Source organism: Mycoplasma sp. 527 (assembly GCF_053851595.1).
Window position 1 is genome coordinate 1 of record NZ_JBSQAY010000002.1, and the last position, 57,671, is coordinate 57,671.

The window sequence follows — 57,671 nt, forward strand, 5'->3', positions numbered from 1 at the left end:
AGACTTACGCAAAGCGGATTTCTAAGTGCTTTTGCTCATAAAAATACAATAAAAAAACAAAAAACTTTTGTAAAAAATATATACCTTATAAGCCAAATATTTTGCCTAAAGAGGAGATTGCAAAACCAACCGTAATCTCAAAAAGAAAATTAGTAAATATGGGCGAATGTGTTGAACTTGATGGAACTATTCATTTTTATGTTGATCAAACCTTATGAACAATTGTTGCATGTATCGATGTTTCAACTTCAAAAGTTTTATCACTTTATTTTGATAAAAAAAGCGTAAATCAGCAAAGATTGATTAGTTAAGTCTCACCTTGCTTAAAAATAGTATAGTACTAAAATAAAAATGAATTAAGTTATAAAGAATGATTTGTCTAACCTTGCTTAAAAATAGTATAGTACTAAAATGTGTAGTTAACAATAATTCTCTTTTTAATAGTCTAACCTTGCTTAAAAATAGTATAGTACTAAAATAAATACAATTTTCAAAAACTTGCATAGTTAGTCTAACCTTGCTTAAAAATAGTATAGTACTAAAATCAATTGCTCTAAATTTATTTTTATTTGTAGGTCTAACCTTGCTTAAAAATAGTATAGTACTAAAATAAATTATCTTTTGTATTATAAGTAAATTTAGTCTAACCTTGCTTAAAAATAGTATAGTACTAAAATTAGAAAACGGAAAAATGAATAATTACAAAAGTCTAACCTTGCTTAAAAATAGTATAGTACTAAAATACATAATAATTATATCATACTTTTTAAAAAGTCTAACCTTGCTTAAAAATAGTATAGTACTAAAATTACGTACCTTACGTATAAAGATTATTATTAGTCTAACCTTGCTTAAAAATAGTATAGTACTAAAATTTAAGATATATGAATTTTCTTTTTTTTGTTGTCTAACCTTGCTTAAAAATAGTATAGTACTAAAATCAAATGCAAAGAGTTCAAAAAACTCACCATGTCTAACCTTGCTTAAAAATAGTATAGTACTAAAATCCCCTTGCATTAATAGATATATTAATGCACGTCTAACCTTGCTTAAAAATAGTATAGTACTAAAATTTTCTTCTAATCTTTTTAAAAAAGAATTAAGTCTAACCTTGCTTAAAAATAGTATAGTACTAAAATTTGTTTCTTATTAGTGTTTAATCTTCTATTGTCTAACCTTGCTTAAAAATAGTATAGTACTAAAATTTTCATCTCTTAAGCTCATAATCTAAACAAGTCTAACCTTGCTTAAAAATAGTATAGTACTAAAATGTCATTTTTGTATAAAAACGTTTAAATTCACATTAATTAGCATGAAAAATGAGCCACCAATATTTTGAACTTGTTTAAGTATACATTTTGCATAATTTCTAATAAAAAAACTCTACCATGAATAGAATAATTTATAAAAATTTATGACTCTTCTTATTTTTTCTAAATCTTCATTAATTGATCACATTAAATCTATTTCTCTTTGCGAAATAAGGCCAGTTTTAACAAAAGATTCTAAAATTTCTGTTTTTTTAGATAGCATCTGATTGCGCAATATCTAGCTTTTTGGTGTTTTACATTTTTTAAGCCGCCGATATTTCAAGAGGAAGCTTTTTACTATATGTTATATTCTCATACATTTGAATGTCATTTTCATTTAATTCAAAAGCTTTATATGTTTTATTGTCTATATAAAAATAGTATTGTCGATCTGCACCAATCAAAAAAGTTGCATCATTTTTTGGTGTAACTTTTTTGATTTTTTCATTTTTGTTGCGATTTAACATATCTCTTATTTTTCAAATCGTTCCTTTATATATACTCATACAGTTCCAAATTATATATAAAAAACTAGCTGTTGCTAGTTTTTGCGCACTTTTTCTTTTTCCTTCGTTTTGCCAGCCGACCGCGGGAGTTGCGCCTCTCTGCTCACAATATATCAATATTATATATCTTTTTTATGCATATATTAAAAATTTTTAGCGAATTGTTTTTAATTTATGAGAATTTTATATATTTTTTGCCTCATTTAAAACATTATTATTTTATGAATAACTATATATTAGAAATACTAAAAGAAAAAATAGAAAAAGAAGACGAAGCGTTTAGAAATTCTGATGAACGTAAGCAAAAAGGGGTATTAATACATTCATATATAACTAGAAAAATTAAACTAGAATTCGGGATTTTATGCATAAAAATTACCAAATATAAATACTATGATGATAATAAAGTTTTATTACATACTTATATATTTAATAAGAACGTATTTTTGAATGATAATTTCAAAAGAAGAGTTGATATTTCTTTATTGGAAAAAGGCAAAAAATGGTATTTAGATGGAGCGAATTTACGTGTTATTTCTATGAGATACAATATCTCAAAACCTTGATTTGTCATTATGTGAAGGCAGCAATTTAATATTAGTAAAAGAATTGAACAAAATAGATTAATTAAGAGTTTGGATAATTCTTCTAATAATACAATCTATATTAGTGTAGATGATACATATTTTAATACTAAACAAAATAAAAATAAAGTAAGTAAATTTAGAACAAGAATCATATTTTTTTTATGCTTGATAAAAACAAAAATATAATAAATAAGAATCATTTTTTTATCTTTTCAAGAACCCAAAAACAGATAAGTCTTGCATATTTAATTGAGCAAATAAATATAGTTATTAAAAAATATTATGATAAAAATTGCAGGCTAATTGTGCTTGGTGATGGGCAAAATGAATTTCAAATTTAGCAAAGAAAATAAAGGCTAAATACATATTATGTAGATTTCATCTATTTCAAAAAATTAATGCAATTTTTAATAATTCTGCTGAATTAAAGTATGGTTTAGAACAATTAAAGTCTAAAGAAAATCTAGATTTAAAACTTATTTTTAATAATTTTATGCACAATAAAAAATATGATGAACTTATTAATTTTATTTATAGCAATAAGAGGATAATCAAAAAATATTTAGGTTTAAATCGTTCCAACTTGTTATTTTCTTTGCGCAAATATATAAATAATAATTTTTATGGTCTAACAGAAATTAATGATAAAAATATTGGCTTTATTAATAATAACGCAAAAGCTTTTATATCGCATTTAATAAAAAAGCCAATTAACCAATTAAAAATGTATGAACAATATATAGTTTTGACGTGTGTTTATTAAAAATTTTGAATAATTTAAATAACTTTAAAATTGGTTGGTTATGGTAGTGTAGTAAATTTTGTGTAAATTTATCTGCAGTACCTTTAAAATATTTTAAATTATTCTATTTTTTGTTTTTATTGATTTCGAGCAAAAAGAAGAAATTGTAGTTATTAGCCTTTTTTCCCCTAATTTTTCTCCATTTTTTATTACATTTCTTTTTGAAATGTATTTAACTTCAATAGTTTGAGAACTATAAACTGCGCCACATAAATAATAGACTTGATTATCGATTGCGTTTTTAAACAACGTATTTTTATATCAGACATCAATTATTTTATTTTCCTCTGGAATGTCTAATGTTTTTTTAATTCTATTTAATTCTTTTTGATTGTAAATTTCTTCTAAAGAAAAATCAGATTTTTTATTGTTATCAAATGTATAGATTTTTGCATTTACCGGGATATAAGCATATTTATCTTTTCTTGTTTTATAAATCAATAGCGCAACCCAATTAAATGATTCTTTAAATGACTTGATATCATTTTTATTTAAAGCTACATTGTTAATATCTTTTTTATCACTAACTATTTTTAATTTTTTAACCATTTTGACTTTATTATTTTCAACAAGTAATAAAATTTGGTTATTTTTACAGAAATCTTTATACTCTTCTGAAATTAATTCACTATATGTTTTTTGTAAATCATTCATATAGACTTCAAAAGGACTTTTTTCACCTTTATATTCTAGATAAATATTTTTAAGTTTATTAAACTCTTGAGGGTGACTTCTGAACATTAATACATTATCGTGTTTATCTTCTTTTTCGAAGTAATCTTTCATATCATAGACACTTTTACGTTCAACTTTATAAATTATATTTTCATCATCTGGATCTTTGATAGAAGAGTATAAAGTTGCATTAAATAGTTCGATATTATGATCTTTCGTTAATTTTCTTGTAAATCTTACTTTAGATTTAATTTCTTGTTGTCTATTTTCGCCTATCGATTTTTTTACTTTATCTGTTATATCCTCGGTATTGACAGTTAAATCAGAACGCTTACAAATAAATTCACCAGTTTCTTTATCAATAATGTTGTTGTCTTTGTCAATGTAGTAGTTTTCCAAAATTGCTCATTTATTATGGTTCATTTTCATATTGTTTGCTGCAATTGCCAATATTGAAGCATCGATAGCATGGTGATCAAATTCATCACGGTTCTTTTTATCCAACTTCGCTAATTTTCTAATTATGCTTGTAAATTTACCTCTAATAGGTTTTATTGTGAATTGATTGTCATGATTTTTAGCATAGTTTGCTAAAATACTTAAAAATTCTTTACATGCATAACGCGTGTCGTTTAAATTTCTAGAAGCAAATTCTATTTCATCGCTTTGAGAAAGTGTGTCATGCAATAAATTGTTGCACTTTGCAATTAATTCATCGTATGTTTTAAATCAAGGTAAATCTTTGATCTTATCTTTTTTAGAAGTATATTTATCGGCTTTTGATCTTCAATGTACATATAACCATTTTTTTAGCTCTTCAAATTTTTCGGTTGATAAAAAGTCTTTAGGGACCTTATTTTTCTTTTGCCTATTTGACTCTTTTAGTACCAAAACCTTGTTTCTGATTGAATCGTCAAAACTTTTGCTTTGAGGAAGAATATGATCAATATCTGTATATCCTGGATCTTTATAAACTTTTCTTAAATCAATATCTTGAAGAGAATATAAATCAATTCCGTCCTGTTGTAATCATAGCAATAACTTTAATTTTGTATGATCTGAGCAATTTGAAATACTGAATGAATTATCCATAGTTCTTTCTTTTACTGCCACTTCAATTAGATCATTAACTTTTTTATTGTGTTTATTTTGAGCACTGATTTTTTTAGCTTCTTCTTCACCGTTTTTATCCCTTGGCATTTCTAGGCCAACTTTTGTGATTAAATATTTTTTTCCAAATTCTTTGATAATTTGGTTAAATACCTTAACGCTTTCTCTAATTGAACTTTTAACTGCTGGAGAAACAATTAAATCGTCTAAAAAATTGGCTTGTAAATATTTGCCAGTTTGTTCTTTTGAAATTAGTTTAATTTCATTTTCTTTATTATATTCACTAACTGCTTTATATAAATCACTCTCTTTATTTCATTTTAATGACTCTAGATTGGTAATTTCGTCAAACAATGCCTGCAACGTATGTTCAAAAACACGGTATGAAAGTGAATGTGTTTTATTACCTTTTAATTTAGAACTTTGAGCAATATCTTTTATAGTGTTCTGAATATCACTGTCATTTAATAAATATTTATTGAATACTTTAATACATTCTTTATCGTTTAACTTGTTAATACGGTCATCAATGCTTCTATTATAAAATATTGGTTGATATAACTTATCTAAGTCTCTTATTACATTGAATAAATTTTCACTGTTAAACATTGAAGCAATACAATTATTTTTTACAAAGATATTTAAAATTTCATTTGTTATATTTAGATTTCTATAATCGATATCTTCATTGCTAAAACTATTTGTAGTTAAATCATTATTAATTTTTTTCATTTCTTTAATAATTGATTTTTTATCTATGTTTTTAACTTTTTTATCGTTTTTAAATGAATTAAATCAATTTAAAATTAGATCTTTTTTAACTTGATTGTCTAGATTTATTTTATTCTGTGAATTTTCGTCAATATAAAAAGTTGTATTGTTTAAATTGTGTAATAAATTAAACATTTCTGCACTTGGCGTATTAATAGGCGCTCTATTGTCTTTTTTAAACACGCTACATTTTCCAGTGGTTTTTTCTCATATTACAGTATATTTTTGAATAACTTCACCATTTTCATCTCTTTGAAAAATTCCGTATTCACTCGGACTTTTTATATTGCCAGGCCCTTGTTCAAATGAACGTATATATTTAAATAAATTTAGATAATTATCACTAAATTCTTTAAATAATTTTTGATCATATTTTTTAGACTGAACTTCGAAAAGTTTTTCAAGTTCGGCAACTCATCTTTTATTAGTAAATAAATTACCTGTATTTGCTTCAATGTTTTTGACAAATCCGAATCTATCAAAGTATTTTTTTTCAATTTCGCTTGGATATTTTGAATCGTCTTTAAATTCGGCAAATGAACTGTTATTCTTATCGCCGCCTTTATTATCTTTGGTTTCTTCTTCTATTTCATAAAATACACCACGATTTTTTAAATAATCGTGTAGTATTCATATTAATTCTTCTGATAAAATTTCTTTTGATAATGCTTTGTATTTTAAATCTATAATATGTGGGTGTTTTTGTGAAGATTTTAAATAAATATTTAAAACATCTTCGACAGATTTTAAATCTAAATTAAACATTTTGCTATATTTAATAACTAATTTTGCATAAGCATTTTTCTTTAAAGCTTTTCTTCTTATACTTCTTCTAAGAGATCTATGAGCTCTTCTATCTTCAGCTAAATTAGGTTCATCAAACAATCTAGAACCTAGCGCAATAACTTCGTTAGTTTCATTATTAACAAGTGACCAGCCTACTGAACCAATCCCTAAATCTAGGCCTAATGAAACCTCAATTTTTTTATTATCTTGCATGAATTCTCCATTCTAAAAAACATATTTATTATAAATTACAAATATAAATATTTATTTTTATCATTAAAATTTAGCGAAAATTTGAAGATTTTATTATTGCTAATATTGCAATTTTAATACACTAAACTTTTATCTTAAATTTTCGAACCAAATGAGATTACACAAAATTTATAAAATAACTTTTTTTAACATTTACGTTAAATTGCAGTAAAATGAAAAAATTGTAATTTCATAAAAAAACTAATTTTATAATATAATTTTTCACCACAAAAAATTTATTTTTTTTCATACTTGTTAATTTTTTTAAAAAAACTCTTCTAATAAGTGTTTTTTTTATTGCTCCTTGAGTTTTTAATATAATTTCGTTTGTAAATTTAAATACTTTATATTAAAGAAAATCCACACAAAAAGGAAAACAAATGAAAAAATCAATCAGAAAGTTCTTACTACCTTCAGTTATAACTAGTGCTTCTATACTTCCGATGGCTATAGGTCTAATTTCTTCACAATGTACAACAGATTCCAATGTCGAAGCAATAAAAACCCAGGGCTATGCTGATGCTATGCAAAAACTAGCTAACAAATCAATCACTGTTGCCGGGGCATGATCAGACGCTCGTTTTTATGCTAAAGACCATGCTAATGATCTAGCAGTTATTGGAGCTACATCGCACATTTCAAATGATGGTGTTCAGGCGAGATCTGACTTAAAGCTTGGCGATATCAAGGCTCTTCAACAACTTTTAATTGCTGCAATAAAAGAATCAAACAAACAAGTAAAAGATAATAAAGATTCTAACAAAGAAAGCAATCTAACTTACTTAGATAAAAATAACAAGATCCAAAGTATATTCAAAATATACAACCATGATGGCTATGCTCCAGTTGGATTTGATGCAAATATCGTTTACAACATAAATGGAGATTCAAAAAAAGCCTATGAAGTTATTCCTAAGGGCGATAGTGAATATATTTCCTTTGATGAAAAAACAAATAAATTCACAACTGTTGATGAAAAGAAAAACCTTAAAATTCAATTCATTCCTTCTTCTGATGCCGCATTAGTACAAAAAGCAACAGAGAAACTACAATTATGAATAAAGGAAAAAGGAATCAAAAATATTGAAATTAGTGTTTCAAGTGATTACAATAGTGCTGCAACAGCTTTGAAAGCTAAATCGATCGATGTCGCCTTTCTACCCGTCGATACATGAGCTAAGCTATCCGGAGATTCTAGCTTTATTATTCAAGCTGGTAGAAATGTCCAAATTATTGACCCATATATAAGCAAGCAGAATCCATCAACACCTAAATTTAATGATGAAAAACTACTAGTTGAAGCATTTAATAACTACAAAATATTCAATAAAAATAATCTTTATATCAACAAGGAACCATCTAAAAATCCAAATTCAACTGCAAACGGATACAACGATGAATTAAAAACACATATTGATTCGTTGGCAACAGGAGAAGAACTTCCAACCGTTGGCTTCTATCGTTCATATATTTATGTTCGCAAAGATTCTGAAATTTACAAAATTGTTATTAAAGCCCTAAAAGAACAAGGTTCTAATTGAAAACTAAAATGATCAGAAGTAAGGGATTATGTAATTTATGGTTATACTTCAACAACATCAGCCGCCTCATATATATACCCTGAACAATGATTTAAAAAACATTTTGAAGGCTTTAAATCTTTCTTAGAATAATACAAAAACTTAATTTAATATAAAACTTAATTATGAATAAAAATCTAAAAATAAAAAGTATTAGCAACATACAACAAAATACTAATAATAATTGAAATATCAACTGAGATAATGTATCAAAAACATATCCTAATGGAACTAAGGGCTTAATTGATGTAAATCTTTCAATTAATCAAGGCGAGTTTGTTGCAATTATTGGTCTATCGGGAGCCGGAAAAACCACACTAATTAAAACAGTAAACAAAATAAATACCATTACCTCAGGAAAATTAACGGTTGGGCCTTACAATGTTAATGAATTAAAAGGAAAAAAATTAAGACAATTTAGAACAAAAATTGGAATTATCTTTCAAAATTATAATCTAGTTGAAAACATCACTGTACTACAAAATGTTCTCTCGGCAAGATTACCACAAATGAATTTATTTAGAGCGTTTTTTGGAATTTATAGTAAAAGCGATATTGAACTAGCATATCAATGTTTAGCAAAAGTTAATATTCTAGAAAATGCTTATGATTTAGCAAAAGATTTATCAGGCGGTCAGATGCAGCGTGTGGCCTTAGCACGTACTCTAGCCCAAAAACCAAAAATTATTCTTGCAGATGAACCTGTAGGGGCGCTTGATCCGATTATGGCTAAAAGTGTTATGGATGGTTTTTTAATAGCTAACAAATCTGAAAAAATTACCATAATTGCAAATCTCCATCATGTTGATCTAGCCCTACAATATGCAGATCGAATAATAGGAGTAAAAAAAGGCAAAATTATTTTTAATGATAGTTGAGATAAAGTTAATTTAGAACAATTAAAAGAAATATATGGAAAAAAATTGGAACAATTTGATGAAGAACAATTCAATGAAAACCGTAGAAAAAGACTAATTATTCAAAATGAAATTAAAGAAAAAATTAAAAAATTGGAAATCTAGAAATGGATAAACAGCAAAGCAAATCTAGCGGTCCTATTGAATATAAAAGCAAACTAAAATTATTTAGTGAATCAGTAACAAATTACTTTAATCCTAAATTCGTTGACATCAATGGCCAAAAGGTAACTAAAAAGTTCCCATGGTTCAAAATCTTGGGTGGTGCATTAATCTTTATTTTGGTTGTAATAATAATCGCTGCTATTAAACCTGATTTTCAAAACTGAAAAGCTTTTTGAAACCATATTTCGCACTTTTTTGAGACTAATAAAAAAGCGCAAATCGGAGCTGCAGAGTTCACGCCTTATGCAACCTTCTTGCGCAGCTTATCCTATTTATGAACCACTATTTCATACTCAATATTAGGCACTATACTTGGTATTTTTATATCAGTACCGCTAGCATTATTAAGCTCTAAAAATATTATTAAAGATAAATTAATTTATCTTCCCTTTAGAATAATAATGTCGATAATTAGAGCAGTCCCCCCAGTTGTATTCGCATTTATCTTTTTCTTCTTATTTTCAAAATCATTAGCGGCAATGTTTTCAATTGCTATATTTGTTAGCTCATTAATGACAAAATGATTATATGAAGACTTAGACACCTATGATACAAGTGCATTTCAGGGAGCGCAAGCAATTGGAAATAATAAAACTCTTGCCTTTAAAAGCGCAATTTTACCTTATTTAATAAAGAGAATTGTATCATATGGATTCTACTCATTTGAAATGGTTGTTAGATTTGCAGCTATTTTATCAATTGTTGGAATATCAACAATTGGACAACTTCTTTCTGACCAATACGCCATAACAGATAACCTATCGCATATGTCAATTGTTTTATGAGTGTTAATTGCCTTGATGATAGTAATCGAAGCATTAAACTATATGATTAAAAAATTCATTTTAGAATATTCTCAAAAGCACCCTCAAATTGATGAAAAACTTCCATTTGCAAAACAATTAGAACAGCTTAAAAAGCAAAAGTCAAAAATATATATATTCAAGATTTTTGTCATTATTCTTGTGTTTGCGCTTATCCTTGCTTCGCTAACACAAATTGAATGAAAAATTGGAAATAGTATAAAAATTAGCCAATTCAAAGATGGAATTAATAAGCTTTTCAATCCGGATTGATCATTGTTTGGTGGTAATTGAAAAACATCAAAAACAAGTGTTATACCATTAGGGGCTTCGGCTCTACTAGTGGCAATAGCTTCCTCAGTCATTGGTTTGTTTTTTGCACTAATATTAGGAATTCTCGCCGCAAAAAATATTAATAAGTATTTTTCTTACCCATTTAAATTGATTATTATTGTTATTCGTGCTATACCAGCATTCACTTTTGCCATTCTTTTTATAATCTTGTCAAAAGACTCAAAACTATTTGCCGGGGTCTTGGCACTGGGGATACATTCAATTGGTATGCTTGGAAAACTAATTATGGAGTCAGTTGAAAAAATTCCACACAAGGTGTTTCAATCCTTAGACTCACTAGGCGCAACATGATTTCAAAAAGTCAAATTTATTGTTATTAAATCAATATTACCGCAATCTCTGTCTAACTTCTTATATAGAGTTGAAATTAACTTCAAAAGTACAGTAGTAATTGGCGCCGTAGGAGCTAGTGATTTTGGTTTCCAAATCAGTACATACTCATCCAAAACTGAAGACTGAGACAAGCTTTCATCATACCTAATTTTTACCATTATTGTATTATTGACAATTGAACAAATTTCAAATATCATTCGCTCAAAACTAACAACTGGATACTTCTTTGGCCAAGATGTTTGGTTTAAAAAACTGATTAAGCAAAATATGATTATTAAGTCGCTTGCCGTCGCTCTTGTGAACAATGAGGAATTCAAAAATGAAACAAGATATGCAAAATATATGATTGCAAAACACAAGAAGGATCAATTATTTATATACAATTATTGATTAAAAAATGATTTAATTCCAGATGAAAAAAATTATAAAAGACTAATGGCAAATAAAATAGACTATTTAAATCAATATAAAAAAATATTAGTTAAAATTAAAAATGATGTTAAAAATGTTTATAAAACAACATATATGCGAACAATTCAAAATCTAGCAAATATGAAAAACTGATTCAAGAAATCTAAAATAGCCAAAAAATCCGCCAAAATTGCGGTTGATCATTATTTTGACAATTATTCATTAACGGTGGCCTAAATTATGGAAAATATGAAGCAAAAATTTATTAAATTTTGAGAATATCTAGAAAACGCAAATAATATAACATTATGTACTCATGTTGAACCAGATGGTGATACCCTAGGATCTGCAGTCGCTCTCAAGCATCTTATAAAAATAAACCTAAAAAATAAGAATGTAAGAATTTCTGGCGGCGATTATCCAAGAAACCTATTGTTCTTGGAAGATGAAAAAATTTCATTAGTTGATAATGACTTTTTTAATAACTCACTAAAGGTGGTTGTTGATACATCTACAAAGAATAGAATCTTTGATCAAAGAGTCAAAACCGAAGAATCAATTAAAATTGACCACCATCCTTTGAAAGGCAAATGATTATTTGAAATTGGTGGTGATTTTTGACCTGCAACCGGACAAGTAATGACTAAACTTGTTATGGAACTAAATTTAAAAACAGACAAAAAAGTTCTCGAAGGCCTTGCTGTGGCAATCATTACTGATACTGAATTTTTCAAAGAGAGAAATGTTACCCAAGAAACCTTTAAATGTATGGAATTTTTATTAAAGGAAGGTCTAGATTATAATCTTTTACTTAAAAAAATGCAACTTAATGCGGAAGAAAACAGATTCATTTTTAATGCAATAAACAATTCCCAAAAAGAAGGAATAGTTACATATATGATTGTTGATCAAATTGTTTCAAATGATATCGCAAGACCTCTTGTTGCTAAATTTGCAGAAGTATCTAACACCGAAGTTTCACTAGCATTATTAAAACGAAAACAGGGTGATTATCGCTGTGAAATTAGATCAAAAACTACTTATGATGTATCAAAAGTTGCAAACTATTTTCAAGGCGGTGGGCACTTAAACTCATCTGGATTTATTCAACAGGATTTAAATAAATTGCAAGAAATAGTTAACTTTATAAACAAACATTATTTAATATAAAAAATAAGAGTTAGGGGTGCATTAAACCTCTAACTTTTTAAAATATTAAAATATAATTTTAAGTACTAATATTTTATCTAAAAGGAAATTGTTATGTTTAAACCAATTGAACCATATAAAACTGGTTTTTTAAAAGTAAGCGATATTCACTCTATATATTATGAAGAAGTAGGTAACCCAAATGGTCAACCAATTTTATTTATACACGGTGGTCCAGGAGGTGGCATTTCTGAATCAAATCGCCAATATTTTGACCCAAATCATTACCGAATTATTTTATTCGATCAAAGAGGTTGCGGCAAATCTATGCCATCTGCCGAAATAAAAGAAAATACTACACTAAACTTAATTAGCGATATTGAAGAGTTGCGCAAAAACTTAAATATTGATAAATGGATACTTTTTGGTGGTTCATGAGGATCCTGTTTGTCACTTATTTATGCCATTAATTACCCTCAAAATGTATTGGGTATGATTTTGCGAGGTGTATTCTTAGGGCGCCAAGAAGACGATTATTACCTTTATCAACAGGGTGCTTCTTTCTATTTTCCTGAAGCATATGAAGAATTTTCCAACTTTATTCCAATTGAAGAAAGACATAATTTAATCAAGGCATACCACAAGTATCTAAATAGTCCAAATATTGAATTAGCATACAATGCAGCATACCATTGAGCTAAATGAGAACTCGGGCTTATAACGATGAATCCACTAACAGAAATAGAAGAAATTTTATCTAATCAGAAAAGCAATTTAGAATTAGCTAGACTTGAAAATCATTATTTTATTAATCATATTTTTTTAGAAGATAACTATATATTAAAAAATATTGACAAAATTCAAAATATTCCAACAATAATTATTCACGGTAGATTTGATATGGATTGCAGACCAGAAGGCGCTTACCTTTTACATAAAAATCTAAACAAATCAAAGTTAAATTTTGTTATTGCAGGTCATTCCTCGAAAGAAGAAAAGATTGCCGAAGCACTAGTTAATGCTACAGAAGAATTTAAAAATTTGCAATAAATAATTCATAGACTTTGAAGGCAAAAAACATTCAGAAAATACGCCTGAATGTTTTTTTACAAAATCTCATTTAAGTTTTTCATCTAGATTAGATTCAAAAAAATATTTTAAATAAATTGAATCAAAATTTTTTAAGTTTTTAAGGGCGAAATAAAAAAGACAATAAAACCTACAAGTGTTAATATTAGTAAGATCAAGTCAACAATTATTAACAAAAATAAAGTGTTTATATTCGATCATAAACAATAATGCTTTGCTTCAATGTCTATATTATTGAAATTCAGAAATAGTGACAATTTCATTGTTAATTTCACTAAGAGCATTATCATAAAATATTAATAATATAATAATTGTAGGTCTATAGATGTTAAATTATAATTAAAAGAATTGACGCAAAACCTGGACCAACATTAGCTATATTGCTACAAATGTATATATTGACATTACAACAACAATAAAAGTAAACACAAACAATGCCGGCGATAGATCAAATGAAACAAAATGACCTTGTTTAGACTTTTTTGTTTCGCACAAATGTTGCTTCATCAAAATAGCCAGTCACTCATAAATAAATCCTTTAAATTTCAAATCTATAACCTATTATATTTTTTGAATATTTAGCTTAATAAACTAAATTATGATTTATAAAAAATGTGATCTTTATTTCAGTATTTTCTTACCTTCTAAGCGGCTGAAGTGCCTATGATTACCCTGATAAACAATAATAATGAAAAAATAATACCTAGAGGTATTAATAACTTGCTGCATCCAATTTAGAATTAACTTTTTTCCTCAATTGCGCTTTAATTTAAAATTAAAAATATACTAGTTTTTTTTAGCAAATCACTTCTTTAAGACATACAAATAAGTTCGCTTAATACGTGATTTTGTATATCTTTTTGATGTACAAGAATCAATAAATTCATCGTAGGATAAAGCATCAATGTTTTTCTTAAATAAATTTTCCATCCCTTCACTAACAAGTTTAATTTTGGCGATTCTTTGTGGTGACCAATGTCTTATTATTCTTTGGAATTTCTTATATGTATCTTCAATCCTCTTAACTCTTTTAATTTTTAGTGGAGAAAAATTTGAAATATCCTCATTATTTTTTATCATTTCTCTTAATTTTGTTCCTGATGCATAAATTGAACTTGTTTCCCCGGAATGATGTGAAATTGACCTTTTAATACAATCAAGTTTAATATGAGGTTTATTTTTTAATACGTATTTAGTGTATTCAAAGCCCAAAATATCTTGCGGAATTTCTTCTTCTTTTAAGAATAGTTTTAACGATTCATAACAGGATAAAATAAAGGATTTTCCTTGTTTTAAAAGCAACTTAACATTTTTGTTATATAAATCCAGATTTTCATCCAATAACCTGGCAGCACTTATGTATTTTTTTATTTCATTGCTATCGGATGTTCCAAAAAAAAGAATATCAATTTTTTGTTTATCTAACATATCAATTGAGCCTTTTGCAAAAAAGTGTGCTGCTTGTGTTGAAGTTTCAAAATCTAGCTTAACAACCTTATCAACACCATATTTCATACATATTTTTTTTCTTTTTGCAAAAGGAGCGCAAGCAATCTCACCACGTTGGGTAAAATTAGAGGACAAGGCAACAATAATTTTCGAATTTGGATATCTTTCTTTAATTTTATTAATTAAGTATATATGACCATTATGAAATGGATTATATTCTGCAATAATGCCAATTTTTAACATAAATTTATTCTTCCTACAATTCAATAATTCTTAAAAATTATAAATTAATTTGCTTTAAAAAAAATCTAAAAAGACCTATTAAAAAATAATTTCTTTATAATTAATGTACTAAAGATAATAAATAAAAATTGGAGAAATTATGATTGATTTATCAATAAAAAATGTTGCAAAAAGATTGAATATACGTAATGAGCAGGTTAGTGAAACCCTTAAATTATTAAAAGAAGGCGCTACAATTCCCTTTATTTCACGTTATAGAAAAGATGTGACCGGTGGTCTTGATGAAGAACAAGTTGCAAATATTAGCGAATTTTATGAGTATGATGTAGAACTTCAAAAAAGGAAAGAATATGTTAAAAAAATTCTTGAAGAAAAAAAGCTACTTGATGTTGAAATATCGAAAAAAATTGATGATGCAATAACTAAGCAGGAAGTTGAAAATATATATGAACCTTTTAAGGTAGGCAAAAAAACAAAAGCCACCGAAGCTCTTGCATTAGGATTAGGGCCACTTGCTGAGCTTATTATGACAAATAAGGATGAAAAATTTAATGTTTTTAAAGAAGCTTCGAAATATATTAATGGAGATACATTAAAAGATGTTGAACAAGTTTTAGAACAAGCTAAATATATAATTGCTCAAAATATTTCACAAGATATTTCAGTTCGCGAATATGTTAAAAATCAACTTATAAACTACGGTGTTATCATAACAAAAAAGAAAAGTGTGGATGACGAAAAAGAAACATTCAAACAATATTATGACTATAGTGAGAAGGTTAAAAATATCCCTAACCATCGTGTATTAGCTATTACTCGTGGTGAAGACAAAAAAATCATTTCATATACAATTGAATTCAATGAAAAAGTTATCATTTATTATCTAAACAACAAATTTTTCATCAACAAAAGAACAGCTAAGATTGTTAATGAAGCAATAAAGGATTCACTAGATCGTTTAATATTTCCATCGATAATAAGAGAAATAAAGACAGATTTATTTGAGCGTGCCGAAAAAGAAGCTATTGAAATTTTTGCTCAAAATCTTGAAGATTTATTACTTTCTCCAGCCACAAAAAATAAAAATATTTTATCTATCGATCCTGGATATACTAACGGCTGCAAATGTGCAATGCTAGACGGTAATGGAAAATATTTAGAAGGTTTTGTTATCCATCCACACACTAACTCAAAAGAAGAATTTCTAAATGCAGTCAAAAAGATGCATGAAATACTTAACAAATATGAGATTGATCTAATTGTTATTGGAAATGGAACCGCTAGCCGTGAAACAGAAGAATTTATTGATAAATTATTAAAAATAAGAAGAGAAAAAGAATTAAACAAAAACACTAAATTTGCCATTGTTAGCGAAGTAGGCGCTTCTGTATACTCGGCTTCAAAAATTGCGCAAGAGGAATTCCCTGATTTAGAACTAGAATTTAGATCAGCAATTAATATAGGCAGAAAATTTCAAGATCCTTTGAATGAGCTAATTAAAATTGAACCAAAATCTCTTGGGGTAGGTCAGTATCAACATGATGTTAATCAAAAAGAATTATCTTTAAAATTAGCATTCAAAGTCGGAAAGGCAGTCAATATGGTTGGAATTGATTTAAACACCGCAACCAAATATATATTAGAGTATGTTTCTGGCCTTTCGAAATCATTAGCACAAAATATTGTTGATTATCGTAATGAGAACGGCTTATTTAAATCAAGAACTGATCTTAAAAAGGTTAAAGGTTTAGGCCCTAAAGCTTATGAACAATCAGTTGGTTTTCTACGAATTTATGATTCTAATGTATTTTATGATAAGACAAATATACACCCTGACTTATATGAACTTGCCGATAGAATAATAAAAGAATTAGCTATTGATTTAAAAAATATCGATAAGGAAATATTGCTTTCAACTAATAAAGATGAATTAGCTAAAAACCTAGGCGCAAATCAATATGACATTGACCTAATTATTGATTCTTTATTAGCACCTGGAAAGGATATAAGGGATGATAAACCAGGATATATTGTTAATGACAAAATTTTAAAATTTAGCGATATCCAACTGGGTCAAGAAATTATTGGCCAGGTTCAAAATATTACCAACTTCGGTGTATTTGCCTATATTGGCCTAAAGGAAAATGTTTTGATTCATATTCGCAATATGAAGAAGGAAAATTCCCAATATATCAACCATCCTAATGAACTAGTTTCAATTGGCGATAACATAAATATAAAAATTATTGATATTGATAAAGTAAACTCAAAAATTCAAGGAAAAATTATTTGAAAATAAATTAATGTATTAAAATTTTATTATACTGTTTTTAATTAAGATTAAAAAGGGTTGGCCATAGGCCGATCCTTTTTGTAATTATAAGATATAAAAAAGGAGATAAAAATGAATACCAAAACTTTTGATTCGGAACTAAAAGCAACACAAATTTTTAGTGCTATATATAATGTTTCACAGATCAAAAATATTGATGAAGAAGCAGTAGTTGATTTATTTAAAAAAGCTGTTGAACAAGTGATTTTTAGTCAATATGATCCTGATGCTGAATTAGAATTTATCATTGATAAAGATAAGAAACAGTTTAAAATAATAAACCATACAAAAATCGTTACTAATGACCCTATAACATATGAAGACAAAGATAATTTTTGTCCTTGCATTGAAATCGCTTTAAGCGATGCTAAAAAAATTAATGCAGATATTAAGGAGGGCGATATCATTGCCGAGGAAATAGATTTCGAATTATTCCATAAACGTGATTATCAAAAAATTCTAAGTATCTTCAACCAACAAATTAGAGAGTTGGAAAAACAATTAACCTTTAATAAATATAGTAGCTTAATAGGTACTATAGTTAAAGCTAAAATAACAAATATTACCAAAACTGGTACACTCATGGAATTTCGCGATGGAACTGTTGCTTATATGCCACCATCTACAAGCAATTTAAGATTATTATCCAATCTAAAAGCCGGCGATTTGTTAGATGTTTATATTGAAGAAGTAAAACCTGAATCTAAAAATGCACAAATATTAGTATCCTCAGTTGAATCTAAATTAATAAATAAATTATTCGAACAAGAAATACCAGAAATTGCTGAGGGATTTATTGAAATTATTAAGGTTGTTAGAATACCAGGGGAAAGAGCAAAAGTTGCTATAAGAAAAACAGAAAAAGCGCCTTTTGCTCTCGAAGAATTAGGCACAGTAATCGGAACAGATTCAGCTAGAATTGAAGCTATTTCGAAACAACTAAACCACGAAAAAATTGATGTTGTATTATATGATGATGACAAAAAGAAATTTGTAATGAATGCCGTTAGTCCTTCAAGAGTTATTGATATTGTCGAAAAAGAAGATTCAACTCCACAGTTCAATAGTTTTATTGTTATTGTTCCTAATGCTCAACATACTTTAGCAATTGGTAAAAAAGGGCAAAATGTTCGGCTTGCCTCAGAATTAACAAGAAGCCGCTTGGACATAATTAGCCAAGCGCAAGCCGATCAACTCCAAATAAAATATTCATTTAAAAATGCAAATATTACTGAAGAAGAAGCTAAATTAAAATATGTAGGTCAAAAGTTAAATCTAAAACCAATTAGCAATCATAGAAATTCTAAGAAATCCAATGAATCATTCTTTGATAATACATTCAATATATCAGAATTTGACCAAGACCTAGCTGAGCTTAGACAAAAAGCACAACAAACAGATCATATTTTTGAAAAACAATTATATGAATCTATTTCTGATGAGGAAATAGAAAGAACATGAATTGATATGCAAAATGAATTAGAAAACGAAGAAATGGAAGATTTAGATGTATACTCAGGTAACACTAAACAAAATGAAATTAAAGACAAAGCAAAAATCGAAGCCGACTATGAAAAAATAACTCAAACAAAAATGAAGGACTTCAAAAAAGATGATGACCTAAGTGCTGGTTTAGAGAATTTAGATTTAGGTGATTTAAATGATGAAGATTGATAAAAAATATAGTCGTAAATCTATTGTTGATGGAAAAATTTATCCTATAAAGAACTTAGTTAGATTTGCAAAAATTAATAATGAATTTTATTTTGATCCAAACATTGAACTAGGTGGTCGAGGAACATACTGTTTAGATAATGAGGAACAAATCGAAACCCTTTTTAAAAAGCATTTACTAAATAAAGCATTTAGACAAAATATTGATGATTGTATTTATAAAAAATTATGAAATGAGGTGAATATATGGCTAAGCAAAAATGTAACAAAAGAATTTCAAATGTAGACAATATTAAAGAAAAATTAAACGTTGTAGAGGCAAAAGTCAAAAATGGTGTATTTATTTTTACAGGTCCATTAACAGTTTGTGAATTTAGCCAAAAAATTAACCAAACTGCTGCGCAAATTTTAACCTACTTCTTTAAAAAAGGAATAATGAAAAATATTAACACCTTCTTAAATGAAGAAGAAATTGCGGAAATATGTTTACATTATAATCTTGATTTTCAAAAAGAAGAATCAGTTGATGCTGAAAATTTATTTGATAAACTTGAAGTTATTAATGATCCAAACGACCTTTCAACACGCCCTCCCATTGTGACAATTATGGGCCATGTTGACCACGGTAAAACAACACTAATTGACCAAATTAGAAAAAGTAACATTCTTTCAACAGAATTTGGTGGGATTACCCAACATACTGGTGCATATCAAGTTGAATATAATGGTAGAAAAATTACCTTTCTTGACACCCCTGGACACGAAGCGTTTACTGAAATGCGTTCGAGAGGGGCTAGGGTAACTGATATTGTTATTATTGTTGTAGCTGCAGATGACGGTGTTAAACCGCAAACTATTGAAGCCATCGATCATGCGAAAGCTGCCAATGTGCCAATTATTATCTTTGTTAATAAGATGGATAAGTCAAATGCAGATCCTGAGAAAATTAAAAGCCAACTAAGCGAGCATAATATTATTTGTGAAGAATGAGGAGGCGAAAACCAATTCATTTATGGTTCAGCAATGATGAATAATAATATTGATGCTTTATTAGAATCTATTTTTCTTCAAGCTGATTTACTAGACCTAAAGGCAAATCTGAATCGCGATCCTTTTGGAACTATTATTGAATCAAAGATTGATAAAGGTAGAGGGGTAGTGTCAACGGTTATTGTTGAAAATGGTACTCTTATGCCTCGAGATTTTATTGTCGCTGGTGGTCAATATGGAAACATTAGAAGCTTAACCTCAACCGAGGGAAAACCATTGCAAAAAGTCTTACCAGGCACACCCTGCATAATTACAGGTCTCAATAAGAATCCCTCATCAGGTGATAGATTTATTGTAATTAGTGATGAAAAATTTGCTAAGAAGCTAGCAGAAGAAAAATCTTTTATTAATAAACAAAAAGAATTAAGCGAAAGAAATTCCTTCACTATAAAAGATGGGCAAAAAACCTTAAACATAATTATTAAAACCGATGTGCAGGGGACTGCTGAAGCAATTAAACAAACGCTATCTAAACTAAAAAATGATGAAATCTCTGTTAATGTTATTCGAGCAACAGCGGGAGAGCTAACTAAAGCAGACTTACTCTTAGCTGAAGCATCTAATTCAAGAATTTATCTATTTAACATTAGCACATCAAGCGAAATTAAAAAACTAGCTGAAACTAAAAAAATAAAAATTGTTTCTCATAACATTATTTATAAAATTGTTGAGGAAATAGAAGCAATTATCAATACCTTAAAAGAACCAGTTTATGAAGAAAAATTAATTGGACAGGCTGTTGTTATAAAACTTTTTTTCTACTCGAAAGTAGGAACAATTGCAGGTTGCATGATGCTTGAAGGACAAGCGAAAGAACTTTGCAAAGTTGAAGTAATTAGAAAAGGCAAAAGTATCTTTAAGGGCTCAATAAGCTCCTTAAAAAGAGAAAAAAATGATGTTAAAGTTGTCGAAAAAGGCTTTGATTTTGGTACCCATATTAAAGATTTTGATAAAATAGATATAGATGATGAATTAAAATTTTATGAGGATGTATTAGTATAATATGAACGCAATTATGCATGAAAGAAAAACTCAATTATTATTAGAATTAATTGGAAATAGTTTTTTTGAATTAAAAGATTTTGATGTAACAAACATCTCAATTAACGACGTAATTTTATCAAACGATGGATCACATGCTAAAGTATATATAACCTTATTTAAAGACAAGGAAAGATACTTTGACAAAGTGACTTCAATGGCGCCATTTATTCGTTCAGTTGTAGCTAAAAGTTGAAAATATAAAAAATTACCAGAACTAGTATTTTTAATTGATAAAGTTGAGCCTGAAGCTGCAAGAATTGAAAAAATACTTAAAGATATTAAAGAATAGTACTTAATAAATGAACAATCAGTATGATGCTATCGTAATAGGTGGTGGTCATGCCGGAATCGAAGCAACTTTTGCACTAGCAAAAAGAAATCTAAAAGTAGCCTTAATAACTCTAAATACTAACCGCTTAGCAATGCTACCTTGTAATCCATCGATTGGTGGATCGGCAAAAGGAATTATTACTCGTGAAATCGATGCCCTAGGAGGAGTTCAGGGCTTTTTTGCCGACCTATCCATGATCCAAATTAAAATGTTAAATACTTCAAAAGGTCCAGCTGTTTGATCGCTTAGAGCCCAAATAGACAAAGATAAATATTCACAAATAATTCTAAATGCTGTAAAAAAAGAAAATAATATTGTTTTAATTGAAGATGAAGTTTCTGATCTAATCATAGTTGACAAAAAATGTGTTGGTGTTAAAACTTTAAAACACGGCGATATACACTCGCAAGTCACAATTATGACAACCGGTGTCTATATGAACTCACGCATCCTACGAGGCACTGATATTAAAAATGATGGTCCTGACGGTGAAAAAAATAGTTCAACTCTATCCAAAAATTTAGCTAAATATGGTTTTGAAATCCAAAGATTAAAAACCGGAACTCCTTGTCGTATTTATACTGATAGTATTGATTTTACAAAAGTAGAAAGAGAAATTCTAGATAAAACTGAACTTTGTTTTTCCAAGCGAAGCAATATAAAATTAGATGAACAAACTTCTTGTTTTCTAACCCATACAACAGCCAAAACTAAAGAAATAGTGCTAAAAAACCTTGATAAAAGCTCATTATATTCTGGAATAATTATTGGTATCGGACCAAGATATTGCCCTAGCATTGAAGACAAAATTGTTAGATTTCAAGACAAGGAAACACACCACATATTTTTTGAACCAGAAACTAAAAAAGGTGACATTATGTACATTAACGGCTTATCTACTTCAATGCCTGTCAATGTCCAAGATGAAATGATTAGATCAGTACCTGGATTAGAAAATTGTAGAATCCAAAAATATGGATACGCTATTGAATATGATGCTATTAATCCACTTAACTTATATAAATCGCTAGAATCTAAAATATTAGAAAACTTTTTTTCGGCCGGACAACCTAATGGGACAAGTGGTTACGAAGAAGCGGCGGCCCAAGGCTTAATAGCCGGAATTAATGCGGCAAATAAGATTCAAAATATGCCTTCTATGGAAATCAAAAGAAGCGATGCCTATATCGGTGTCTTAATTGATGATATCGTTACCAAAGGTACCACAGAGCCATATCGTATGTTAACAAGTCGCTCAGAATATCGATTATTATTAAGAAATGACAATGTTGATGAAAGATTATGCCAATATGCTTATGACAATAAAATGATAAATGAAGAAGAATATCAAAAAATTGTTAATAAATATAATCTTATTCAAACAACAATTGAAGAACTTAAAAATAAATATGTGTCTTCAAAGAGTGAATTAGGCATTAAATATAACGTTATCAATGGTCAATCTTACCTTAAGTTACTTGCCAATCCTGAGACAGACCCAATAGATATCTTAGGAAATGATTTTCCCTTCATTGAAGAATTAACAATTCAAGTAAGACTATTTGGATATCTTAAAAAACAAGAAACAGCTGCTGAAAAAATGATTCGCCTGGAAAATCTAAAAATCCCTGAAAATATAAATTATTCCTTGGTAGATAATCTCGCTACAGAAGCAAGACAAAAACTTGAAAAAATTAGACCCTCAACTATTGGACAAGCAACAAGAATTAGTGGAATTAACCCATCCGACATACAAATGCTAATGTTCTATCTAAATAACCGCAAAAAATAAAAATGAAAATAAACTTAATTGCAGTTGGTTCTTTAAATTCAGATATTAAGAAAATTTATGATTCATATTTAAAAAAAATAAACTTTTTAGCAACAATTAATTTAATTGAAATTAAAGAAATTATTAATGATAATATTGATATTAAAATTGCAAAGGAAACTGAAGCAATATTAGCAAAAATACCAAAAAATTCAAAAGTTTTTTATCTTTCATTACAAGGAAAACAAATGAGTAGTGAGGAATTTTCTAATATACTTATTGAAGATAATTTAACTTTTATTATTGGCGGGTCAAATGGCGTAGATGAAACAAAATTTAAAAATAAAATTTGTTTTTCCAGAATGACCTTCCCACATCAGTTATTTAGAATCATGTTAATTGAACAAATTTATCGTGGATTAGCCATTAAGAAAAATATTAAATATCATAAATAATTACACCAAATTTTGGTGTAATTTTATTATTTGATTTTTTTCTCTAGACATTTAGGGATCTATTGACGAAGTTAAAACAAAAAACCAAAACCTTTACAGCTTATAGGTTTTGATTTAAAATTAAGCATTATTTCTTTAAATCTTTAAATTCAAAATTAATAATACCAGAGTTATAAACTACTGCGAGTTTTTCAATTTCTCCGTCTGAAATAGTTTGTTGTTGGTTGTTATCAGTTCAAATGTATGTTCCAGATGATCTTGTATTTTTTACTCAAATATCATTATTTAACATATGATCTCATTCTTTATTTGAGCCGCCACTTTTTCTAAATCCGTCATTAGGGTGATCTAATGGTGATTTATGGCTACTATCAGCATTATCTGGTGTTTGCCAACTTGTAGGATGAGTAGACAGTCATTTGGCAAAGTCATAATTAGATCAAACATACGCTTTTGTTTCAGCGTTGTTGCTATTAGACATAAATTCAGAAGTAGGTGTTATTGAATCATCATGTAAACTTTTATTTTTTGCAACATTAAAGCTTTCATAACGATTAACAAACAATGAAACATCTTTTGTATTTGAATCATAATCAACGCCTAATCTCAACGTATATATTGCTGAAACCGGCATAGTTTTAGTTGAATCATAGGTATGTGAATTTGCATTAGTAATTTCATTACCATTTGTATCAAAAATGGTATTTTTATTGTTTGTGTAATTTTGTGGACCAACTAACAATTTTCCAGGTAATATTGCTTCAACTTGAATTAAACTATCATTAATAACTCTTATTCTTAGTATTTGATTTTCCGACTCTCATGTAACTGATGTGGATTGTTGGTAAACATCGAATTCAGGAAATTGAAACTTAATATTAAAGTTAGCATTGTCTATTCAATCATTACGTTTTGTAACTGTAGGGTTATTTGCATTGCCACTATTGTTTTTATAATCAAATATTTCTCTAGTTTTATAATTTATAATTACAGCATCATTAGAGTTTTCAAGACCTAGTGCCTTTTTAAATGTATCAATAGTTTGTTTTTTAATTCCATCAGCATCTGTTTGAGTTCACCCTAATTCATCAGCTTTACCAATGACTTGTTTAGATTGTTTACCTAAATTATTTTTATTATAATCTTTAAAGAATAGGCTAGATGTACCGGCAGGAAGTTCAAGGTCTCGTTTTGTTTTGAATGTTATATCAACATCCTTTTCTATTGAAAATCCTGAGAATTCTTTAAATATCTCCAGGTTAGTTGGTTTAAATTCATAACGAAGTTTAAGGGTATTTGTTTTTTCTGTAATACTTGAACTGCCTGGTTTAACAAATTTAGCAGTGCTAGTATCTTTAATTAATTTAACCTTAAAGTTTAAGGGATTATAAATTGAATCTCTATCGATCTTAGTAAAGGCAAATTTATCAAATAATTCAAGAAAACCATCTAAATTTGTAATATCAAGTTCATTTTCATTATTTTTTGGAACTAATTGTTCTAATTTTCTATCAAACTCCTCTCTTGTGATGCCAGACTTAGCAGAAATTTGATAATATGGTTTAGTTTTATTAGCACTTGTATCACTACCTGTTTCACCTAATATATTTTCATAAAACAACTTGCTATTTGTATTGGTTCAATCTAGTAATACCTTTAGCTTAGATTCAATATTACTTAGAGCATTATTTGTTTTTTCAGATAAAAATGTATCATTAATAATATCTGAGGATTTTTCCTTAGTGATGTTATCTTTTTCACTAGCTAATGAATCATAATTTTGAGTATATTGAGTTTCAAGCACACTAAGTTTATCAGTGTTACTTTTTCATTTAACTGATGATTTAAATAATAATTGATATATATCATTTAAATTTTGTCTTTTATTCAATAATCCAACTAATTCTGACTTAAATTCACTAACTAAATTATCGTATCCATTAATTAATTCTTTTGTTTCAAAAGCATATCTTTGTAAATCAGGAGCAGATTCAGTAGTTTTAATCATTGAATTTTTATTCTTCAATAATTCAAATTTAGTTTTTAACTCATTAAATAACTTCTTAGAATTTTCAAATCCTGCTTTTTCAAATAATTTAGTTGAGTCTGAATTAGAAAATGCATTATTATATTTATCAAATGTAGCGGTTACTTTGAAGATAAAACCAGTATTTTCCTCAATCATTTGAGCAATATCTGCTTTTATTTTTTGTATAAGTTGCTCTTTTACTTCTTTAGCTAATTTAATATCTTCAAGATTAGAATTAACAAAATCTGTTATAAAGGAATTTTGTGAGTCAATTGAAATATATTTACTATCAACGGTATTCTTGAAGTTTTTATTTTGGTTAATAAAAGTTTCAATAGTTGTTTTTAAATTTCCTAATGTTGTTAATTTATCTTTAGCGCTTTGTGTTCATAACGTATCATTAATTATATTTGCATTAAAATCAACAAGCTTTTGAAATTCGGTATTTAAAAGTGTTTGTTGTGTATCAAAAGTAGCAATAATTTGCTTCTTGTACTCATTAAGAGCTTTTCTTAAAGAAGTGTTTATTTTATTAATTGTTTCAACAGCCTCGGGATAAGTATTGTCTCTTGTCTTAACATTATCGATATTTAGAGAATTAACGGCATTTTCTAAAAATGTAGACAATAATACCCTGCTTTGTACCTCATCTGTTCCTTTTTTTGATAATTTATCATAAAGTTCGCTGGTTTTAGTACGAAGTTGTCTTACTGAGTTCGCTTTTTCATTAACAAGATGATCAATTTTATCCTGAATTTTCTTAATTTGACCAAGTTTTGCTAATTCATCATTATTAATATTTTTATTTAATTCTTTTGATTCAGTAATTAATTTTTGAAGTTGCGTATATGCTTCCTTAACAGCATTAGAATCAAGCAACTCATTTAAACCAGTTTGTTTATAATCAAGGATATTTTGGGCATCTTGATATTTATAAGCTAATGTTCTTGAATTTGTTAAAACATATTCAATCGAATCATTTCCTGTACCATTTAATCATTTTTGCGCTAAGTTAGCAAATGTATTTGGATCAGTATTTTCATCTAATTTAATTGCCTTCAATTCGTTCTCAAAATTGGTAACTTTTTTATTAATTACGTCTTTCTCACTTGTTATTATTACAGTATCATTCTTTATTTTAAGTTTAACACTAGCTAGCTGTTGATAAACTTCCAAGCGAGCCTTCAAAAGTTCAAGCTTTTTAATCTTCTTATCTATACTGTTTGACGCTTCTTCTGCTTTGTCAGCAGATGGAATATCAGATGTATAAAATGTTTTAACTGTTGTTAGTTCATTTTCAAGTTCCATCTTATTTTTGTCAACAGTAACATCTAGTGGTACAAAAGCACTTACAAATTGTTCAATTTCTGTCGCTTTTGAAGCTAATTCAACTAATTTTGATAAAAATGCCTTTAGATTATTAATCTTATTCAAGTTTTGCGCTAATTTTTCAACACTATTTGTTTCTTCTTTATTTGTTGAAGAATCAATAATATCGTCGATTTGCTTATTTAATGAGGTTATTAAGGTTAGATATTGCTTAGCATTTTGATATGAAGTAGAATTTTTAATGTTATTAATACCATCAAATAAGTCCTTACGGGTTTGACGAATCTTAGTTTGTTCAGAAACCTTATTAGTTAATTCATTAATAAATACACTAATTTCAGCCTGAGTTGGATTTTGGCCAATATTTGGTAAGGCATCTCACATATATTGAATTACTTTATTCTCATCAAATTGGGTTGCATCATAATTTGTTGACCCTTGACGTTCAAGTCTTCAAGTAGCAACATTTGAAGACACTTGCTTTAATAATTGAGTTAATTTTAGAGCCTCTTCACCCCTTGCCTTAACATTAGCAATTCTTTGGGCTTTTTGAATATCAGTTGTCTCTGAAAGGTTGTTAGCAGCATCTGCTAATAAAACATTTAATCAACTATCAATTTTATCATTATTTCTCGTACCACTTATTGATTCAAGACTATAGAAATCAAGATCACTATTAATTTCTTTAATTTTATCAATGATTTTTTCAGTTATTTCAATCACATCTAGAATACGCTCTTTTGAAACCTGAATTTTTTTAATTAGGTCAATAAATTTCTGTTTATTTAACTCTGCTAATTCATCAGAAGTTTTTGAATTATTTGTTACCACTATCTTAAATAATTCTCTTGCTTGTGATAATAAAGGATTAAGATCCTGTGTTATATATGAGTTTACAGTATCAGTTACTGATGAACCAGCAGCACTAATCACCGTTTCAGCGGACCCGATAATTAAAGCAAGTGCATCATAATATTCCTTGATCTTTTCAATTGCTTCAATTTTGGTTCTTACTTGTACAAGTTGAGCTTTGGTTGTTGATTGAAGATTTGAATTAAGAATTTGATTAATAGCTTCCTTTGTATTTGTAACTAAGAAGTTGTCAGCTAAATCACCAAGCTCAACGCTTTTATTTCCAAAAATTTGTTTAGAAAGTGTATCAACTATCACACGGTTTTGGTTTTGACCATTATTTAGTCCTGGTAATGCTCTAAAGTTTTCAAAGTGTTGCAATAAGCTAAGAGCTTTTTGTTTGTTTCTTGCTCTAAGTCCAGCTTCTTCCTTGATGAGTGTTAGTTCCTTTAAAACATACTCATTTTGTTGTTTTATTTTTAGAGTTTCTAATGGGGCGTGCTCATCACTCAACAATGCCTTAAGCTCAGCAATTGCCCTCTTATTAACATCAGTATTCGAATCTTTTTGATATAGTTCTAATTCAGTAGCTACATCAATTTGAAGCGTATGGAATTTTAACATTTCGTTAATATTAACAATTAGACCTTGTGCTATTGTAAAATCAATATCAACTGATAACTGATTATTAATTCTAGCTAAAAATCTATCTGAATGCGATTTGATAAAGGTTTTTTCTGTTGAATTATTTAGTTTATCAACATCCGTTTTAACAAATTCTTTATATTTTTCAAGGGAAATTAAAACAATATCTTTATGATATCCAGCAACCATTGCTCTTTCATTTTCTTTAATAGATTCAATAGTTGAGTTTATCGGATCATTTATATCCATCGCATATTTTTGGCGAGCTTTTTCATAATTTTCAAAATTCGTTAGTGAGTCTGGTTTAGGCAAATTATGAAATGACTTTTTATCGTATTGAATAACTTCAAGATCAATCCGAGCTTTCTCTTCACGATATTTTTTAATTAGGTCATCACGTTCTTTCGACAAATTTTTAACAAGTTCATTTAATTCGCTAACCTTTGAAGCAAGACTTTCAGGTGTGTAAGTTTCACCACCAGATGATGAGTTAACTGAAAGTATTTTTTCATATGTTTCTCTTGCGGCAGCAACCTTATCCTTAACTACTTCAAGAATCTTATATTTTTGTTGTTCCTCTGATAAAACATTAACTAAATCATTAATTACAATTTTACGCAATTCATGTTTTGATTGTGAAATAACAATAGCATCCTCGATTGCTTTCTTCTTTTTATTAATAATTTCAATAGTATCAGAGTTATCAGGTAGATTTTTATCAATCTCATCTAATAAAGCATTAGCATCCTTGGCGGATTCGGTTTCTACTAATGAAGGAGAATTTTTAATTTTATCAGACTCAAGAATTGCTCTCTTAACTACGTCAATAAGTTGCGTTTGTCCAGTTAAAATCTTAACAGCATCTTGAGCAGTGACATCAGAGGTTGTAGATTCTTTCCCTTTGGCATATGTGTCTATCTGCTTGATTGCATCATTAACCTTAGCTTCTATAGGTTTTAGATTAGTTGAAGATGGATATGATTTAGATTGAACATCTTCATTTCTTGCTCGAATCTGATCCTTATGAAATGCCAAGTCTAAATCATCATTTATGGCCTTGGATTGTCGTGCAGAATCAGCGACCTTGGCAACATCAGGAAGATTATTAACATTAGCAATCTGTCTTATAACTAAATCAATTTCATTTTTGGTTCTCTCTGATGAGGCAATAGCTTGTGGAACTCTTGAACGTTTGTCAGTATGAGCATTATATTCATCAGAAGTTTTTTCAAATCTAGCAATATTATTTTCAATATCTTTAACATAAGAGACCATTGCTTTAATCTTATTTACCTTATCAAGAATTTCATCTTTTTCAGCTTTTGATAACCCTGGTTGGCGAGACTGATTTAATAATTCATTATAAGCATAACGCAATGATGTTTCACCTTCGGAAATCGGCTGTGAAGAATCCTCATGTTGATAATTTTTATTAATTAGTTTTTCAATACTCTTTATTTGCGATTCGAGGCTGCTATCTTTTCTCTTATCTCTTAGATTTTTTAATTTTTCATCTGCAAGATTACTTAATTTATTAACTAATTCAAAATCAACAGGTGTTGCTTGAAGCGCTATTTTAATATCAGATTTTACTTTTTCAATTTCTGCAAAATCTTGTGCAAATTGATGTTTAATTTCATCATCATCTTTAATTTCATCAATTAATTTATCCAACTCATTTAAGGTAGAATTAACTTTTCTGATAATTTTTGCACTTTCTTGGATGCTATTTGTAATACCAATTACACTGTCAATTGACTTTGTATTGCTGAATTGATTAGCTTTTTGATTATCAAATTCAAAACCTTTCAATAATACATCATTTAATAAATTATTTATTTGTGTAGCACGGTCAGCAAGAATTTTTTTTGTACTATTCAATTTATCCAACTGCGTTTGTTCATAATCAGTATAAGAATGTGGTTTTTCATTTGTTGGATTAAATGTTAAAAGTGCATAGTCCTCAACTTCACTACGTGTTTTTGCGGCATCATTTTGATAACGGGTAGTTTCTATAATTGCTATTAGTTTATATTTTTGAATTTGGTTAAGAATATCTTTTGAAACAATGGGATTATAATTAATTGATGTTATTTTTTTTGAATCAATATTTAATTTTTCAAAGATTTTAGCCAATAAATTAATGTCAACACTTTGAGTTTTTATGTTATTTAACTTTTCACTAGTTAATTGACTTATTTTTAATAAATCATATTCTTTTAATTTAGCAATTTCTTGCGACGTTCTTTCTTGTAAATAAGCTAACTGTGCCTTTTGCAAAGTTCTTAGTTGTTCCCTAATACTATATTTTTTACTAATAATTTGCTGTGTAGATAAGTCAGAAAGAATGTTCTCGCTTAAAATTTGGTTTTTTAAATCAGTTGCTTTTTGTAGAACATCCTTGCTTAAATACTTAGTCTTAGTATTGGCATCAAAACCATTAATATTAATAATAGTATCTTCAATCTCTCTTGCAATATTAGCTAATTCAAGTCTAGTTTCAACCAATGTTGAGGCTAGATTATTGATTTCTACTACTCTTTTTTGGACTTCGCTAATGCTAATATTAGGATTATATAAATCACTTAATTGTTTAAGAAGAATATTTAATTCTTGTTCATTTAGTAATTTAGGATTATTTTTATGGACTTGCGTAAATTCTTTAATAACATTTGAAATTTCATTATCAACATATTGCACATAATTGATTCTATTCATAAAATCAATTACCTTATTAATAATTTCTTGTTTATTGTGTTTATCAAAATCAACGATATTAATTAAATTTTTATATGCTTTCTCTTTTAAAATAGATTCAAAATGTTGAGTTAAATTATTAATATTCACATTCTTTACATATTGAACAAATAAACCAAAATCATCAATGATTTGTTTTAAAGAGGTTTCTTTATCATTTAAAGCCTTTTCGTAAATATCAAAGTTTGCTTTGGCTAATTTTAGATCAGCTATTGTTAATGAATTATCAATTTTAATAGAAACGATATTCTTGTAATAATCGAATAAAGCTATGTAATTTTTAGTTACTTGATAATTTAAAATTTCATTTAGAGATTCTTGCGTAATCATTTCGTTTCTAATTACAAATGTAATCATTTGATCAAACACATTCTTATTTTGATACACAGAATTGGTTAATAAAATTTGATCACCAAGTAACTGAAGTTGTTCAGATAAATTCTTATCAGTTTTTCTATCAATTGACTTCTTAAGAATTTCTGATGTAATAAATAAGATATTAGCATCAACACTTTTTTCAATACTATGAATTGTTTTTTCATAAAAATCATTGAATTCTGCATATTTAGTCATGCTTCTAATATCCATTAATTTATTTTCAACCAATTGCTTATTTATGGATATATCATTAATTCTAAAATCATTAAACAATATATCATCTTCAATTTGTTTAATAATTTGCTCAATATCACCACGTAATGCTTTTGTTGGCAGCATTTTCTTTAATTCAGCAATATTTTCATCAAAACTGTTATTTGGAACCAATAAATATTTCTCAATTAATTCCCTTTGCAATTCAGTTTTGGCGCTTAATGACTCACTGTATTTATTAATTCAATTAAATTGTTGTTCTTTACTTAATTGATTAAAATTTGAAAGGCTTATTTTTATATCAGTTAAGTCGACTGAATCAAATTGATTCTTAATATCTATTTCCCTAATTCTTGATGCCTGATCTCTCAATAATTCTTCAATGTTTTTTAAATCATTTTTACTAAGTTCTTCACTATTTATTAATCTTTTAACATATTTAATTATGTAATCTTTCTGAAAATTTTTAATGTTATCTAAGGCAATAAATTTTTCAACAGCAGATGACTCAGGATTTGATAATGTTAATTTAACAAGGTTATTAAGATTATTAAACTGCGATTGTTGTTTTGGACTGAAGGATAATTTCTCAACCACTTTATTAAAAAGTAGATTACTATTTTCAAGTTGTTTTAATAATCTGTCATTATTTTTTGGAGCGGTAGTTTTATGGTTAGAGTTAGTCAAATACATTGCTACAAGAGTTGATGCAGTAGCAATGGTTGCCATAACAACAGCAGCCGTTCTTTTCTTAGTTATTTTGTTCATTATTTATCCCCTTCTTTATCTTCATGAATTTTTACCATGAAATCAAAATGATCATATGCCTTTAAAATTTGTGGTTCATTCCATTCTTTTCCGCCACGTTGACCTTTTGGATGATTTTTTTGATGGTAATCAGGATAACCACGCCCTTGTTGATTGTTTGCTTGTTTTGTTTTATCAGTTCACTTTGATGCAAACATTTCGGCAAAAACATATGCCTTAATATTAACATCATCTGGATGAGCTTTAACTAGTGGATTGTTATTTATTTCATTTTCCTCCATAGTATCTTTCGGAGGATAGAAATATCATTTTGAGTAACCCGATAAAGTCATTTTAAATGAAGCGTCGTTTCTATTTATATTATTTTGTATTAATAATTCATATCATGTGTGTAGCACACCAAAATCTTTTTTTCCATTTTCCTCAAAAACAACTGGTATTGTATATCCAAAAGGAATTCAGTTTCTAAAGGTATTAGATGTAAAATCAAGATCGGCCCCTGTTTGTGTTCAATATGAAAACATTTTGCCGTTAGATAACATTGCATGTTTGAAGTTTCTACCACTACCATCTTGAGCGAAGATAAAGCCTTTTGAATTATCTATTTTAATTTTATATTTTAAGTTATTATGCGAATTTGAAAGATCAAAGTTTGTGTATTCACTCTTCATTGCTTCTTCTAATGTTAATTTATACAAATCAACATTTCGCGGCTTCTGAAGCTTACCAAATAATAAATCATCTCATTGTTGACTACTAAACGAAACATCCTCACGAATGAATTTAAGATTGTGGTTTAATAGATGTTTATTTGCACCTTCCGCAATGGCATTCATTAGGTTAACATTCATATTTCTATTGTTTCAACCCGCTTTTTTTGCCTCAAATATTTTATGTTGCTGAACAAAAGTTTTATTTTGTTGAAGTGTTTGGTTTTCTTGCCCTAAATCAGTTTTTGTAACCCTAAAAAATGGCAAAGTTTTAAATGTAATTCAAACATCATTAAATGTTAAAGTTCTATCAGCTACATCATTGAAAAAGTTTTGATTTGAATGGCTTGAAGGATGCTTATATACAACCTTAAGATTAATTTTTGTCTTCTTGGTTGAAGTATCGGTTTGTAAGAATTCAGGTGCTCATGAATTAGAAGTTGCAGTTCTTGTAATAAACACCCTAACATTAGTGGTATTGTAAGGTAAATTTCCGTTATTTTTTAGAATAGCAAAGACATCAAATAAGTTAAGCAATCCTTGATTTTGCGTGATATCTAATTCAGTTACATTTGATTGATTATTTATCTTGTTAATTTCTTCAACAAAGTTTTCATACAAAGTACTTGATTTAGGTTTTATTTCCCTTATTTTCTCAGCATTATTTTTATTCAAATAATCAAATAAGAAGATATTATTGCTTGAATCATTAATTCAGCTATTTAAATTATTAAGATTTGAGAAAATAGCTTTTAGTGCTTCTTGCTTAGCAGCTACAGAAGAATTTTTATTCATCAATGCCTTATCTGTATTTAATTGTTGCGTTACGGCTGAATTATGTATTGCGTTGTATGAGTTAATTATATTAGCAAAGACACTATTTGATGAATTGTTTTGTTTGAAATTATCTCCAGCAACCAAATTAAGCATATGCTCAAGCACACTTTTAGAAACAACCTCAGTATAGAAATTAATTAAATTACCAACTGCTCTTTTAGCGGCATCGAAATTGCCAGAACCATATATTAGATTATCGATTGCTTCTAGAGCGGTAATTATTTTTTCAATAGCTTCATAGTATTTCTTAAAATCATCTTTTACTGCGTTCTCAGTCGAGGCATTAATATCTTGATTAAAGTTTATATTTAATTGCTGTACTGCAAGATTGTTAAAATCAGAAGGAAGAGCAGTATTTGCTTGGTTTATCTTTTGAATATTTTGTTTAATATCATTTATACCATTAATATTATCGCTGCTTGTAGTATTTAATTTTCCATCTAATAATTTTATTATGTTAAAGATATTATTCGTACTTTGATCTTTCATTTCTTCATTAAATGAATTAATTTGGATCTTCAATTGTTCGGCAGCATTCTTTGTTAATGTTTTAATAGCTTGATAGTCATTTTCTAAGGTATTCGAGGTATTTCTTAACTCTTGTGAAATTAACTTATAGTTTGAAGTATCTTTATTTAAGACTTGACCAGCTAAGGTCACATTATTTTCAAAACCATTAATCAACTTATCAATATTAAATAAAACACTTAATTTTTTAGCTCGCTCAGTGGTCAATTGCTTATTACTATTATCTATTGAAACTTGCTGTGATTTAAACAATTTAACATACGAATCCAATCTATTCTTGACAATAGTTAAATGATTTTTTTCGAATTTAATGATTGCAGCTATTTGATTTGTAAGAGCTTCTTTGGCTTTTAATAATTTTTCGTTGGCATCTTTAATGTTTGCTAACGTATCAAGAGATAAATTAGTTGGCAACGAAACTGCATTATTAGTAAAACTCTCTTGCAAAGGCGTCTTTGTTTTATCAGATCCAATATTTGTGTATGAAGAAGTTAGAAAATTATTTGCTTCATCAATTTGTATTCTTAACTCACGTAATTCTTCACGTTTTTGATCCTTAAGTTTTTGAACTACACTTTCAGTTGGATTTGTAAGTTTAAAGATAGAAGCTAGTTTATTTTCTTCATTATGAATCTCATTTTTTAAATTATTTTTAGCTTCATCGACCGCTTGCTGCAACGAAGTATATAAATTCATCATTGTAGCACTTTCCTTGGTCTTGTAATCATTATCGGAGCTAGTTGGTATAAATGCTTCTGCTTGAGTTATAGCATTTTTAAGTTCGATGCTGTTTTTTAGACTAATATCAAAGCTATTTTTCCCTACTTCTAAATAAGTTTCTTTTAGGGCTTCCAAGCCACGAACATCAATAGCATCGCGGTTGCCTAATTCAACTAATAAATTATCAAGAATTTTTCTTAATGGTTTTTTAGCTTCTTCATCTAGGTCATTTGAGCTTGTTAATTTACTTAATTTATCTGAATATGAAATTAAAATATCAATCTTCTTAGCATTACTTTCAATTAATTTATGTTTTGCTTCAATTTCAAGAGTAATCAAAACTCCAAAGTAAAAATTATCTTTCGATTGTGCTGCTTGTGTTTTTTCTACATTATTAAATTCTGTTTCAAGAGTTTGAATAGCTTTGGTTAAAGCTTTTGATTTGTTTGTTGCAGCCTTACCTTTTGTGACTTGTTCCTTAGCACTTGCAACAACAACAGCCAAATCAGCATACTTTTCGAATAGCGAATGTGAAGATAAAACTTCTGATTTTATATTATCAATCGCATTTATATCAGTAGCATTAATAACCTTTGAAATAGCATCTAATCTCTCTTTGAATCTAGTAGTTCTATCTTTTTTCAGTTCATCAAAAATCGTTTGGTTTTTATCCTTATATTTATCCAATGTTGTTAGCATATTATTTTCATCGCTAAATGCTTTTTCAATTTCAGTATATGCTGTTTTTCTTGAATTATATAAAGCTTGGTATGCAAGATGTTGGCTTTCCAGCGTTTTAGTTGCTGCGTCAATTTTTGAAGTTATAGTAATAGGTGCAAATACATCAGCTGGTAGTTCGGGAATCGAGTCATTTACAAATTGACCTATGTTTTTCTGATCAATTTCATAACCATATTTTTGGCCTTCAAAACTAAACTCTCCTAACGAATCATAAGTTGCTAAGATTGTTCTTTGTTTTTCGATTAATCTCTTGAATTTGGTTACTATTTCATCTAGAATTTGCATTTGATTTAGGTCACTATTTACCTTTGAATCTTTTGCAAATAATTCTAACTTTTCAACATATTTGGTTAGCATCTCTTTAGCAGCGGCTGCGCCAGTATTGTTTCTGCCTTCTTTATAGGTCATGCTTGATGATTCATCTTTTAGAGTTTTTATATTTTTGTTTAATTCAATTATTTTCTCTAATCTCACAACTAATGAAGATAAATCAGCTTTCTTTTGACTTAAAATTGAAAACTTAGATGGATCATTATATGAAGACTTAGCATCATTTATTTGCGTTTCAAATTGTTTCTTTAAATTATCAAAAACATCCTTGATGGGACCATCAGTAACTGAAAGTTTTGCTACTTTTTCCTCATTTTCCTTAACTGCCTCTGCTAGCGATAAAATAGTTTTAAGATTTGTTTTTACAATTTGAAGTTTTTTATTTACTTCATTAACTTCTTCAACATATTTAGCTTTATCATTGTTATAAACAATATCCTCAAGTTCTTTAGTATATTGTGAAATTAATCCATCAGTTCCAATTAATGATTCCTTAACCTTAGAATCATATGTTTGCGCATTAAACTTGCCTTCAACTTCTTTTTTGAATGCCTCAAATCTATCTCTTTGGTTTTGTTTTAATTGCTCAAAAGGTACTGATTCTGCAAATGCATTGCGTAGTTCAGTGATTTTATCTTCAATTAGAGCTGTAGAAGCATTTTGGCCTGGAACTGACTTAACTAAAGCATCTGCTAGGCGTTTGTATGCATCAGCACTTCTACTATTATTTTTCTTTAGCTCTAGTAATCTTTTTGAAACAGCTAGTTGTTCTTCGATTAGATTTCCTAGTGTTTCCATTCGTTTAGTTTCGGCTAAAACATCATTTACATCTGTAGAGTTAACCTTAGGCATAACTTCGTTGTCTGCATGTGTGACAGTTTCACTAATGTTTGCAATAAAGCCTTCAATAGTTAAGTTATTTTCAAAATTAATCATTGGAGACTCATTCATTTTATTTTTTAGCTCATTTAGTTTATTATCAACTTGTGATTTAGTATTTTTAAATTCATCTTTTCTAAAACTAATATCAACTTTTGAAGCTAATGCTTGCAATTCTTCGAATTTAGCTTTATCATAATTTGATTTATTAAACTTATCTTGAGGATCTGATTTTTGGCTACTAATTAAATCATCAAATTTTAGTTTTAGTTTTTGCAACTCTGAACCATTAGTTAAACTAGGCGTTTGTACTAAAACCGAAAAATTATTATTTTTTTCTTCATTTAAAAATTTATCAATTTGCTTTTCTAAACGATTTTTGGCATCATTAAATAAACTGTGAATTTCCTGTTTTTTAACCATAAATTGATTAATTAAATATTCAATTCTTTGTTTTTGATTAACAAGGTCAGCCTTTGTTGTGCGGTAATTTGAAATATAAGCGCTAAATTTAGCGATTTCTTCTTCTATTTCCTTATCAATCTTTTCAAAAATATATCTTTGTGATTTATCATTTTGGTCTGATTTATATTGATTATCTCTTACAGCTTGTAAGCGTACAATAGCATCCTTAACTTCTTTCGATATTTCAATCTTTGCATTAATTTCATTTAAGGCAATAATTTTATCATTAATTTCAGCTAAGGAATCATTCAGCGATCCTCTATTAACATTTATAACTTGTGTAAAAGCGGTATATAACTCAAAATATTTAGTCTTATCAACTTTTGATAACTCAATAGCAGACAATTTTGTTTTTTCCAGTAAGCTATGTTGTGAACCAATTTTAGCTACTATCTTATTAGTATCATTAATTATATTTTGATAGTTAAAAGTGATACGTTGTGCTGTGCCATCAATTTGGAAGTTCTTTGATTCAATTTCCCTTTGAATTGCCTTAATTTTTTCTTCTTCAGTTTCTTTGATTAATTTATCATATAAACCTTTTAGTTCGCCTTGTAAAGCATCAATGCTTGAAATCATACCATCAATAGTTTTTTGAGCACTATCAATAGCACTAAGACCATCTTCACTAGCTTTTTCAAATATTGATATATCACCATTAATTAAAGCAAACGGATCATTATTAATTTTTAAATTGTTGGATAAATCAGCATCAGCAATTTTATTATTTCCTAATAAAATTTTTTCTTTAGTTAATTTGTCTTTTGCTACTTCAAGTTTAATTTTTTGAGTTTGATTAGCGATATCAACATTTTGTTTTGTAATTCATGTCTTATTATGAATCTCAGGATTATATAATTCTTTTTCAATTATTGTGTGATATTTTTCAATTAAAGTATCTGTTTGGGTATTTAAAACTTCGAGTCTATCAACTGTTGTTCTTATTTGATCTCTTGCTTCCATTGTTTTAAATAAATTATTATTAGTCGAATCAGCTTTTAGCGCATGATACACTTTTTTTGCTTCGTTATTTTCGACTTCAAGTTGCTTAATAGACAATTCGAATGTTGCCGCAACCTCGATAGATTCACGTAAAATATCAAATTTATTGGATATTAATTGGCGCTTGTCGCTCTTTTCTTTTTCTGATAAAGTTTTATCATCTTTAATAGCATCAACTTCCGCTTGAAGACTATTTAATGTTTCTAAAAATTTAGATTCAACAGGAGTAGTTTTACCTTCTTCACGTCGAGACGAAAATGTATCATCAATAAGTTGAGCAATGATTGCTGATTGAGTTGATGATTCGAGTTTTGAACGTTTATTTTCAAAATCATTCAAAGCTGTTGATAATTTAGATTGAATATCATCCAAATCATGTTGTGTTGGATCGGCTAGTGCTTCATCAGCTAATCTCTTCAATTTTTGAATTTCATTTAATTCCTTACCCAAATATGTTTTAACTTTTTCTTTATTTTTAACAATAGCCAAAATTTGAGCAGTTTCATCCTTTGTATTTTCTAATCTTTTAGCACTAACCACTTTCTTAGAATATTCATCCTGTAATTTTTTGAGCTTAGCAATCTCTATTTCTTTTTGTTCGTGGGTAAGCTTATAATCTTCCATAATTAATTTAATATCAGCACTAATACGTGCTGTTTTAAATGATAAATCTTTAGCCACTGGCGAGTCAGGATTATTTTTTCACACTTTTTTTATAGCTTCCAATAACTTGTTATTGTCTTCAAAAATCGGGCTAGATTGATGCGACAACCTTGCAACATCAAAGAAATCAAGAGCATCCTTGATTAAACCACCCGCTATCTCTTTTTGACCATTAGGTAAAATAGCTTTTTCATCTTCAAAAACAGACATTTCCTTACGTGTTGCAGTTGAATAAATTGAAGCCAATCCTAATAATTTAGTTTTTAAACTATCATATGTCTTTTTAATGGTTGGATAATATTTATTTATATTAACGATTTTTGAAACTTCGCCTTCGATTCCTTCAATAATAGTTTCAATTTCCTTCTTGTTGGCAATTCTTTCATATTCGCTATATTCCTCAAATTTACTACTTAAATCGGCAAGAGAAGTATTCTCAAAGTCAATTTCATTAATAGCTAAAAGTGCTTGTTGCACATTTAAAAGCGTAGAATCATCATTTACAAAAGTTTTGTTGTATCTATTTTTTCCGGATGTAAATTTCAACTGTTTAGATAATATGTTGAATTGTTCTTTATAGAAATTTTTAAGGGTATTATTAGTGTCAATATCACTTAATATCTGATTTATAGTTGAAACATATTCAAAGAAACCAGCACTACTTTTGAATTCTTGATTTTCAATTTTGTTAATAAGCTCTTGTTTAAAATTTGCATCTTGAATTTTATTAATTTCTTCCTTCGCATCATTAAGTAATTTATTCGCAATAGCTATTTCATTTAACGCCCTATACAAATCGGAATGAATTTTATATGCTGGAGTTTTTAATTTGTTGGTTGAAGGGTCTGTATCTTTAACCTTATTATTTGCTTGAATAATAGCAAAATCAATAGCACCAATAAACTTGCTATCAACTTGTTGTTTAATTTTATCTGCTTGTGCAATTAAGTCTTTCACCTTGTTTAAGGTAGTTTCATCACTGCCAAAATAGTCTGATGTTTTGTTGATTATTGTTGATATATAGTCACTTATAACTTGTGAAGCCGTTATTTTTTTTGAATCTTGCAGTCCTATAACTTCAAATGATAGATTTCCTTTATTTTCTATTACAAACTTCTTAATAGCATCTAGTTCATCATAAATGATTTGTTTTATTGTCTGGTCTAAATCCATTGTTGCAACTTGGTTTTTTGCCTCAACAATTTGTGAATAAATTTTTTGAATTTCACCTTCATTATTAATTGATTCATCTTTAAATAAATCATTACTTTGTGTTGTGAACAATGTATCCAAGACATCAACAACACTATCCCTAGATAAAACATTTTGTTCAAGTTTGCCGTTGATAAAATCAATTAATTTTAGAACCTTAACATTCTTAATACTGATATTAAGTCTATCTGTTTTTTGAATATTCTTTAAGACAAAAACATTCATTTTTAATTCTAGATCAAATGCTATCTTGTCTTGCTTAGCAATTATTTTTTCAACCTCATCAACAAATTTTTGTTTATCATCATAAGTTTGCTGACTAGCATTATAGATGTCTAGTTGTTTATTAAACTCATTTTTTAAATCTGGTGACTTAACTAAATTGCCTAGTTGTTCTATAGCATCACGTGCTATTTTTGCACTGTTTGAATCAACAAGCATTAAACTACTTACCATTCTTCTTAAAATATTTCTTTGATCAAGCATATTTCTAATAGCCGAGACAGCATCAGCTGTTTGATTGCTAATTTTATTTGCGATTAATTGATTTGCATAATTAATTGCTGTTTGTAATTTATTTTTTGATTGCTCCGAAAGCATTTCATCATACTTATTTAAAAATATTCTAGCCTTCTTTTGCTCTTGAACCAAGTCATCATGAGCTTTTGTATCTATTGACTTATATTCAGTATTATGAAGAAAAGGAACAATAGCAGCTAAAGTAATAGCTGGTATTGCAGTTAATAAAGAAGTTACAATAACACCTTTTTTTACTTTTCTATGCTTCTTTTCTAAATCTAAATTTCTTTCATTCATGTTTCCTCCTTTATTATTTAACCAAACAAGTTAAATAAACCTTTACTGCGTTGTGCTACGGTTCATAATAGCCCATCACTATCTGTATTCATGTAAACCAAGTAATCTGCTAAATATGCTATTGCTACACTTAACAAAGCAAGAAATAAAAGAATAAAAATTGTTCCAATGATTATTGATACCTTTATTTTTCGATTTATGGCTTTTTCGCTTGCTAAATGAACAGGCTTTACATTGTCCATAATTTTGCCCTCCTCCATTATTTAAATTGAAAATTTAACTGTTATTGAATACAATAAAATTTTTGTAAATTCATTTAATAGTTTAAACTAAAAAACATATTTTTTAAATAAATACTTATTTAAGTTCGCATTTTTTTGCTTATTTTAAGCGCTTTTTTTAAAAAAATAATTAATTTTTGGGTTAAAAAATGTTTTTTTTTTTTTTTTTTAGAGCTTAATTTAAGTTGAAAAATAATTATTTGTAATAATAAAATACTTAATAACAAAAAACAAAATATTTTTTTCTTTTAAAATATAGAATTTATAATTTTTAAGACAAAATTGCTAATTTTGTTAAATTTTAATGTTTAAGAATATAACACAATTTAAGGAATTATCTATATTATAAAAATCCCTAATATTTTGTTTTTTTAAGTTATTTTAGAATTATTTAGAATTATAATTATTAATATTAAATTAATTATTTTATTATTTATGGAGTATAAATAAAATGAAGGCAAAAATAGCAATTAACGGCTTTGGTAGAATAGGCCGTTTAATCTTTAGAAAAATATGAAATGATGCAGATGTTGAAATTGTTGGAATCAACGACCTAACTGATGCAAAAACATTAGCGCACTTATTAAAATACGATACAGCTCATGGCGTGTTTCCATTTAGTGTTTCAAACACTGAAAAATCAATAATTGTGGAGGGTAAAGAGTTTCCAATATTTAGTGAAAAAGATCCTGCTCAACTCCCTTGAAAACAATTGGCAGTCGATGTGGTTGTTGAAGGTACAGGTAGATTCTTAACAACTGAACTAGCCCAACTACATATTAATGCTGGAGCAAAAAAAGTTTTAATTACGGCCCCTTCAAAAAGTGCGGATGTAAAAACTATAGTTTATTCAGTTAATGAAAATATTTTAACAAAAGACGATGTTGTTGTTTCTGGGGCATCATGTACAACAAACTGTCTAGCACCTGTTCTAAATGTTTTAGAAAATGAATTCGGTATTGAAAAAGGCTTCATGACCACTGTACACTCATTCACTGCAGACCAAAGATTACAAGATGCACCTCATTCAGATTTAAGAAGAGCGAGAGCTGCTTCCTCAAATATGATTCCAACCACAACAGGTGCGGCTAAATCGATAGGTAAGGTTATCCCAACGCTAAAGGGTAAAATGAATGGTATTGCTTTAAGAGTTCCAACTATTACAGGGTCAATTATCGATGTTACTGTTGAGCTTAAAAGAGATACAACTGTCGAGGAAATTAATAAGGCAATGAAAAATGCAAGTTCAGAATCTTTTTTCTATACTGAAGATCCTATTGTTTCTAGTGATATTATTGGTTCAACCGCTGGTTCAATATTTGATGCTCAATTAACTCAAGCATTAGAAGTTGATGGCAAAAAATTATACAAAGTTTATGCATGATATGATAACGAATCGTCGTTTGTTAATCAATATATAAGAACATTAAAGCATCTAGTTAACATAAAATAAACAATAAAAAAACCTGCTTTAAAGCAGGTTTTTTTCTAATTATTTTGTCTTAAAGATATCATCAAATATTTCTTCATAATACTTCACAGGTACAAAAGTAACTTCTTTTTTAACTTCCTCTGGTACATCAACTAAATTTTTAATATTGTCATATGGAATAAATATTTTTTTAATTCCAAATTGACATGCAGCTAATGATTTTTCTTTCAGTCCACCAATTGGTAATACTTTACCTCTCAACGTTATCTCGCCAGTCATACCAATGTTTGCGGGAACCGGTTTTCTAGTTAGCGCACTAATTATAGAAGTAGTAAATGTAACACCGGCTGATGGTCCGTCTTTTGGAATAGCGCCCGCTGGTACGTGGATGTGAATTGCCTTATTATCAAAATCAAAATTAATTCCGAATTTTTCAGCATTTGCTCTCACATAACCTAAGGCAATTTGTGCAGATTCCTTCATAACTTCCTTTAAATGACCGGTTAATTTTATCCCGTCTTTGCCCGGAAATGTAGTAACCTCAATGGCTAGTGTAGAACCTCCAAAGCTTGTGTATGCAAGGCCATTAACAACACCGATTTGATCTCTATTTTCGTTTTCATCATCTTCGAATCTAATTGGGCCTAAGAAATCAACAACAACATCTTTAGAAACTCTAAATTCATCCTTAATTTCATTATCTAATATTTTCACAACTATTTTACGAGCTATATTATCTAATAAACGTTTGAGCTCACGGACACCGCTTTCTCTTGTATATGAAAGAATTATAAATTTTATAACCTCATCATCAATTTGGATTTGCGATTCCTTAAGCGAATTCTGTTCTAAAACTTTGGGCATTAAGTGTGCTTTAGCTATTTCTAATTTTTCGGCAGTGGTATATGTTGACAATTCTAGTAATTCAACACGATCAACTAATGCGGGTGGGATCGAATCAAAATAGTTGGCAGTAGCTATGAATAAAACCTTTGATAAATCATATTCAAGGTCAAGATAATGATCTTGAAAATTAGCATTTTGTTCAGGGTCAAGAACCTCCAACATAGCGCTAGTTGGGTCGCCTCTAAAATCAGAAGACATTTTGTCTATTTCGTCAAGAAGAATAACTGGGTTAGAAACACCTGCCTTTTTAATAGCGGAGATAATTTTCCCAGGCATTGCCCCAACATAGGTTTTTCTATGCCCTCTAATTTCGCTTTCATCTTTTACACCACCAAGCGATACCTTGATAAATTTTCTTTTTAAAGCTTCCGCAATGGATTTTGCTAATGTGGTTTTCCCTGTTCCCGGAGGACCAATCAAGGTTAAAATAGGAATATTATTAACTGGATTATTCAAGGTATCACCAGTTTTATGAACGAATAATTTTGTATCAATAAAATGGTCAGAATCATTTTTAATAGGCAAATAATCACCAGTTTCTTTTTGATTTTGTTTGTGAGTAAGAACTGAAATAAATTCTAAAATTCTCTTTTTTGGTTTTTCAAGTCCAAAATGGTGTTTATTTAAAACTTCTCTAACATGATTTATATCAATTAATTCTTTACTTACTTTTCTTCATGGTAATGCCAAAATTAAATCAATGTATGTTTTAGAGATATTTGCCTCTGGGCTCGAAGCCATCATGGCAGCCAAGCGAGCTTGTTCAGTCTTTAATGCTTCGATTACATATTTAGGAAACTTGCGGCTAGTTTCTGGGTCTTTTTCCATATTTTCGGCATTATTTTGTGATTCATCATTAAGCATTTGTCTTAACTGCTTCATCTTTTCGCGAAGAAGAAAATCTCTTTGTGAGCTTTCCATTTCTTCATTTAATTTCTTAGTTATTTCTATGTCAATATTTGTTGACTCTTTTTTTCAAGCTAATCTATCAGCGATATTTTTAATAAGATCGTAAATATCTAAAGACAAAAAACCTAATAGTTCATCTCGAGTAAAGGCTTCTCTAATAATTGCAAAATTTTTTCATATCAATTCATCGATTTTTTCTTCCTTGTTATATTTAACCAGTGAATTCATTTGCATTGCAAAATCTTTGACTTTTTCAAAATTAAATACCTGTTTAGAAATTGACGAAAAATTTTTATCTGTTTGCGGTTCAAGTTTTAAAACAAAATTATTTAAGTATTCAATAGAATTTTTTATTTTTTCAATATCAACCTTTTGCCCTTTTTCATTTTTGTATTCAAATGAAGCATATATTAGCGGTGCTTCCGGGTTGGTATCAGACGAATGAATTTCATTAATTTTAACAATTTTATCTGCATCAAGGCTTATTTTATAAACACCTTTATTTTCCGATGATTCTTTGATAAGAGCTACAATGCCATAATCTTCTAGCATTGACGAAGAGGTAATTACTTCGGCATTTATATATTGCTCCTTAATAAAAGTTATTAATATCTTATTATTAGATTCCTTACTATCCAATGCACTTTGTAAGGCAAGAACCGAATTTTTCTTTCCTACTCTTATTTCATCCATTGATTGTGGCAGTATTATCTGCTTCTTAACTGGTATAAAAGGTAATTGCATTTTTTTCCTCATTTCATTTTATTAAATTCTATTTACGTTATTATTTTTATTTGCTAATTTAGGAAAAAATAGCGAATTATTTTGAAACAATAACTAATGCCGGTTTAATAGTTCTATCATTTAGTTTATAACCAATATTTTTTACTTCTAAAATTGTATCTTTTTCTAAATCTGATGCAGCCAATTCATAAACTTGATGAATATTAGAATCAAACTTATCACCAACACTTGGAATAATTTTGTTCAATCCAAAATCAGACAGAATATTTTCAACCTGATTATATAACATATGAAATCCGACGATAAAATTTTTCAATGTATCATTATCAATTTTTTTAGCAGCAAGAATTGCTTTTTCAAAATTATTTATAGGTTGAATTATATTTTCCATAAAAGATTGAAGTGCATATTTCTTTGCTTCAGCAATTTGTTTTTCTTGATGATCATTATTTTTTTGTTTATGATCACTAATTAAGTCTTGGGCCTTCTTTTGAATTGCAATAACCTCATCCTTAAATTTATTAGCTTCGATTATTGATTTAACTCTTAACTCCTCTTTTTCGTTGTTAATTTTTTCGATAGTTTCTTCCAAAGATTTAATTCTATCTTTTTTTTCTGAAAGTTCATTTGTAAGAATGACATTTTTTTCAATTACTTTTTTTGTTCAATCATCTAGATCAGCGACTGAAACTAATTTAAGAACATAACTTTTTTTCTTAATCCTATAACCAAGTAAATCATCAGCTTCACTCTTACCTTTGTTTAATATTTCATTAATAATAGGATCAACATCATCATAATCTCAAACGTATGAAAAGTGTGTTATTTTTTCTTTGTGATTTTCTTTCTCACATAGCTCAAAATTTACTTTTTCGTATTTTTTAAAATCTCACATTATTTATCTCCTTTTTGCACTATTTTTGCCAATATGTCTAACGTTTCTAATGATTCATCAATATCAATATTCTTAGGCCCCATAATTGAGATTTCCTTAATATTTTTATCGTTCTCAAAGTCAATTTTTTTACTAATAATATTTAAATTTTCTCTTGAAAAATCAAGCTTAATTTTATTGTCTTCATCCAAATTATTTTCAATCATTGATCATACCGAATGTTTTTCGATGAGATCTAATAAGTCAACCAATTCCTCACGAGATATATCTTTTGATAAAATCATTGCGTTTTTGTTATAGGTTTTATTTTGAATCTTTTCTTCAAAAACGAAAATAGTTTTTACAAACTTTTCTAATATTTTTTCATAATTGCCTATTCTTTCTTTAAATAAAGGTAACAAAGCCTTAGCTCTTTCGGCCAATTCAATTAAAGGCGTATCAATTAGTCTTTCTTTAAATAGTCTCACGGCAATTCTCAAATCATTTAAAGCAATATCATCGCTAAAATCAAAAATTTTATTTTGCACATTACCACTACTGGTAACAATAACAATAACTGCTGAAGACGTATCAAGAGGTGTCAATTGAATACTTTTTAATTTTTCATCTTTATTATTGGAAGTTGCAACAACAGTAAAATGTGCCATTTTACTAATCAAATTAGCAGCTTCATCTAATGTAGAATCTACACTCAATCTTTTCTTTACAAGAATATCACTCAAACTTTTATTAAAAAACTTTTTTGGATTATATGCAATATATTTCGTATAGTATTCAAGGCCTTTAGTTGAAGGTATTCTTCCACCGGATACATGCGGTTTTTCTAGAAAACCAATCTTTTCAAGATCAGACATAATATTTCTAATAGTTGCAGATGAAGAAGTCAAGTGTTTTGATTCAACTAATTTTTTAGATCCAACAGGTTCTCCGGTCTCAAAAAATTTTTCAACAATCATCTTAAAAATTTCTATGTGGCGTGCCTTTAATTCCATAAAACAAAAAACACCTCCTTAAAATTTAATAATATATATTTTAGCACTATTTTAGCACTTTATAAAGTTAATTGCTAATTTTACTACTAAATAAGTTAAGTTTCTTTTCTTCTTTATTTGATAATCTAATGTAATTTGGAATGTGTTTCAACAAAATTAATATAGAAGCAAAAACTAAAATGTAACTATGTGATCATAATGGAATATTATGGTTTATAAACGAAAGAATTCAAGATGTATAAAAATAAGGAATAAATGAATAAAAAGCAAAAATAATTGATATAACCACGGATGAAATCGAAATATATCTTATGATTAAAACTAAGGTTATATAAACCAGTACAAGCAATAAAAATGTTGGAAAATCAAATGCCAAAATCATTCCAAAAAATGAAGCAACACCTTTGCCGCCTTTAAAATTAAAGTAACAAGGAAAAATATGTCCAATTAATGCTCCCAAACCTGCAAATAAAGGAATTATAAAATTACTATTTACCCCTTTTTTGATAGCAAAAACAATGATTGTGGGAATAAAAGACTTAAAAATATCAAAGCAAAAAACAAGTAATGCAAATTTAAAACCAAAGACTCTTAAAGCATTTGTCGCACCTGCATTTTTTGAACCAAAATTTCTAATATCACGATTTTTTCTTTTTGAAATAATTATGCTAATATTAATCGAGCCAATTAAGTAGCCTAGTATTAAAATTATTAAATTAACTCACACGTATTTTCAATTGAACATAAATAAAATAATACATTATTTTAGTAAATCATTATTCAAAATTAATACAAGTATACATCAAAAAAATTAAACAAAAAACATTACCTGCTTAATAATTAGGTAATGTTTTTTGAAAACAAATATTTTTAGCTTATAGCTTAATGTAACTAAAGTTATTTCCTTCAATTTTATGTAATGATGATACTGTTGCCTTTAAAGTTTGAAATACAGTATCTAGTTGTTTATAAAATTTTGGACCAATGTTATCATTAACCCATTTTAGAGTATCTAAATCACTGTGTCAAATATCTCCAAGGATCGCAAAATCTTTTTTCGTTAATCCATCAGGTCAATCATGAACAATTTGGCCATTTTCCAATTTTCTTTCTTTTAATTTTTCTATTGTTTTACCGTTTTTTAATACTCAAGCTTTAGGATTAATAGTTTGAGCATAACCATCATATAAACCTGATTTTGCCTTAATTGCAAAGTTTGTTGATTCAACATAAGCCACTGGTAATTTAGCGATTTGATAGAATGGAGCATGGTCTGATCAGTCTCCAGTTTCACCTTCTTTATATTCAGTTTTAACAAATTGCGGATGAATTTTTAATTCTTGATCAGCATCCTTTATTTTGTTAGCTCTTTCTTTTGAAAGCATATTGATGTGGTCACGTAGTAATGGAGATAAATTTCATTCATCCTTTTTAACCTTGCCATACTCCTCATTCAAATCATCAACAGTATTAGGAGAGTGAATATACATATAATCACCGCCTGCAACTGTATCCATATTAATCATTCCTAAAGAATTATCGCGTAATTCATTTTTTTCGCCAGTTAAGAATTGTTTTACGAACGCTTCTGAACCTAGTTTTCCAAGCTCTTCACCATCAACAAAAATTAAATGTAATCTAACACTTAGATTATCTCTATTTTTAGGATCTGAGAAATACTTTAATAAATTTAAATTAACAGTAACACCGGTAGCATTATCAGTTGCACCTCATGAAATACCTTCTGGTCCTACATTATTCATTGAGTCATAATGAGAAACAATGTAAAAATCTTTAATTTTTCTTTTACCATTATCAGTTAATTTAGCACTTGGGTTAATTGTTACCACAATATTATTACCCACATTATTGTATCCATTATTTGCAAATAAAAAACCTTGTGTAAAGAAGCCATCATTCTTTAAATTTTGCTTCATTGAATCAACTATTGCTTTATCTTTGGTTTCATCATATTGCACAGTTTTTTTATGAGCATATTCAGGATATGTGATTCCATTTGGAGTGTAATTAGTATAACCCATATCTGCGATTTCTTTAACTAAATATTTATATGCATAATAGCTACCATAATTATTAACTTTTTGATCTACTTTTTCACCAAATTTGTATAGTAAATTCTTTTCAACTATTTCTGTTGTTAATCTTTTATCTTTTTCTAACTTTATTCCATCATTCAAAAGTTTTTTAGGGTTGTGAGGAAGAGTTGTCGTCGCTAATGAACCTTTTTTAAAGTTATTATCATCTCCTGCTTTTCTACCATGAACAGTAGTCAAGAAATTTGTAAATGTATTTCTTAGCCCTACTTCATCAGTGGATTTTGGATTATTTGGATTTGAACATGAGATTGCCATTATTGGTAATGCAATGCCAGTTAGCCCCCCCATGGCAATTAGTGCCTTAATTGAACGTTTCATAAACTATTTCCTTTCTTAAATTGTTTTATATTTGTACAAAATAACATTCAGCAATTTGTAAAATATAAATATATTTTAAACTATATTATTTTTTTATACACAAAAATCGACCAGATTAAACAAAAAAATATTTATAATAAATATATTAATAATAACAATTTTTCAATTAAAATTAAGACATCTTTTAAAAAAGCATGTTGCAAATTTCTTAATTAAATTAAGCAATATTCGTTTACCAATATATGATTTACATAATAAAAATATTAACAGTTTGACAAATATAATCTAGTTGCACTTTAATAAATAATGCATATTTTCCAAAATTTCAGTGTTTTATTTTTTTATATATCTTTTCTAAAAAGTTTATAATTATGTTAAAAGAGGTATTAGATTATGAAAACATTTAAAAAGAAGAAGACTATATTGAAACTTTTTTTATCTGCAACGCCCGTTATTACAGGAGCCGTTTTGCTAACTAGCTGTAGTCAAACTACAAATAAACAAGAAAAAGATAGCGGCGTTCAACAAAGCAATAGCATTGATGCTTCTATTAATCGCGATGGTTCTTTAATTGGGGAAGAATTGCGAGCTAAAGTAAATGATACAATTGCTAACGCTAACTTCACTATGACTGACAAGGCTAGGGATGAGTATAGCAGCCTTACTGACGATATTGCAAGAGATGAATATATTAATGGTTTATGAGAAAAAATTATAAAATGATTCTCTAAAAATCAAGATTCAGATGATAAAGATAGATTCTTTTTTACACCTGAAGACTTACGCAATGCAGATTTTAATGAATACATAAAAGTTTATATTCCTAATTTAGAATATTTTGCTGGAAACCATAATGTAAAATGCTACTTCGGTTATAATAGCGAAAAAAGAAATATTTTTTACTTCTTTAAAATTAAATGTTTGGATGGAAAGCAAACTGAAGGGCATGGTTTTGTAGATTTAACACTACCTATTGATAAATAATATGAAAACAAGTAAATTAATACTTGCCGGAATAATTGGAAGTTTAGCGCTTCCAATTATTTCTATATCATGCGCAAGACAACAAAAAATTCTAATTGATGAATCAAAAATTAACACTAAATACTTATCAAAACTAAACGCTCAACAACTAGCATCACTGCACAATTTTGAACCCATTTTTATTAATCAAAACCAATCTAGCAAAACTTATTTAAAATATTTGGGTCAAGTTAAAAAGGTTACAAATAACAATGAGTTAGAATTTAACCCCACTCTCAAATTTAAACCAGAATTCAAATTGCAAAAATCGTGAAAACAAATAAGAACCAAATATGATAATTACAAAATAGAACGGACAAATAACTCTACTTTTAAAAATTTTGATGACTTATTTACTCAATATGACTTTAAGGAAATAAGAAAAGCAGGAGGATATTCTAACCTTTGATTTTATTATCTTGCTAACAAAAACAAAGATACAGATTATTACCGCGTTTATGATCCATATTTTTTTGATTTTCAAACAGTAATATTTCGTCTTGTTAACGATATAAAAACAAACAGCGGATTAATGAATAAAAATTCCCTTTTAAATAAAGCAGGTGAAGCCTTTATTACGCGTAATATTTTTAACAACGAATTCATTCAAGCCAGTTCTTGATTAAGGCCTGAAAATGAAATTTTCAGAAATACATTTATTAATTTTCTTATTTTATATTTAAATAAATTTGATCTTAATATTAAAAAAATTAACATAAATTGAACAAAGGCAAGAGTTCAGGAAAATGATTTTTCAAACCAAAGTTTTATTAGTTTTCAAATTGAAGACATTATTGATTTTGATGATAAAAGCATTGTAAATAATGCAATTAAAAATAAAACCTTTTATATTAATGGTTTTAGAAATTATGCCACTGAACAAAAATTTGGTGTTGGCAATAATGGCCTTAGCGAAACACTACCTTTATTTAATGATTATGTAAAAAATCCATTTTTAATCATAAAACAAAATGAAAACATAAACCTAGGAAAGGATATAAATTCATTTATCAAAGGCTATAATAGCATCGATTATTGAAACTCGAGAGGTTTGGTATATTTATTTTCTAATTTTAAAGATTACCTAGAATTCGATATTCCAGACATATATAAAAATATTGATGAAAAATATAAAGTAATAGATATTCAATTTACAAATTACTATGAAACTAGCCAATTAATCAAAATGATTATTAGGGTTTTTAAAAAAGATAAAACAACAAAAGACTATGTACTATTAAGTTCAAACTTTGACGACCATGGACACTTTTTAAAGGCTATATCAACTAAGCTGGCAGCTGTTGATAAATTAGAAAGTAGCGACTATGCAATATATAGAAAAGAAAAAAAACCAACCTTCAACGGCATAAAACTAGATGATTTTGTTAATAACCCCTTATTTAATTCACTAATAAATTATGCCTTAATAAATTGAAAAAAACACATTGTTAATCCGAATAGCAATACACAGGATCAATTAAAACTCTTAACTGCTTATTTAAACAATTACCTTCTTGCATATGCTCTCGAAATTCAAAATTCAAATCTTAATAGCGGAATCAAAAAGATAGAATTAGCCAAAAATGAAACCGTTGGAGATGAAACTACTTTAAAATTTTATTTTTACAAATTTAACTCAGAAAAAGATTTTCTTTACAAAAACAAGGGCGAGAAACCTTTTTATTATATAGATATAAAAGTAAAAAATTTATTTGAGTTTAGTAACGAAACACCAGTTTTTACAATTGTTTCTAAAGGACACTATAATGAAAAAATATAATATTTTAGCTTCCCTTTTAATTCCTTCAATCGGGTTACTAACTATCTCATGCAACGCAACAAGCGGCATCGAAATAAAATCATCGAAAAATGTACAAGGTTTTAAGGCAAATGAAGATCTCAATCCCTTAGAAATGCAATTTGATAAAAAAATAACAAAAACCGCTTTAGAAATAAAAAAAACAATGCGGACTTTTAATTATGCTTACTATACCTTTTTTGAAAACTATGATATAGTCAAAGATAAACTAAAAGAATTAATTGAAGAGCAAAGTATAAGTCAAAATAAGGATGGGCTAACAAAATATTACAATTCTTTTTGACATAACAAAAAACCTGAATTACTCAATGATTTTTCAAGACTGCTTGATGATTTTTACAATCTTTTTAATTCAGCTATTAAATCTCTATCAAATCTTAATTTTTATTTAGAACAATTCAAATTTGATAATGATAACCTAAAAAAACTGACAAAAGACCAATATACTAGCAAACTAGATAATGATTTTAAACAATATATCTATAACAAGGATTTTGCTGATAACATTTACGCAGCTAAAAAAATACCAATTAAAAATTTAATGATTGCCTTAAAAGAAAAACTAGCGCAAATATCAAACATGATAAAGAAACAAGAACTTAAAAACTTCTTAAATGAATATCACAAGGCAAAAATTTTCATTTATGACAATATCAACCATGTAAATCTTGACGTTAATATTGATTTAATAATTTCTAATCTTGAAGAAAACAATCAACAAGAATTCTTTTAACTTTTACTATAGGTCTAAAAAAATATTAAATATAGCTTGTAGTCCAATTGACTACAAGCTATTAAAATAAATAAAAAACTTAAGAGAAAAAACTTAATCAATTTCCATTGGGATTTTGGCATTAACTTCCTCGTTAACACGTAAATCAAAACAAATTACATCATAAAATAAATCGATTTGTCTCGTAATAGTATCAACCTTAAATCTAATATCAATCCGATGAGATTTGCTAACTTTTGTTATATCGGGTTTATGAAGAAAAAAATACTTTTTAAATTCAACATCATTAGCAATCTTATCACCATCATCATGTTTCTTATTATTGTATTTTTTGTTAAGCTTTTCTATTACTTGAATAAATCTCGCCATTGCATTATCTTGTTCGGCATTATATTCTTTTTGTGCTTCATCAGATAACCTAAAAACAAATTCATTTCTAATGCTTGATAGTTGCGAAGCATTAAGTAACATAGGTTTTTGTCGCTGACTATCATCTATTTTATTAGAATTAGCACATGATATCAAAACAGGACTAATTGCTATGCATAACCCGATCGATAAAAAACTTAATTTTTTATTAAATAAAGATTTTCTTATTATTGATTTCATAACACATATTTTAATACAACAAAAAATTATGTTTTATTTTTTTAAAAAAGAGCATACTTATGTTTTTATTTAAATAATTTTTAAATACTAAAATATTTTTATTAATTATTGTACAAAAAACAAGTTTGGCCAAATTAAGGAAACCTAAATTATTTTATTAGAAAAAATAATATAAAATTATTGTAAAAAATAATAAGTAAAAATAGGAGCAATATGAAAAAGAAATTATTATTACTTAGTTGAATTCCTACATTAGCACTGTTAACCACTTCATGTATCGAAACTAAACAACCAAACCATGAGCCGAAGTCTGAAGATGATAATAAAAAAGAAAAAAATGATAATACAAATACTGATTCTATAAATTCAAACAAAAAATCAGAAAACCAAGAACCAATTCCATTACCGTTGCCAACACCTAAGCAACCCGAAATTTCTAAAGAGCAATCTTCGCCGGAAAATCCATTAAATCCGCATAGTAAAAAAGACAATAACGCCCCGCAAATACCTCAATTCCCTATAATACCGCCAAACTTCCCAGGATTGCAAAAACCAAAACCAGCAATTAATAAACCGGAGTTAGAGATAAAACAAACTGAAGCATATAGAAAAATATTAGACAGATCTTTTGCTATTTCATTTAATACCATTACACAAAGTCTTGATGATGGAAAAAGAGATAAAGATGAAATTCCTTTCTTATCAACTGGAACTGGTTGAATACTTGATTATGCTTGAAAAAATGGAGTTGAAAATTCTGAAGAACTAATGTTATATATAGCAACAAATGCTCATGTATATCAATATGCATACAATGCATTAGACAATAAATTAAAAGAAACGTTTCCGGAATATTTTACTAGCGAAGAGCAAAAAGATGCTAGAGTTGTTTCATTTGGTATTGGCATACCTTTGGGTGATGCTAATTTAGAACCTATCGAGTCAGGAAAACACGAAGGCAATGAAAATATTGTTAGCTATTTTATAAATTCAAATGATCAAAAATATAAAAAAGATGTAAGAGATGTAAAACTTGTTGGAGATCAAATTTTTTCAAATCCAAAAACTGTTTTTGTCGCAACGGACTTCTTTGATAAGAAAACAAATGAAGAAATATTAAAGAAGCATCCAAACTATCAACCTAATATCAATAAAACCCAAAGAATTGGAAAAGACTTTGCTGTATTTGCTATAAAAATTAAATTCAACGAACTTAAAAAACAAGCCGAAACAAATCAAGATTTAAAGAAATTACTAGAACATATTAATAAAGGCATCAACAGCATTAATAATGATGTAACATTATTTTCATCAAAGCAATATCCTAACCATGATAAATCAAAAGTTCCCTATATTGCATATGACTACTACTCAGCCTATCTTCACAAGGAACAATATAAAAACTTTGATAGCGAAAATGAAATTTTAAGTCCAAATGCAAAAAGAATATATATAGCAGGCTTTCCTTCTGATAATGATAGTGGAAATAATCAATACTTCTGAAAAAACTATCCTAAGAACATAAAAATTGAAGATTACACTTTCACAAATAAAAGCTTCTTAAGTAGTGCGCCAGTTGAAAATCTATTATCTGAAAAAACCATATCATATGGCATCGGTGTACAGGCACAAGTTCTAAATAGCAGTTTATATTATGGGGCAAGTGGTTCTCTTGCTGTAAATGAATTTGGAATGCCTGTTGGAATATATTCATCTCTTTCAGCACTAACCCCTAACATTAAAGATACAACAAAATGAGGCGCCTTTACTTTCTTAGTTCAAAATTCAAATGATTTATTCTATGGACCAAAACATAATTTAATAGATGGAAGTAATAAAGAGTTATATCCAAACCAAGAAAAATCTTTCAGACAAAATCTTAAAATTTTATCTGAACAAGATGATTTCTTTAAAGGTTTTAATAAAACGGTTTTATTTGAAAACGGTGTATAGTTTCTTTTTACATAAGGATTATCAAAAAAATACAAAATCCCCCTTATAAACTTTTTAAAACTATCATCAAAATCAAGGTTTTTAATTTTCAAATTCTTAAGATATTGTAGAATTTCTAAAATTAACCCTAATTATTAGGAATCACATTTAATTTATTCCTGTGTTTCCCACTTTAAGTATAAAAAAATAAAAATCTAATCGGAATTATCGATTAGATTTTTTGTTTATTCAAAGACTAGTTTAACAGTGTTTCTTACAAGAATTTTTTTTGATTGTAAAATGTCATACATAAATGATATTTCTTTATTAGATATTTTTGTTTCAATTAAATATATATCAATATGAATTTGCTGAATGTTATTTGTCTTATTCTTTGGATCAAATGAAACAATAAGTTTATTGGGCACAAATTCATTCTGCTTCATTTCTAAATATTGACCGGCATATGAGATTCTTACTTCATCATTTTTAATATCTAAAATACAGTCCATAACTTTTTCATCAGTAAATTCAATATGTGTAAATTCAGTGCTATTACTTTCTTTAAAATCGACAAAATCAGTCTCCACTTTGCTTAATATTTCGCCTTCTTGTTCTGAAATTAAAATATATTTTAGCTTCATTTTTTTAGTCTTTCAAATACAATGTCTTTGCCAAAAAGATAGATAGCCTTAGCTAATTCTGGTCCATGCTCCTCATATGTTGCAGCAATTCTAATAGGCATAAATAAATCCTTACCTTTTACATTTAATTCCTGCTTTGTGTGTTCAATACACATTTGAATGTTTTGAATATCAAAATCATTTTGATGCAATAATTTACTAAATGTTTTTACAACATCTATATTGGATATCACCAATGTAGTATTATCTTTTGGCTTGGTATATATTTTTAAATTATTTTTGATCTCATTGATTGTTGACGCTGATTGCTTGTAAGTTTCAACAAATAAATTGTTTCATTCGTCAGAAAATGGTGAATTAATTAATTTTATAATTTCTTGGTTTTCCACTTTTTTCATATATTGTTTTGAAAATCAATCCATCTTAACTATATCAAATTTAGAAGGTGATTTAGATAACCTTTCTGGATCAAATTTTTCAATCAATTCCTCATG

Annotated in this window: 36 protein-coding genes and 1 CRISPR repeat array (1 of these 37 running past the window's edge); of the genes, 20 read left to right on the plus strand and 16 right to left on the minus strand. The window is 27.9% G+C overall.

Annotation, left to right across the window (positions count from 1 at the left end; all coding sequences use genetic code 4):
- Positions 1-101 precede the first annotated feature (101 nt).
- Entirely contained in the window at positions 102-311 is a 210-nt protein-coding gene (locus ACWXVQ_RS01130) for a hypothetical protein (protein WP_455966411.1), read from the plus strand.
- A CRISPR array of direct repeats spans positions 312-1,271; the repeat unit is 36 nt; unit sequence GTCTAACCTTGCTTAAAAATAGTATAGTACTAAAAT. It begins immediately after the preceding gene.
- Positions 1,272-1,383: 112 nt separating this feature from the next.
- Here ACWXVQ_RS01130 and ACWXVQ_RS01135 read toward each other — a convergent pair.
- Positions 1,384-1,533: a hypothetical protein gene (locus tag ACWXVQ_RS01135; protein WP_455966410.1), complete on the minus strand. Its 150-nt coding sequence runs from the start codon at positions 1,531-1,533 to the stop codon at positions 1,384-1,386.
- A 40-nt stretch (positions 1,534-1,573) separates the two neighbouring features.
- Positions 1,574-1,816 (minus strand): hypothetical protein, encoded by a 243-nt coding sequence (locus ACWXVQ_RS01140; protein ID WP_456013264.1) that lies wholly within the window; start codon positions 1,814-1,816, stop codon positions 1,574-1,576.
- A 221-nt stretch (positions 1,817-2,037) separates the two neighbouring features.
- On the opposite strand from ACWXVQ_RS01140, the gene ACWXVQ_RS01145 reads away from it, so the two are divergent.
- Both ACWXVQ_RS01145 and ACWXVQ_RS01150 read left to right on the plus strand, forming a co-directional pair.
- Positions 2,038-2,589, plus strand: coding sequence for a hypothetical protein (locus tag ACWXVQ_RS01145; RefSeq protein ID WP_456013265.1), 552 nt, complete (start codon positions 2,038-2,040; stop codon positions 2,587-2,589).
- Between the two features lie 106 nt (positions 2,590-2,695).
- On the plus strand, positions 2,696-3,166 hold the full coding sequence (locus ACWXVQ_RS01150; protein WP_456013267.1) for a hypothetical protein: 471 nt from the start codon (positions 2,696-2,698) through the stop codon (positions 3,164-3,166).
- A 93-nt stretch (positions 3,167-3,259) separates the two neighbouring features.
- On the opposite strand, the gene cas9 is transcribed toward ACWXVQ_RS01150, so the two are convergent.
- Entirely contained in the window at positions 3,260-6,760 is a 3,501-nt protein-coding gene (gene cas9 / locus ACWXVQ_RS01155) for a type II CRISPR RNA-guided endonuclease Cas9 (protein ID WP_456013269.1), read from the minus strand.
- A gap of 419 nt (positions 6,761-7,179) precedes the next feature.
- On the opposite strand from cas9, the gene ACWXVQ_RS01160 reads away from it, so the two are divergent.
- From ACWXVQ_RS01160 to pip, 5 genes are all read left to right on the plus strand, one after another.
- Complete coding sequence (locus ACWXVQ_RS01160; RefSeq protein WP_456013271.1) at positions 7,180-8,472, plus strand: hypothetical protein; 1,293 nt, start codon at positions 7,180-7,182, stop codon at positions 8,470-8,472.
- Between the two features lie 32 nt (positions 8,473-8,504).
- Positions 8,505-9,401, plus strand: a complete 897-nt coding sequence (gene phnC, locus ACWXVQ_RS01165) for a phosphonate ABC transporter ATP-binding protein (protein WP_438340433.1) — start codon at positions 8,505-8,507, stop codon at positions 9,399-9,401.
- Between the two features lie 2 nt (positions 9,402-9,403).
- Positions 9,404-11,599, plus strand: a complete 2,196-nt coding sequence (locus ACWXVQ_RS01170) for a PhnE/PtxC family ABC transporter permease (protein ID WP_456013273.1) — start codon at positions 9,404-9,406, stop codon at positions 11,597-11,599.
- A gap of 3 nt (positions 11,600-11,602) precedes the next feature.
- Positions 11,603-12,532 carry a DHH family phosphoesterase gene (locus ACWXVQ_RS01175; protein ID WP_456013275.1) on the plus strand — a complete coding sequence of 310 codons (930 nt, stop codon included), beginning with the start codon at positions 11,603-11,605 and terminating at the stop codon, positions 12,530-12,532.
- A gap of 93 nt (positions 12,533-12,625) precedes the next feature.
- Positions 12,626-13,561: a prolyl aminopeptidase gene (pip, locus tag ACWXVQ_RS01180; protein WP_456013277.1), complete on the plus strand. Its 936-nt coding sequence runs from the start codon at positions 12,626-12,628 to the stop codon at positions 13,559-13,561.
- Between the two features lie 414 nt (positions 13,562-13,975).
- Here the strand turns inward: pip and ACWXVQ_RS01185 are convergent, their stop codons facing one another.
- Both ACWXVQ_RS01185 and ACWXVQ_RS01190 read right to left on the minus strand, forming a co-directional pair.
- Complete coding sequence (locus ACWXVQ_RS01185; protein WP_456013278.1) at positions 13,976-14,149, minus strand: hypothetical protein; 174 nt, start codon at positions 14,147-14,149, stop codon at positions 13,976-13,978.
- Between the two features lie 237 nt (positions 14,150-14,386).
- Positions 14,387-15,292 carry a nucleotidyltransferase gene (locus ACWXVQ_RS01190; protein WP_456013279.1) on the minus strand — a complete coding sequence of 302 codons (906 nt, stop codon included), beginning with the start codon at positions 15,290-15,292 and terminating at the stop codon, positions 14,387-14,389.
- Between the two features lie 139 nt (positions 15,293-15,431).
- Here ACWXVQ_RS01190 and ACWXVQ_RS01195 point away from each other — a divergent pair, with 139 nt between their 5' ends.
- The 7 genes from ACWXVQ_RS01195 (at position 15,432) to ACWXVQ_RS01225 (ending at position 23,949) form a co-directional block, all read left to right on the plus strand.
- The gene (locus tag ACWXVQ_RS01195) at positions 15,432-17,591 is read left to right on the plus strand and encodes a helix-hairpin-helix domain-containing protein (protein ID WP_455966397.1); all 2,160 of its coding nucleotides are present in this window, start codon (positions 15,432-15,434) and stop codon (positions 17,589-17,591) included.
- A 105-nt stretch (positions 17,592-17,696) separates the two neighbouring features.
- Positions 17,697-19,301: a transcription termination factor NusA gene (gene nusA / locus ACWXVQ_RS01200; protein ID WP_456013280.1), complete on the plus strand. Its 1,605-nt coding sequence runs from the start codon at positions 17,697-17,699 to the stop codon at positions 19,299-19,301.
- The gene (locus ACWXVQ_RS01205) at positions 19,285-19,584 is read left to right on the plus strand and encodes a DUF448 domain-containing protein (protein ID WP_438340440.1); all 300 of its coding nucleotides are present in this window, start codon (positions 19,285-19,287) and stop codon (positions 19,582-19,584) included. Before nusA ends, ACWXVQ_RS01205 begins: the two co-directional genes overlap by 17 nt.
- Positions 19,545-21,350 carry a translation initiation factor IF-2 gene (gene infB, locus ACWXVQ_RS01210; protein WP_438340441.1) on the plus strand — a complete coding sequence of 602 codons (1,806 nt, stop codon included), beginning with the start codon at positions 19,545-19,547 and terminating at the stop codon, positions 21,348-21,350. The genes ACWXVQ_RS01205 and infB overlap by 40 nt, the downstream gene beginning before the upstream one ends.
- 1 nt (position 21,351) lies before the next feature.
- Positions 21,352-21,681, plus strand: a complete 330-nt coding sequence (rbfA, locus tag ACWXVQ_RS01215) for a 30S ribosome-binding factor RbfA (protein ID WP_438340442.1) — start codon at positions 21,352-21,354, stop codon at positions 21,679-21,681.
- 10 nt (positions 21,682-21,691) lie between these two features.
- On the plus strand, positions 21,692-23,515 hold the full coding sequence (gene mnmG / locus ACWXVQ_RS01220) for a tRNA uridine-5-carboxymethylaminomethyl(34) synthesis enzyme MnmG (RefSeq protein ID WP_456013281.1): 1,824 nt from the start codon (positions 21,692-21,694) through the stop codon (positions 23,513-23,515).
- 2 nt (positions 23,516-23,517) lie between these two features.
- The gene (locus ACWXVQ_RS01225) at positions 23,518-23,949 is read left to right on the plus strand and encodes a 23S rRNA (pseudouridine(1915)-N(3))-methyltransferase RlmH (RefSeq protein ID WP_455966390.1); all 432 of its coding nucleotides are present in this window, start codon (positions 23,518-23,520) and stop codon (positions 23,947-23,949) included.
- A gap of 127 nt (positions 23,950-24,076) precedes the next feature.
- On the opposite strand, the gene ACWXVQ_RS01230 is transcribed toward ACWXVQ_RS01225, so the two are convergent.
- From ACWXVQ_RS01230 to ACWXVQ_RS01240, 3 genes are read right to left on the minus strand one after another with little or no spacing between them, the layout of a single operon-like run.
- Positions 24,077-32,920, minus strand: coding sequence for a hypothetical protein (locus ACWXVQ_RS01230; protein ID WP_456013283.1), 8,844 nt, complete (start codon positions 32,918-32,920; stop codon positions 24,077-24,079).
- Positions 32,920-41,823, minus strand: a complete 8,904-nt coding sequence (locus ACWXVQ_RS01235; RefSeq protein ID WP_456013284.1) for a hypothetical protein — start codon at positions 41,821-41,823, stop codon at positions 32,920-32,922. Before ACWXVQ_RS01235 ends, ACWXVQ_RS01230 begins: the two co-directional genes overlap by 1 nt.
- 17 nt (positions 41,824-41,840) lie before the next feature.
- Positions 41,841-42,065, minus strand: coding sequence for a hypothetical protein (locus tag ACWXVQ_RS01240; RefSeq protein WP_438340465.1), 225 nt, complete (start codon positions 42,063-42,065; stop codon positions 41,841-41,843).
- Positions 42,066-42,555: 490 nt separating this feature from the next.
- On the opposite strand from ACWXVQ_RS01240, the gene gap reads away from it, so the two are divergent.
- Positions 42,556-43,557, plus strand: coding sequence for a type I glyceraldehyde-3-phosphate dehydrogenase (gap, locus tag ACWXVQ_RS01245; RefSeq protein ID WP_456013286.1), 1,002 nt, complete (start codon positions 42,556-42,558; stop codon positions 43,555-43,557).
- A 39-nt stretch (positions 43,558-43,596) separates the two neighbouring features.
- On the opposite strand, the gene lon is transcribed toward gap, so the two are convergent.
- The 5 genes from lon to ACWXVQ_RS01270 form a co-directional block, all read right to left on the minus strand.
- A complete protein-coding gene (gene lon, locus ACWXVQ_RS01250) occupies positions 43,597-46,107 on the minus strand; it encodes an endopeptidase La (protein WP_455993761.1) in 2,511 nt (836 codons plus the stop codon).
- 64 nt (positions 46,108-46,171) lie between these two features.
- Positions 46,172-46,990, minus strand: coding sequence for a nucleotide exchange factor GrpE (locus ACWXVQ_RS01255; protein ID WP_456013288.1), 819 nt, complete (start codon positions 46,988-46,990; stop codon positions 46,172-46,174).
- Positions 46,990-47,982 carry a heat-inducible transcriptional repressor HrcA gene (hrcA, locus tag ACWXVQ_RS01260; protein WP_438340469.1) on the minus strand — a complete coding sequence of 331 codons (993 nt, stop codon included), beginning with the start codon at positions 47,980-47,982 and terminating at the stop codon, positions 46,990-46,992. The genes ACWXVQ_RS01255 and hrcA overlap by 1 nt, the downstream gene beginning before the upstream one ends.
- Positions 47,983-48,049: 67 nt before the next feature.
- The gene (gene plsY / locus ACWXVQ_RS01265) at positions 48,050-48,727 is read right to left on the minus strand and encodes a glycerol-3-phosphate 1-O-acyltransferase PlsY (protein ID WP_438340470.1); all 678 of its coding nucleotides are present in this window, start codon (positions 48,725-48,727) and stop codon (positions 48,050-48,052) included.
- A gap of 130 nt (positions 48,728-48,857) precedes the next feature.
- Positions 48,858-50,417, minus strand: a complete 1,560-nt coding sequence (locus ACWXVQ_RS01270; RefSeq protein ID WP_456013290.1) for a M28 family metallopeptidase — start codon at positions 50,415-50,417, stop codon at positions 48,858-48,860.
- Between the two features lie 393 nt (positions 50,418-50,810).
- Here ACWXVQ_RS01270 and ACWXVQ_RS01275 point away from each other — a divergent pair, with 393 nt between their 5' ends.
- Genes ACWXVQ_RS01275 through ACWXVQ_RS01285 form a run of 3 tightly spaced genes read left to right on the plus strand, consistent with a single transcriptional unit; the run spans position 50,811 to position 53,992 of the window.
- Positions 50,811-51,401 carry a hypothetical protein gene (locus ACWXVQ_RS01275; RefSeq protein WP_456001833.1) on the plus strand — a complete coding sequence of 197 codons (591 nt, stop codon included), beginning with the start codon at positions 50,811-50,813 and terminating at the stop codon, positions 51,399-51,401.
- Between the two features lies 1 nt (position 51,402).
- Complete coding sequence (locus ACWXVQ_RS01280; protein WP_456013292.1) at positions 51,403-53,220, plus strand: MAG3240 family lipoprotein; 1,818 nt, start codon at positions 51,403-51,405, stop codon at positions 53,218-53,220.
- Entirely contained in the window at positions 53,207-53,992 is a 786-nt protein-coding gene (locus ACWXVQ_RS01285; RefSeq protein WP_456013294.1) for a hypothetical protein, read from the plus strand. Before ACWXVQ_RS01280 ends, ACWXVQ_RS01285 begins: the two co-directional genes overlap by 14 nt.
- Positions 53,993-54,085: 93 nt before the next feature.
- On the opposite strand, the gene ACWXVQ_RS01290 is transcribed toward ACWXVQ_RS01285, so the two are convergent.
- A complete protein-coding gene (locus ACWXVQ_RS01290; RefSeq protein WP_438340475.1) occupies positions 54,086-54,601 on the minus strand; it encodes a hypothetical protein in 516 nt (171 codons plus the stop codon).
- 213 nt (positions 54,602-54,814) lie between these two features.
- On the opposite strand from ACWXVQ_RS01290, the gene ACWXVQ_RS01295 reads away from it, so the two are divergent.
- Positions 54,815-56,554: an MIP family Ig-specific serine endopeptidase gene (locus ACWXVQ_RS01295; RefSeq protein ID WP_456013296.1), complete on the plus strand. Its 1,740-nt coding sequence runs from the start codon at positions 54,815-54,817 to the stop codon at positions 56,552-56,554.
- Positions 56,555-56,778: 224 nt separating this feature from the next.
- Here the strand turns inward: ACWXVQ_RS01295 and ACWXVQ_RS01300 are convergent, their stop codons facing one another.
- On the minus strand, positions 56,779-57,177 hold the full coding sequence (locus tag ACWXVQ_RS01300) for a hypothetical protein (protein WP_438340477.1): 399 nt from the start codon (positions 57,175-57,177) through the stop codon (positions 56,779-56,781).
- Positions 57,168-57,671, minus strand: the end of a protein-coding gene (gene gltX / locus ACWXVQ_RS01305; RefSeq protein WP_456013298.1) for a glutamate--tRNA ligase. It continues 888 nt past the right edge of the window; only the last 504 of its 1,392 coding nucleotides appear in the window; its start codon lies off the right edge, out of view; its stop codon occupies positions 57,168-57,170. Before gltX ends, ACWXVQ_RS01300 begins: the two co-directional genes overlap by 10 nt.